Below are 57671 nucleotides of genomic sequence, written 5' to 3' on the forward strand. Positions count from 1 at the left end.
GCAATACGATATCGCTGGTCCGAATTGTCCATCCCCAGTTTATTGAAATGATTAAGCGATACAAAGAGTGGAAAATCGGGTTCAGCCAACGCCCGTGACTCCAAACTGTTGATCAAAGCCCTCACAATGTGACGGTAAGCCTCCGCTTGCTCCTTCTCGCTCCCAAACCAGGTGTGCTCGCGGACGAAAACACCTGCATCACCTATCGCTTTTGCAAGCTGATTGAGGCTTTGCTCAAGTTGCCCCGATGCGGCGACGGGCTCGGCCGCCACCTTGCGCAATTGAAACCCCGCAAGACTGGCGGCGCCAATCACAATACCCAAGCTGAATATCAATATCTTTTTAACCATACTTATCTCCCAACGTCACTCACACTGCAAAGAGCAGGGTGGTGCCAATGTAACATCTCCGACAGGGATACCGGCAGCGTGACATCAGAGTGTCGTGACATGCAGTGCGGTACCGACAAATACAGGTCTAGGAGGAGGCCGACACGGTCCCTCGTGAAACACTATAGGGCCCGTACTCGAAACTCTCGCCGAGCTCACGTACCGTGTCTAAAATGCCACAAAACTGCTTAATCTACAGGAAAAATAATCTGGCTTTGAGCGGCCCTAAACGAGTGCATTACCCACGCATAAAGCACGCGAAATCGGGCATTCCGTGAAAAATAGGGCGACCGCTTTGCACCGAGTTGCGGTGTGCCGCGCTCACCGTGACCAATCTTCTTTTGTATTCCTTGCGTATATTCTATTGATAAGGTGTGGAGAGAAGTCACAATGTTCGGAATTTTTGAGTCGTCGCCACTGAAGAAATGGCGCAAGGAGTACGATGCCCTGCTAACTCGGGCGTTCCAGGCCCAGCGAAATGGCAATATCCGTCTATATTCCGATTTGACCGCGCAGGCAGAAGCGCTGAAAGTAAAAATCGATCACGAGGCGGGTGCCTCGACGGCCTGACGGACGTGCAATGCAGACACCCAGAGGGCAAAGTGTTCCTGCTGTCTGGTCCCGCGCAGTGGCGTGCACTATATAGCGGTGGGGGTAATCGGCTGATGGAAAGTCGATTTGATGATAGTCCCCAGAGGCGAAGGGGTCGCTATGAAGAGACTGGCAGGTGGCGTGATCGTTAAAGCGTGTTTGTGGGTTTCCCCGAATTGGGGAGCGGCTGGGCTGGATTTCAGGGCCGGATACATCAAGCGCTTGTCCATTAATCGCACCTCAGGGTTCGCTGCGTCTTAACGAAGCTAGATACATAGCCTTTCAATTACGTTTTTGCCTTCCCACTTAAATGCCCAGATGAATACAGCCATTCTATGGAATCACGCAGGGTTTTCTCTGTCGTCAGATACTCAAGGCTCAGCGTTTTCTTGACCAGTCTGTCATTCGCGATCGCCCATTCCGTGGCATAGGAAACCGATTCCCGACTGAGAGGAAGGTCCATGTTGACAAAAGGGCTTAAAACATCGGCGATGGCGCCGGCCGCTCGAAGCAACCCTGGCCGGACACTGACGCGATGCAGTTTGCGGCGTGTGATTCCTTTCATCAGCCTTGCATACTCTGGCCAGCTGTAATAATTGCCGCCGATCAGGTATCGCGCAGGAGGTCCTCCACGCTCAAGTAGAGCCAGATGTGCTTGGGCTAGATCTCGAACATCAATAATTTGAATCCCGCTGGAGGTATCGAGCAGTAAGCGGGTGTTTAGAAATGTGCGTAAGCCTATCATGGCTTCGCTCAGACCTGGGTCGTCAGGCCCCATGATGCTGCCTGGATAGGTCGTATAAATAGGCGCGCCCTTGCTCTGTAACTCACGCACAAATTTTTCACACTCGATTTTGGATCGACCATAACCTGACAGTGCCGTACCCAGAGGAGAATGCTCATCGACGCTTGCAACGCCCCTGCGAAACAACGCGGTGGTGCTCGACACCTGAACCATGCGACGAATACCGCGCTGCCACGCCCCCCCCAGCACCAGACGAGTCCCCAGCAAATTGTTATTCAGTACTTTTTCAGAGTCACTGGCATGCACACTAACCAGCGCTGCGGAATGAACCACCGCATTGCAGCCTTTCAGCGCATGGTTTACGGATGTCTCATCGGTGATATCACCTTGAATATAAGGCAGATTCTCAAGCCCAAAGGGCGCGAAAACACGTTGCATTTTCTCTGGACTGCGAACCAGCAACCTAACCGAATGACCCGCATTCACGAGCGCTCTTACGGTATGGAAGCCGACAAAGCCAGTTCCTCCGGTGACCATGACGTTGAGCGCTTCTGGTGTCATTGCAGAAAATCCTTACTTTGCACTGGGATAAACAGTCACTGTCAATATACGTTTCTTGCGCCGTATTAGCGATGGCTTGTAAAACGGACTTAATGCTTGCTGCCACGGTAGTGCGGAGGAAACCCTGGTAGCTTACTCGCCATAAGTAACCATATCAGCCGACGATGAGGAGAGCGTCACCGATGTCCTGCTCAGAACGGTCAACGGAATTTGACCAACCATCTGCCCAGGGTTCTCCATAGCGCTCTGTTAGAACAGTGATTTTCACGTCAAAATAACGCTTTTGGGCCGGAACGTACTGATTTTCTGTGTTCCTGAGCCCGGTATTCAACTATCAGATCAACCGCTGCACTATAACGACGTGTTCACTGCTCAGATTCAGTTTCAAGCCGTTTCAAATAGTCGGAGAATGCGTTCAGTGCTGAACATTACAAAAAAACTGTGGGCATCGATACTGCCGGGACTCCCCGGTGCCTGATTTTTGCAATCGTGAGGCGTTGACTTGCTGAGCCAAGCGCCTTACTTACTCCCCTCTCTTACTTGCAGCGAGGCTGAAGGCCAATAGGTAATCAGCCAGCTCGACCATTGTATTGGCCAATGATAGCGGTAAGAAACCGCCCGACTCTACCAGCAAGTCATGGTGGGCTGCGTCTTCGAGGTCGTTATCACCAAGCAGAATGAGCCATTCACTTGCAGGGATCTTCCCACTGGCCGCCAGGTGGTCCCGCACCGGGCGCAATGGCAGGCCGCCGAGATTCAGATAATGAGACAGATTGATCACTGGAAACGGGTGGTAGAGTTTGTGGTTGCGGGTAATGTTGTAGTGGAATGGCAGTGTACCTGTCTCAATGCACCAGTAGCCCGGATAGGGCGCCCAGTAATGGCGTGGGAACAGCCCGGGAGCACTTGACTCAGCGATGCCCTGCAAGGGGTCCCCGGGTATATTTGCAGTTGCAATGACTTCGTTACTTTCCACGCTGTGGCGCAGCCATGGCTCATCTCGATATTTGAATAGGCGAGCCAGTGCTGGCCGGATAAAAAGATAGTATGCGACAACTATCCCGCGAACTTCCTCGTTCCCAAGATAGACGTTGATAACTGACTCGTCGATCCAGTCGGCATGGTCGTAGTAGCGCAATAATTCCAGACGATCGCCAATAACCAGAGGATGTTGTATCTGATCGCGCGTGGGTCTGGAGTGAGTGTATGTGACTGGTAACAGGTTGGGGTACCATTTTTGTAACTGCTCGTCATGGCCTTCATGCATATCGCTGCACCGCAAAAAATCATGCAGCAGTCCAGACACGATAAGCTTTTCGTTATTACCGTTGAGATTAAAACGTCGTTTGCTTGCAAAGAGAACAGCGAAAAAAGCCACTGAGATACCATGCACAAAGCCGTGTTCATCATCCTTCATCCAGGCTTGGATCATGGTGCTGGGCACTGTCTGGTTCGGTGTCAGACCCTGTTGCAAAAAACCAGAGCTGTGAGGAACATTCTCAGCTCCTGCTCTTCGGAGAATCTCTGATGGCAGAGATTCGAAATTGATATATGCCTGCAGTAGTCTCAGGAAGCCTGAAAACATCGAGCAGGTGATGCGCAGCGATTGCCGGTGGTCGTCCAGCGTTGCCACCGGCTCATTCAGCGTAGCGATCGGAGAACGAAAATCAGTCATGATAATTTTTCTAAAGGTTTCTTCATGCACCTCTCAACCCTGTGTCTTTCCACTGACTGCTCGCAAGTGCCAGCTTACCCTCTTCGCATAATAATTGACATATACAGGAACTGTAACGCAGGACGGGCCGTCCCATTATGGTGCTGTCCGCAGGAATCTGACGCATAGTGCCATGGACAGTTCTTGGCAGCTTGAGAATAATCATCTTGATAAAAATCAACATCCCATGCCTAACATGCTGACTCAATAGAGAAGGGTTACGAGTTGAAAAGTGATGAGTGAAAAGCTAGCGTTTCAGAAGTTGATATTTCAAATCCTATGTTGCAAGGCTATTCAAACTCCTGATCTACCGCAATCTGCTGTACGAGCCATAGATAGATTTTCTTCACTCCCGATGGCAATGGCGCACTGGGACGCCATCCGAGTTGTTGCTCAATGAGCCGGTTATGACAGTTTCTGCCCCGAATCCACTTCGGGCCAGGAACCCCTATAGTCTCAAGCTGCTTGTCTGCGATGCGAGCTACTAGTGTGACAAAATTTTCCTGTGATATCAGTTCGCATGAGCCGATATTCACTGAATCAAAAAACTCCGAAGACATTAAGCGCTCCACTTTCTTTCGAGAAATGAGCGCCTCATATTTGCTCCGCTTGCGGATAGATATTTTATGTGTGTGAATTAGCCACAGAGGTTTTCAGGCCGACATCTCGGCAAACTACCGTGAAGCAGGTGCCCCCGAAAACTTCACAACCTCGACAGAGTGAGCGAGCATAATCGCCTGACCACTTACGGGCTCCATATGCGCGCTACCACCGGGAATCACTTTATTAACGTTTTCGCCCGACAACTTGCTGCTGTTGCGGTTTTTGCTATCCTGGTGGCCCCAGCCATGAGAGGCAGCAATTACACCCTTCATCAGATCCGTCGTTATCGATACGGGTAGTACAATAAAGTTATCACCATTCGATAATTTCGCCCTGTCTCCCTCTGAGAGCTGACGGGTTGCTGCATCATCCGGATGTATATAGACGTAGTTGCTATCGGGCTGTTTAATTTCGTCATTATTGTGCATCCAGCTGTTATGGGATTTGCGGCTCCGTCGACCGATAAGTACCAGACTTGAATCGCTCTTTGCACTGCGGCCGTGCTCAAGAGTCTCTGCGTACGCAGTCAAACGCGGCAAGTCATCCAAGACTCGCGAAGGAGCGAGATTTATTCGCCTTTTTAATCGTTTTTTGAGGAAAGAGCCCGGCTTGTGCGGCGGTAATTTTATACCTTCGGGTGTAGTGCGCAATTGATTCAACGATGCTTTTCCGCCGAGTGCGAGTAAGAGTTTCAGTAAATGATCCGGGGTTAACAGGCTATTCCCCGGCAACCGTTTGAGGAGCGTGTTTACTCTGGACAATACCAGAAGCGGCTTTGTAGACACGAAGGGTGCGCCGATGGCCAAGAGTAAATCGCCAAATATCCGCCACTCTTCTCGACGTTCAAATTTTGGACGCAGTACTGCAGCTGAATACTGCGCGTAAGGCTCAGACTGCAGTGGCAGATGAGATAGAGGGAAGTCTGATCGCTCCAGCATGTCTGTTGCGGGTAGAACGTAGTCAGCGTAGCGTTCTGCTGTTTCATTGATATAGATGTCGACGCTGACACAAAGCTCAAGACGTTCCATTGCTTCTGGCCAGTCTGAATGTGGAGTGGAGTGAATTGGATTGCCGGCGGATATAAATAACGCGCGAATGTGGTCAGGTTGAGCAGACAATATCTCGTCAGGTAGCGCGGTAATGGGAAAGCAACCCGCTACCTGCTGCCAACCATGCTCTGCGGTGACAATGTCGGGATCGTTTACGATTATTTGTTGCGCTAGCCCCAACCAGTCCAGTACACCCTCCGGTATCAAAAGACCTCCTCGCTTATCAAGATTGCCCGATAAGTAATTAATTCCTTGTAAAACCCAGTAGGCAATAGAACCGAAAGGGCCCATATTGACGCCGGTGGACATGTACAGCGCTGCACCATCCGCTTTATGATACTGATCAGCAATTCTGCGAATATTTTCGGGTGCAATGCCGGTGATCGGTGCTACTCGCTCTGGCGTCCATTGCTCTGCTGCGGCGAGTAGTTCTCGGGCGCCGTCTGCGAATTCGTCACGTTCACTTGTGCTGAAGTCGAGTTCGAAATGCAATACCGCCAACATCGCCAACAAAAGAAATGCATCCGTCCCTGGTTGAATGAACAAATGCTCGCCAACTTTAGATGCCGTTTCACTGCGTCTGGGGTCAACGATAATGACTTTCCCGCCTCGCGCCTCAATAGATCGCATTTTCTCTAATGGGTTGATAACGCTAATAACGGACATTTGGCTAACCACGGGGTTGGCACCAATACACATAAAAAATTGGGTGTGCTCAAAGTCCGGAATAGGATGCACGATATCGACACCGTACATATCTGAGGCCACCTGAAACTTGTTGTTGAGATCAATTGAGTGCGAGGCGTACGAATTTCGTGACCCTAGAATTTTGATGAAATCGGCAGTGCAGAGAATGTTTTTAAAATTTGCATGGCTCGGATTGCCACTATAGTGGCCGAGCGCGTTCGCGCCATGGCGTATCTTAATTGCGCTTGCTCGTTCTGCTATCTCTTGTATGGCTTGCTCCCAGGTTATTTTCTGGAAGACGCCATCGATACGCTTCATCGGATAATTGACCCGGTCCGGATCATGATGTATTCCGCCAAGTGTGGTGCCCTTGATGCAGGCATAGCCTTTGGAAATGGGATGCTCGTCATCCGGCTTGATTCGACGAATCGTTTCGTTGCCCTGGCTGTCTTCTTTTACCTCAACAGCAAGGCCGCAGCTGGCCTCGCACACTCTACAGTACGTTTTCTTAATTGATGATGTCATAGTATCGGTCAGCTCAATCAGGATTAGTTGGCGAGAGCATACGAAGACGAAGAGCCCAAGTCCAGATGATGAAATACAAGTATCGCGCCTACTGCCAAGCTTGCCAACGCTCATCGCCCGGTGGTGTACAAGTTCGGATGGACCGGATAGCAGGCGATTCGCCGGCTGCAACGTTGTGGCGTTTCGAGGGGCGCCTTGGCTCGGTTTTAGTCCGGTAGGCATAAAATAGTAACTCTCTGGTACTCTTTTCATCGCCTGGAGTCGATAAAGGTCGCCTCGGAAAACCGAGCCAGAACGCTCTGACGTTCTTATTGATTTCCTCCATGGCATGAACTCGCTCGAACCGTTCTTGGGCATACATAACAAGGCGGTCAAATCTGTCGACTCGGAAATGGAGCACTGCCCTGCGCAGCTGTCGTTAGGTATTCGATTCGATATCACGCGTTTTATTTGATTTTATTGCTATGGTGAGCAGCACGTAGCGGAAAGAATTGGCAAAGAAAAAGTGGCAGACACTTTCTATTTCATCTGTTGATCGAACTGGGTATAGGTATGCAGACCGACCTAAAACGGGTTTTTTGTAGCTAATTTGACACAACAAAGCCAGCGCCAATAAAACCTCGTCGACCTGCAAACGCAGCAGAGAAGTCTTGGCATGGATGTTGGTTGAGGCGCATACTGTTAAATATAGCTGTTCGGTCGAATATGCTGTAGTGCCGAACATTGTCAAAAAAAAATATAACGATTGAGTTTCGATCTTTGATGGGCAATCGTGCGGTTCGTTTTAAAAGGCAAGCAGGGTGAGAGAACACATAATAGGAATGACTATAAGCTGCGGCGTTCGCTTTGAAAATGTAACGTTCCGGTCAAAATCGTCCGCACTACAGCTTAGTCTTTCGCGCACAAATGACGCGCGACCCGATTCCTGATGCGATTTCTCCCAAGGTCATTAATGGACTCTCGCTTATTCGTGCGCTGGTTGCCACTTTTTGGATTTTGCGCGGTGATCGTTTATTACTTTTGGTTTGTCTATAGCCACGCTATCAATATTCCTCACTGGGATGATATTTATGATTTCTTAAAAATTGTCATACTTACGGAGTCAGCCGAAAGTACCCGCGAAGCAATGTCTGAGCTATTCAGGCAGTACAACGACCACCGCACGAGCGCGTCACGCTTATTGATTTACGCTATCTACTTGGCAGAAGGCGAATTAAATTTTCATACGCTCACTCTTCTTGGAAATCTTGCGCTTCCTTTGATCTTGCTGCTTTTTTTCGTGACAGTGAAAGACGAAAAATACCGCTGGGTTTTCATGTTGGTGAGCGCCCTGCTGTTGCTCAATCTGAGATATTTTCCCTTGGTTTTGCACGCCCAGGCGACCTTCGCTTACTTCTATGTATTTTTCTATGCCTTCGGTTGCCTGATTGCTCTTCATAGGGTGACCCCGCCGAAGTTCGTGTTGGCAGTGTTTTTGGGCACATTCGCTTCATATACGTTCGCGGCCGGCGTGATTGTCTGGATGCTCGGCCTGGTTAGCCTCATGCACCAGCATGTAGTGACGAGGCGAATTAGCTATCACTATCCCGCACTGTGGCTAGTGGTCACAGTCATCACGCTGGCATTGTGGCGTACCGGTTTCTCTGATGTCTCCACTGAAAAAGTTTTAACATTACTTCCCGACACGCTGATCGAGGCTCCTCTGTATCAACAGGTATTACGGTACGTGTCCTATTTTTTCGTAATAATGGGCAGCGCGTTTACCGACACCAGCACGGTGGTCGCGGGAGTTATTGGCGCTGCTGCTCTCACCGTATTGACAGCTGTTTCCATACAATTTTATCGGCAGGAAGATATTCGCTTAGCGCTTTGTTGCTGGTTTGTCGTTGGTTCAGTAGCAGCAGTCACAGCAGGCAGGGCCCTGTGGCTGCCGCCAGAACTCATACTGACATCGAGGTATACGTTGTTGTCAGTTTTCCTCGTCGCGACATTGACTTTACTGCTTCAAAAAAAAATTGCATTGGTTAAGACATCGACAATTTATCTGCTCGTACCGTTGGCGGTGATCTACTGGGTATGGGCGAACCACCACTTTCAGAAATCAATAGATGATGTATTGCAGTGGCGTTATTCACAGTATAATAACGACATATACTTCGTGCTTGACAGGCCGCAGGCCGAATCGAATGATATTGTAGCGCGCGCGATTTCATCGGGAATCTACAAGCCGCCCTGTAAACCATTTCCAAAGTGCAAGGATAAGTCCGCGACTGGTGAGTAAATAGAAACCTAGTTGCCAGCAGTTCGCGGCAACTTTCGACAAGGGCATTCAAGCATAGTGCAGAACTCAGCCTAAAATCTTTTGAATCGTTCTGAATGACCATTTTCCCACTGGAAGGCCGCGCAAATTTTGTGTATCTGTTAATTTTTTTTGCGAGGTATATCGAGAAAAACGGTCAAGGTACGTGCAAAAATGCGGTCCTTATCCATCGAAGAATCTGTAATTAAAGTGTAGTTTATTTTCGAAGTGTTCACTTTTTTGCCACTGTCTTTTTTGCAGTCGAGATGCTTGTTAGACGGGCATCAGGCGCTCTGCAAGAAACTAGGATGCCGCAGTAGCTGCTGCGGTTACACTCACCGGCAGAACATTATTTAAGCGCGATAGATTCGTTTACGAACCAGTGTCTGACAGCCGTGAATACTGCGGCATGCGAGAGATATCGACCGTGGGAGACGTTTCCGACCCTGCTCAGTCACGGCAATCGCGAGGCGCGGCCATAGACCGCGTCTTACGCGCTACAGAGGCGCACACGATTACGGTACCGCAGACAGCGGTTATGCAGCGGTCCGACTCGAAAAAGAAACTCTCAAATAGCGTCAAGCTCGCAGTAAATCCTATGGCTGCGCTAACTTGGTTAGTGCTGTGGCACGATGATCTTAATCTGCATTCTGTTCGGTCTGTTGTTTTGAAGTTACTTTGAAGTGACGTAAGCCTTGGATCTGAAGACAGAAATAAGCCCTGTAGTCATGCCGGCAGAGTCGTAGTAATAGGTTAACGCGGGTGGGCTTCAGCTCCCGTTCAGAAAAAGTGCAATGAAACACTGACCCTCACAGTGATCAGTTTTTTGTTTGTGCAAGCGCCGAGCGTATAGTGCGGCGTCGACACCGGGACAGGATGACTGCGCAGTTTCGTTACTTCGAATCTCGAATCGGCTTCCAGATTTGGAAAACGAGTTGCCCGCCGCCCGGTCTTTTGTCCATCGGCAAGGCGATCACTTCGGCTTTTCGATAGTGATTCTTCAGGCGAGCGGCGTCGTTCAAGGAGGAATTCTTTAAATGCGACATCAGAAAAGTCTTGTTCGAAATACTGTTTCTCAAGTTGGCCATAGCGACGGGTAGATGCGTCCACTGGTCGAGAATTATCAAGTCAAATTCCTGCCTTTCAATCTTTCCATTAATGTTCTCAACATAGGCCTCCCAAACAGCTGCTATTGTATTGTCCGGGTCATCTTTTGCGAAAATGACAGGCTTTACTTGAGCGAAGGCAAAATACGGAGTGTGGCTGTTCTGGTATATTTCGCCGCCGCCACCTAAAATCTCTGCCGCAAGCAGTGCAGGTGCATAGGTTTTCTCTGATTCAAGTACTAGTCCCCGTAGCCTGTTCCATTTGTCCTCATCAAATGAAAAATCATGCGTAAGCGTGGCATAAGAATTACAAAAACTAGCGATCAGGAGTAGTTGGCACAGCCATTTTGATTGTATCGAATCGGAGATGCGAGAAAAAATCGCAATGATTAGAAATGGAGACATCAACTGCAGTAAATAGGTCATATGGTTCGCGGGGTTTCTTCCTATCACCAATACAATAATAGCCAGCGAGCAGAAAAAGCAGAGCCAGAAATAACTTGGTGCGCGGCGGAAAAGGGGGCCGTTCCAATTGATGATGCTGTGTATCCCGAGCCTCTCATCGTCATTAATGCGGTGACTGGTTGTTGTTGAGGCGTACGATGTAATAAAAATCCAGGCAAGAACAACCAAGAGCGGGGAGTTTATCCGAAAATACTCGAGCAACTGGTTCACGGTGGTATCATTGGATCCTATCGCCGCTGCCGCATATATTTGAGCAAAAATTGTGTTATCAATAAAATAGGGCGATGTATAGTTGACTAAAAAAAGACTGACGAGCGTGAGGAAGACGGATGCTAGTCCGAAAGTTACCGCCTTCTTTTTTGAAACGGCAAGAAATAAATAAAGGCTAATGTAGCCTACGCTCGCAATAAAATATTGCTTTGTATAGAAAGCAGCCAAGCCCAGAAGCAGTGCGGCGAAAAGGCTTCTATTGGAAAACGTGTATCGCCATGGAATAATAATACTGGACAAAAACAGAAAAAGACCAAGGCCGTTGGGGCTGGCGATGGGTGTGGAATGAAAGAGGAGTCCCGCGTATAGCAGCACAGCACCAGCGAAACTATTTTCTGACGTGCCTCCAGCCCGTTTGGTCGCGTAAAAAACCAACAGACAACAACCCACAATAAATAGACCGTTAATGGTTCTGTGGAGTTCGAGTGTGTTCGCCACAGCGAGCGTGAAAGGCGCCACTACAATGTTGTAGAGAACGGGATAGACGCTTGCGCGGGCGGGCTGGTTCTCGATGGCGTAGGGATTTTCTCCTGAGGCGATGGTATGCGTAATCGTTGGTATTGCCGCTTCAATCGCATCGAGCGGCATGCTATGGGTGATAATCTGGAAATGGTTATAGGCGAGTGCCAGAAAAAATAGTCCGAAAAAAACCACGAAAAGTTTATCGAGAACGGTTTGGAACTCTGACGTTTTAACAGTCGTCATTGTTTTGATTCTTGAGTCGACCTTGAGTGCAGAAGCATACCATTTCCGCTGTATAAGGTCTGCCTGAATGGCTGAGATGCAACGGCAAAGGGCGCTTACGCATTTGTTGCTTGTTCATGCGACAGGCATCATTAATGAAACAGCGGGAAAAATGATTAAAGTGACGGTTTTGTTTGAAAAGTCGACTATTCTAATTTTGGCTAATTTCGTTAACACAAATATATTGGCGATGCGTGCTATATCTATAAATTAGCGGGAAACGTCGGCCACTGTGCAGAATGCGTTTTTTTACATAATGATAAATTATTGTAAAAGCCACCCAGTGTATCCTGACGTATAAAAAAGGTGCGACGAAGCATGCGGCGGGAAGGCGCTCCATAGCATCACAGCTTTGAGCAGTATCGCAGTTACCGCTCTATTTGAGCGTCTGTCTTTACCAAGAAGATAGCATGCGGACTCGAGCGCTTTGACCGCTGGCGCCCGAACCGGAGCAACTATAATATTAAGGGTGTTCGACCCTTTGGAAATGCTGAATCGGCAAAAAACCAGGACTCTATTGCATAACGATAGTCTGTCATTGAAGGGTCACGATGTGTCCGGTGCAGTAGCCAGTGGTCGAAAATGAGCATGTCGCCGGCATTAAATTTTGGTGTGACGACCGGAACCTGTCCACGAAAGCGCTCGTCAACTTGAGAATCGGCGACAGTCCAGTCGAAGACACTCTCGCATGAATTCAAAATGTAGTCGTCCAACCTTTTCAGTACCAATTCCATGCCGGGGGCTGTTTCGCCACAGTCAGACAAGGCGGTCCAGACGTTCACTGACTGGATGTCCACTGCATCACCGAGAAAACGCCCGTCTTGGTGCCATTCGGTGCTTTCCCCGGGAGCAGCCTTCCACAGGACAAATTTGCTAGCTGACATAAAAGGCGTTTCACCAAGAAATTCTTCGGCAAGGGCAGAAATTCCTAGACGGTCGAACAGGTCACATACCAGATATAGGGCATGGGGCGAGTCCACCGCCAGGCACGCACCAGCTTGCTTGGCAAATTCTCGGGCGGCCGCGACGTTAATTGCTTGTCCTCGGGTCGGGTACTTGCCAAGACTGTGCAATTGTGGATCTGGACTATCGTCCATGGAGGCGTGGTGCGATGCTTCGATAGCGGTTCTTAGGGTTGCCACAGTGCCTTTGTCAATTGCGCTGGGTAGGTAGAGACAGCCCTTGTCGGCAAAGGCTGCGCGTACGACGTCAGCGGTAACGTCATCGAGAGAGCAGGTTGGCATTTCCTGCTCGTAGTCAAGCGTCGGCGTGGAGCGTGCGGCTTTGATCGGAGAGGGCTCTGCGTCTTCGAAGGCTTTTGAGATACGAATATCTCTCATCAGGATTTCCCTTTTCGCGTCGGGGCTGGCACGGTTAGCGGCCATCAAGTGCTGCAGCGCTTCCGACTTTTTGCCTGACTCGTTCGCTTTTTCGGCGGCTATATCGTGCTCCGCCACCGCCATGTCTGCAGCCATTGTTGAAAAATCCTCTGCCTTGAAACGATGCAAGTAGAAAGTCTATTGGAATTGCTGCGGGGAGCAAAGCCAAATAAGTTGGTTTATGTGACATTTATCAGCACAGCACTGAAATAGTGGGAGAAATATGGAAAAAGCGTGTTCATTATTGTGGTTGGCGTGTCTGCGTTTTATACAGGTTTGTGGCGTAGTGCTACTCCGGCAGTGTTACCGAGACTCGGTTTATAGTCGTCCAACGTTTGTCACAGCGGCTCAGGCTAGCTCGCGAGTGTTGTGCCCATGTGTAGTTCAGCGGGCAATGCCCGCAAGTAGACTGAGTAAGGCGAACAGCGCTAGGCATGCCGGCAATGGCGATAGTTTGAAAGGGGCACAACGATGATGAGCCTTCGTTATGACATTGCAAAGAAAGCAGGAAACGCAAGGTCGGAGTACTACCCTGTGAAGTCGACGTCATTGGTAGTCTCCGAAAAAATGGTAGATACCGCCGATTTTCGCTGTGCATTCTGGCCCGCGTCGTCCGGCTTCACCCCAATTACAATCTCAGCGATCTGATGGAGTCATACTTCGGAAGGTAGGTCTGTTCTATCATTACTTGCCACTAGATTGCATGTGCATCGCGTGTATTTTTGATGTATTGCGGTGCGTTTAGCACCACAATACGGAGGCGCCTCTGCCATCTCTTGCTCTTTGGCTTCACAGTGGGGTGACCTATGGACTTGCGCGCCTGCTACCGCGCGCCTGCTACCGCGCGCCTGCTACCGCGCGCCCTTCATACGAAAAGAAGCGTTGATAGCGCTCGGGGCGTTTGAGTCTATCTGACGGCACTGTACTTTCTGTTCAACACGGCCTAAGTTATAGGTACATTGAGCTATGGGACGTTGCCATGCCAACAACAAAAGTCGCTTTTGGTGCTGATTTTGCCCTCCTCATTTATTGCCCCGGAAGAGGAACACCATGCGTATCCGCCAGCGTCGGCCGATAGGTCCCCACGAGATTTTTCCGACGATTCGTTCATGCGTGACGACACGCAATTGCTTTGCTCAGACGATTCCGCTACGCATGATAACTGGCAGTGAGAGCGATCAGGGAGGCGAGGTTGAATGCGAGATGCTTTCATACCAATATTTATGCATTTGAGTACGGCCATGATTTATTTGCGTGACGCAATGGAGTAGGTGCACCTGCGAGGTGCGCTGCGGGAGGTAGTGTATTGAAGTTTCTATACGGATTGGTCTGGTTCGCCGCTGTGGCAGTCTACAGCGCATGGTCCCATGCGGAAATCGCCGAGGATCAGTCTGTTGTCGTACTGTTTGACCGATCGGCGAGTATGGCCAGAGATATGGGCGGATCGACACGCATCGATCTTGCGCGAGCCGCATTAAACACCTGGAGTGAAACGCTTGCCGGCCGCAGCAATGTCGCGGTACGATTTTTTGCCGGTGGAGTTGACGAAAACAATAGCGCCGCTAATTGTGAAGCCAGCGAGCTTATCATCCCTTTCGGTAGAAATATTGACACGGCTGACATTGCATCTCTGGGCGAGGGCATTCGCGCCATCGGTAGGAAAACCAATATCGCTCATGCGCTGGAGCAAGCCCGTAACGATCTGGTCGGAAGGGGCGACGGTAAAATTCTGTTGATATCCGACGGACTTGAGAATTGTGAGCGCGACCCGATATCGCTGGCGAACGAACTGGGGGACATGCACATTGAGGTCGATGTGCTGGCGATAGGCGAGCCGCAGGATGTGGCAGGGTTGGGAAAAATTGCCCTGGCTTCGGGCGGCACTTTCAGCATGGCGACAAGCGCTGGCCAACTAGCCGAACAAATGCAACAACAGCTCCCTGACTTTGATTTCCCTGATATGCCTGCCAATACAGGTGTAGTGGACGTTGCGAGTTCAGCGATGGTCTCTGTTGTTGACGCGCCGGGTGCTCCTCCTGCAAAAGCGGCTCCTGTCATTGAGCCGCTGGTGCTGGAAAGTACCGAGGTTAGCGAGGATCAACCGGGGCGCGTTGCCATCGAATTGATACTGGATGCCAGCGGTTCTATGTGGGGTCGCATCGACGGAAAAACCAAGATAGCGATAGCCCGCGATGCATTAAATGAAACGCTGAGTGGGCTTGATGATCCGGTATTTTGGGTAGGCCTGAGAGCTTACGGGTTTGATAATTCGGTGCCCAAAACCGAGGAGGCATCCTGCCCCAATACGGAGTTGCTGAGCGACATCTCGGCTTCGAATCTGCGTAACATACGCCAAGTAGCGTATGGGCTGACACCATACGGATATACGCCTATTACTGAAAGCCTGTCGCTGGCAGGCGATGATCTAGCCGCCATTGAAGCTGAAAGCCGCATGATAATTCTGATCACTGACGGTAAGGAAACCTGTGGTGGCGACCCCGTAGCAACGGCTGAAAAGCTGTGCAAACAGGGGATAGGGCTGGAGACGCATATCGTTGGATTTGATCTGGAGCCTGATGTGGTGGAGCAGATGAGGCGTGTCGCTAAGGCGGGTTGCGGTACCTACACCAATGCTGACGACGCGAAAGAGCTGACACAGGCTCTCCACACGATTGTTGAAGGCGCACAGGACAAAATCGATCCCACCTGGTTGCGCACGATATACCCCACCGAAGGGGGCAGTTCCAAGGACGAGGCGATTCCATTGGCGTCAGGCACTTATACGTTAAAACGCAGCCTCGCCAAGGGCGAGCAGATGTATTTTCGAGTGAATACGCAGCAAGCCCAGCACGGCGTGCTGCGCGGCCTGATACAGGCTGCACGACTCGTACGAGAAGGCGAAACTATGACCGAATCAACAATCGGTCGGGCACAATTCGCGCTTACTATCTACACACCCGATAGTAAAAAGGGCAGAGGACGCAAGGTGCGCCTGTCAGGCGAACCCGGTACCTATAAACACATTGGTTATCTGGACACCTACGGTGATGGCTTCGTTTTTTCTATTGGAAGCGACTACGATACCGTCCATAAAGACTCATTGTTCAATGTAAATATACGTGAAGCTGGTGATCGGTTTGAAGGTGTTGAAGCACCTCGAAAGGACGATTTGGACCAGCCGATAGAGCTGCCCTCTGGCTATGGTGTAATTGGGCATTTGGGTGAGGGTGATTTCGAAGATACTTACAGGCTGCCCATGAGTGGCGGTCGAGGTACCGTGCAGATGCACGATGACGAGTATCCATTCGGCGTAGCAATCTACTCAGTAGACGGAGAACGACTTTGGCGTCAACGAGCGACCGGCCAAATAAATTTTGAAATTCCCGCGGGGGCGGCTGGCGGAGAACTGGTTGTCGAAGATAAAAACCCAGTGTTGAAACAGGTGTTTACAGGCTATGAAATATTACTATCACCGCCATAACGTAGTTAGAGCCTGCGTCATTTTGGTCGCCTTGTGCGCAACAAAACTGTACGCAACAGAAAGCGATATCGAACAGCGTCTGGAGTCATACTTCCAACTGCTCAACTCCGCGTCTCGTCCAACCGACCCCGTAATCTTTTCTGAAGCAAGTCAGTTTTGGCTGAAAGGTGTGCAGGGACAACACCCGTCAGTCAGTCGGTTTTTTTTGCTGCATGATCCGGACGAATGGCAGATGGAGAATGTCCAAAAAGCGGGAGACTACGCGGCTGTGACCGTCTCTTTCGATTCTTCAAATTACACCCAGCCTTGGCTGGCACAATTTGAGCTGCTGAGTGTCAACGGCGAATGGATGTTGACGGAATTCAGTGATCAAACGCAGCGGCCTTTCGATGACAGCAGTAGGAGTCAGAGTGAGTTTGTAATGGCTTACCTGCAGACGATTGAAGCGGCTATAGCACTGCGCGCCGGCACAGACGACAGCGATGAGCTCAACAGGATCAAGCTATTTTACGAACCCGGAGCAGGGTTCTGGAAACGAGGCACGCTCGACAGCGTAGGGTTCATGCTATGGCTAGATCAGCAGTCACCCCGAAGCTACGAGGTGATTAGTGCCATGGGGAGCGAAGTCACCGTGCGTTTCAATAATACACGACGGCGGGGTGACCAGGCGGTGCGCTTCACCACCATTGAAGAAGGCGACCGCTACTATTTGACGCAGTACATTAACGAGGCACTGGAGCAGCAGCAGCAGGTACAGGAGGAAATTGCAGCGCAGTCCATTCAGTCGATGGAGCAAGTGACCGCAGGCAATGACTCATCGAGACAAGTAGTGGATTCTCAGCTTAATATTCTGGCGGGTGCCGCACAGGGCGCCGCGCTCTATCAGGTCATGAGTGAGGTGGTAGAACGTTCGGAGCCTCTCTGGATACCCTCTAAAGCAGCCCGCGCATCGCTTGGTCGGCTTGTGGGAATGTATGCGGGTATGTCTGCTCAGGCACTTTCACCAGATTGGAATCTGGTTGCAGAAGCCCAGGAAGGCAAAAAACAAGTGGTCATCGCGCGGCCCCATAGTTCCGAGGGTTTGGGTGCATTTTCGAGTTTATTCGACGGCATTCGCTTTCAAACGATACACGCCAGTGAGGGCTGGAAGATTGAACACGCGACGGCTTTTCGTGATTAACGAGTGCGATAGCAGACATGTTCCGAGGAAATCATACGTCCGAGCAGCCTAAAACGTTGCCTGTGAGTATTGTCCCCTGTGAAAAAAATCAAAAATTACCGGGTGCCTCGCGGGATCAATAAGAGCGGCACTACTAGAAGACATTTCCAAAACGCGAAAAATCAGCCGATGGGCGCAAAAAAATGCGATCGATCGCCGCTAGTTTGAGTCGCTTACTAGACGGCGCGAGTAAACGTGGGCCCATGGGGTGCTACAAAGGTTCGCGGCAATCAACAAAAATAATTTCTGTGTGTCAACTTTAGCTCATCAATGGCTTCTGTCGTGGTTTTGAGCCCTCCTGTTTAGCAAGCACAATCCCGCTTACAAGTGCCGAGTTGGAAAACTACGCGTAGTAGCCAGAGCCACAGCAGGAGGTATGCAGGGGTTCAGGGCAATAAAGTAGGCGAAAAAAATGGCCACTGCACATGCCTGGCGTTGTTTAAAGCCTGTTTATAGTTAGAATCTCCTCGCCAGCGCTCAGCACAGCATGATCTGCCCTCATCCTCTTCGCTGTATGGAATAGGGCAGTTGCTTGCGCCCAGGGAAAAATATTGCGGTGCGTTGCGAAAAATTTTTCTAAGCCCTTTGCTATCTTCGTAGGATTCGTCGATTATTCGCTGACATTTGCCCGGAAAAACCAGACGACATTGGAGAGAAAGTGGGAATTATCGAGCTAAAACTTGGGTTGATGGCGCTGATTCTCGTCTGTGCATGGACGGGCGGATTAGTTCCCTTGCGAAAGGCGAGCTCTCCTTCGTCTCGATTTCTGTCACTAGGCAACGCGTTTTCAGCAGGTATCTTTCTCGGGATCGGTCTCATTCACATGCTTGGTGATGCGTCTGGCCAATGGAGTATTGCACTCGGTTTTCACTACCCTATGGCGCTGTTACTCGCAGGCGTGGCGTTTCTTTCCCTGCTATGGTTTGAGCACGTTGCCTTGCAGGGCGGTCTCCATCATGCTGTTCACGCGCCCGGCGGTATGATCGAAGACTTCAACGCGACAGCATCGACCGGTACTCAGACTGCAGCCGCGGATGAATCCCACATCCCGATGAGTACCCTCTATCCCTATGCACTGGTTGTTGCTCTTTCTATTCATTCACTGATTGCCGGAATTACAATGGGCGCGCAAAACTCGTTATCCAACGTATTGCTCATTTTTGTCGCCATCGCGACTCATAAATCAACAGCGGGATTTGCCCTTGGAGTCAGTCTGGCCAGGAACGCTGTCCCTCGAGGCCGAGCCCTGCGCCTTATTGGGCTATTTTCTGTCATGACGCCGATTGGCATTATTATCGGGCTGCTCGTGACAAATGCATTGGATGGCCGCGATCAAATCATCTTTCAAGCGGTCTTTCTTTCTCTCGCGGCTGGCAGCTTTATCTATATTGCCGCGTTCGACATATTACGAGATGAGTTTTTGCAGCCCGGGCCGCGTGCTCTGAAATGGTCTCTCACCGTCGTTGGTTACGGATTAATGGGGCTGCTGGCTTTATGGTTATAGCAAAGCACATAGAGCTTTGCCTGATCGCACTTTGATCAACAAAGAATTGCGTTATAGCAGGCTGGTCGTACGATTGACTATGGCTGACCTGGCCTACCCATTTCAAGAATACTTCAGTAGTGGTCACGCTCGTGCAGGGTCTTTCTCTTTCTGCCTTCTCCGTTATGGCACGGTCTTTCGCGGTCTTTAAAAGAATGGAAAACAGACGATGTGGATTGGTTTCTCCTGCATGTCTACAGTTACGCTACTTGTCTATTGTTATACCTCAGCGTATTGCCATTTGATGGCGCGAAGCGCCCCACCTTTATCTACTGCTGTATTGGTATAAAGCCCTGCTGTTCCCCTTTTTTTCACTTTTTCCAGGACGGCAAACCCCGAATCATTTTTATGTCATTAATCATCGCGAGCGCCTGCCATTCCTCCAGCGGGAAGCGAATACCTTTTTCTTCTTCTCCATACTTATTTTTCAGTTCACTCTCGATTGTCTTATTAAAATCGAACGCACCGATACCTCGCATACCCCAGCCGCCAAAGAGGCGGGCATCAATAACGCTAAAGCTTATAATACTTAAATCGCAATGCCGCTCGTCTTTCGCTATACGGCGGAATACATTGTTAACGCTTTCAAAATTACCCTCCAGAGCTTGCAGAAAATGGCTTCTGCTTGCGAGCAAGACGCCGGTCACCCCACACGTCCCATTGTTTGACTGACTCTTATCCGTAATATCATGAACAATATCCCAGTTAAGAGGCTGTGCACTGCGGCTTTTATAAATGACGCGATACATTTATTACCCTCTGTCTGTTTCCCACTGCTGCTGCGTGTAGGGTTTTGACAACGTTCTCTCATCAGTCAAGTCTATTGACGCTGGGTCGCTCGTGTCTCTTTATGGGGCAAACAGTTCTGCAGATCTTCATACAATCTGTAAGGCGCGCTTTTCATGCTGGTTGGCCCCCATTATTGCTCCAACGCCGCCCAGGTATTGCCTCGAGGATATCTGCAGTAGGCTATCAGTTGCTCGTTTTAGCACGATTTTATCGAATCGCGCGCCGTTACTTTCCCCTGTGTGAAGAAAATGACGTAATTTCAAGTCGAATTTTAGCTATTATCGATTGGCGACTTGGCGCTCGGGGTGGGGCTCGAATGCTTCGCGTGGGAGGTGGCCTACAATCATGAAATCGGGTACTAAGAGAGGATTCTCCGGCAGGTATTGGCGCATGTTATCCAGCCATTGTCGCAATGCCGGCACCTTCGCAATCTTCAGGTCTTGCTCTGTGCCTACCATGTAGTTAAAAACCAGTTGCGGATAGATGGCGAAATCGACCATTGACGGTTGCTGCAGACCGCCAAAGAAAGGGCCTTCATTAAGGTGTTGCAGCAACTCCATGCCTACGCGCATTTGCATATCCGGTAAGAGTTCAGACTTGTCGATATCACACATCATGTGCTTGATGAATGGCGCCATTTTGAGCAGCTCTGGCCAGGCGTTGCGAATCTCATCCGGCAGAGGTGTCTGGCTGCTGACGATCGCCGCCATGCGCCACGCTGTTTGACGAAACCTGGCGGTCATTTCGGTCTCGTGTGCAAACCTGAATGAACTGAGAATCAGGCTGTCCGTCACCCATTTATCCATGCTTAAAATCAGGGCTCGCTCTTGCTCGTTATGCCCAAACAGTGGCTTGTCGGGAAACAATTCCTCCAGCCACAGCGCGAGAGGCGTGGAATCATTACGCCACTCGTCATCGATCTGCAGGACAGGTACCTGGGTCTGCTGGGTAAACGCTATCTGCTCGGGGTTGGTCGGATCGACAGGCACAAATTCGAAAGGCAGCTGTTTGTAATAGAGGCAGCAGCCCACTTTGCGTACAAACGGACTGGTTGAATAACCGTAGAGCCTGATTTTGGTCACTGGTCGTCCTTTTGTCGTCTTTACCATGGTGTAATCGTCGTGTCGGGTGAGATATCCGGCGCGAACGCCAGCTCGCAGGTCTGTGGCCGTAGTATTTCATCACTAGGCTGCGCAGGTCTTGTTCTAGCGGACAGAAGTCTTGTCATTTTTCTCAGAATGAGGGCCCGGTCCATGTTGAGTAGTCGCGTATCGGTATAGAATTGCGTCTATGGATGCCTTGTCAGATATCTTGAAGGCCACGCGCTGGACGGCCAATGTCTATTTCAGTAGCGCCGGGCAGGGGCCTTGGTGCATGCAGGTGCTCTATCGGCCTCAGGGCGTATTTCATGCGGTGCTCAAAGGACGCTGCTATCTGCGCGAACGCGGCGGGCCGGACGCTATTGTGCTCGAAGAGGGTGATGTTGTAGCTTTTCCCACAGGGGGTGATCACAAGATCAGTGGTACGCAGGAAGGTTTGAAGCTTGCTGCCAAAAACGTGATCAGGCTGACCGATAACGACGAAGTGATGGTTCTCAAGCAGGGGGCTGTTAGTTTTTCGCAACGTGAGCCTGATGAGCATGCCAGCGAATCGGTGGTGTGGCTCACCGGAACAATGTCTTACGACACCTCTATCGCTCACCCGCTGTTGAAAGAATTGCCCTGCTCAATTGTCGTAGGTAAAGACAACAAAGATGCCAGTCAGGTTATGCAAGGCGTAGTCAGCGTGTTGGTCAGCGGAGGTAGGGCGGACGCGCCAGGATCGACATTGACTGTAGACCGGATGTCGGAGGTACTGTTTCTCCAGATGCTGCAATGCCATGTGCAGTCATCAACGCAGTCGTCGGGCTACTTCGCGGCACTTGCCGACCCACATATTGGCGCAGCTTTGAATCTTGTTCATAATGAGGATGATGGGTCGCTGACGGTAGAGTCGTTATGTAGTGCGGCGGCAATGAGTCGTACCAAATTTAATGCGCGTTTCAAACAGCTGGTTGGCGAGACGCCCAAGGCCTATCTAACCAACACACGCCTGTTGCGAGCTATAACCAAGTTGCAACACAGCCAGGAATCCATACAAGGTATCGCTCTGGCGGCCGGTTATTCGTCAGACGCGTCGTTCAGTAAAGCGGTTAAAAATCGCTTTGGCATGACGCCGGGCGAGTTTCGTAAAGCGGAGTTGTAGTGACCGACACAAGGCCTTAGAGGCGATAGTCCGGTCGTGTGTTGAGCGATAAATGTGATAAAAAACTCCGCATGATAGAAAGGACAAGATATCTGACGTTCATGATATTGACGGACAGCACTGACAATGCCAGTGTGGATCAGACTCTGAATAGGCTTTCGGAAGAGGTGGTAGTATGAAAGACAGAACTCCAGATAGGATTCTCCGCTGGGTGGTTGCCATTCTTTTAGTGGTGGTCGGCGCCCAGGCGCAGGCTCAACCGTCCGGCCCGACGCTGGACGAGCCCTTTCACATGCCGACCCTGACCGACACCAGTACGCTTGACGTGGTGGTGGTCGAGCCCTGGCACGTCGACACCATTAACGGCACTACGCGGCAGAAGCTTATTAATATCCACGTCGATGACTGGTGGCCGGGCGTTGAGATTCGAGTGCCCGTGAGGCTTGTTGTTCCCCTGCAGGGTTCTGTGCAGGGCTTTGTCATTACCGGAGCGCGGCTGGAAGGAACCGGCGAGGGCGATAAAGCGATGACCGCCAGTGACGAGGTAGCCCTGGACGGTGGTGTCGGGGTGGTCATGACCAAGATCAAAAGCCTCCCGAATTATCCGGAGTTGTCCTCGCTGCCGACGCAGACAGCGCTGCGTAATCGCTTCCTGCAGGAGGATCTCGACTTGCGCTACAGCGAGGTCTATATGTGGGGTGCCGTTATGATGCGGGCGATCACCGCGGCCTTCGACGACGATCTTTTCCTGCCCGGCCCCGTTATTGCCTATGGCAACTCCAAGAACGGCATTACCCCGCTGGTTTCATCTATTCATGACGAACGCATCGTTGCGGTACGGAGCACCCGTGCATTCACGGCCCTTACGCCGATTCGAACCAATGACCCGCTCGCCCTTGCCGAGGTTGCGGCAGCCGACAGTGACTATGACGCCGCCGTCGCTGCAGGCCTGCCACAGGGCGATCAGCCGTGGCCCTACTACTACAAGGCCTATCGATCCAACGCCGGCTTGTTGGACGACGCGCTAGCCTTCGGCTGGTCCGAAGCCGAGGTCCAGGCCAGCTTGGACCGTGTCGCAGACGATATGTATGTAAGCGAAAACTGGGATGAGCTGGTAGCCCGCGGTGTTAGTTACTTCAGCCTCCCTGGCTCGCATGATTGGGTGGCGTATGATGTGCCTGGCACCGCCACCATCCTGCCCAACCTGCGCACCTATATCGTGCCCAACGGCGGCCACGGCCGCCCCGGTCATCCGGAGGCGCCTAGCGACAGCGTCGATGCCGCTTTCTTCGCTGAGCAGCTTTTCGGGGCTGACGGCGGACTTGAGATACCCGAAATCGCTACGGTGGTCAGCGGTGACACCCTCGAGGTGACAGTGACTTTCCCGGATGGCGGCGTACCTGAGGACAGCCGCATCTTCTGGATGTATGAGCGTGAACCCGATGGTTCATCCTGGTACCTCTATGATCTGTTCCCTGAAGACAACTGGACTACCATGAGCGGCGCCGGCAGTACCGTCACTGCCTCTATCCCGCTCGAGCCCGGTCGCACGTCTATCGACCTGATCACTACGCACACGGTTACCGTCGGCGGCAATAGTATCCCCATCAGCGCCCCTTACACCCGCGTGGCGCTGGGCAATGAAACCCTTGCCAACATGGTTGATAATTTTGATGGTGGTAACACCACCTATCCGTGGACAGAGAATGGTACGTGGTACATCAGCGGTGAGACCTATAATCAAGATAACATTACGGCATATAAACAGGCTTATGCCGGCAATCCGGCATGGACTGATTATACCTACACGGCGGATATGATCACGGTCAGCAACGCTGATCCCGCTGCCGGGTCTTACGCCAATTCACTTGCGTTCAGGGTGTCCGATAATAAGAATCTCTACTTCGCCAGGTTGAAGACGGACGGAGAGCTGGAATTACGCAAAAGAGTTGGCGGGGCGACTACTTTGATCGCATCGGTGCCGACGGGATACTCTCCTTTTGTTTGGCAAAACTACAAGATTGTAGTGGCGGGCGAGTCTATTCAGGTGTCGATCAATGACGACCTGCTTATTGATGCCAGCGACAGCGATCATGCATCAGGCGCCATCGGTATTCGTACGAGTCGGTCCTCTACTTCTGTGGATAACGTGAGAGTCACGCAGCCGGCGGGTTGTTGAGCGCCATCACGTTATAGCGTGTTTGCTTGGCATTGCGATGCTAGTGCTTTAGTTGAAAACCCGTTCAGCAGGATTGCAGCGTTCTTTCAAAATTCGCGAGTTGGGGTTAGGCCAAAAAGCTAAATTCTCCAGGGGGCCGGCGTTCACAGCCGGCACCCGTAAACAGCCATCATGCAATGATTGGCAGAAAAAATATTGGGTCCATGAGGGCGCGAACGGCAGCGTGGGATGCGTTGATTCAAATCAATGGAACAGGCCCATAGATTCGTCACTGCATAGTCTGCAATCTACAATATGAGTAATTCGGGAAGGCATTTAGTCATAACTGAATATTGTCACGATTTCAGGATCGTTGTGCTTGTAGAATGAGGTAGATTGAAGAAGATGCCTGGCATCATAGTTCAGGACTGTACTTCTTTAGAAGCGGTGATTTAACTTTTAAGTACTGGACGCGGACCAAGGCGCGGCCGACGTTTCATTGCGCATATTACAAGGTTTTAAGAAACGCAATCACCGCGAGTCTTTGTGCAGCTGTGAGAGCAACAAAAGCCTGCTTGGACTCCTCAGCTTCCCCGCCATGCCATAGAATGGCCTCTTCAAGATTGCGAGCACGACCATCATGTAAATACGCCTCACCGCCGCTCACCCCGGCAGTCAGACCGATACCCCAGAGCGGCGCGGTACGCCATTCACTACCGCTAGAATCTGCCTCGTTCAGGGTAGAGGCCAAGCCCGGCCCCATGTCATGTAGCATCAAATCCGTATAAGGATGAATCGTCTGGTTGCGCAATTCTGCATGCGGATGGTATGCAGTGGTAGTAAATGTACTCACATGACAAGCGATGCACCCTGAGTCCGCAAACAGCGCCTCGCCCGCTAATGCATCGGGCTCGGTCAACCCGCGTCTGGCGCGCACGCCCAGTAGCGAGATATACGCCGTCAACATATCCAGGTGTTCATCGGGTAGCTCCGCGCCAGAGGCACCGCAATCCATTTGCATCGGGCCACAATCAGGGGTTGGAAAGGTGGACGTCATGACGCCCAGGTCGGTATTTAGCGCAGACGCGACCTGATGCCGCACAGACGCTTGAGAGGCTTTCCAGCCAAAACGCCCCAGCCTGAACTGACCGGATTCGGGGTCGCGCACACGGCGCATGCGTCCAGAAATCCCATCGTCGTCGAGGTCGTCGGGATCTGCCAGCGCTTCAATATCCTCCTCTTTAATGGCCTCCAGCAGACCCATTCCCACTAGCTGCGGTGCAATGCGCGTCGAAAACTGCTCTGGTTCGACGCCCAAAAAGGAATAAATGGGACGACGCAGTCCCATGGTTTCCTGCCAGGATTGCAACAGAATGCCTGCCTCGGCGTTGCCTGTACTGGACTCCGGCTGCAGCACCCTACCGATGGCTGGATGGGGGTTGCCGCTTGCGTCCGCAACTTTGACGACATAGCGTGTTAACGGCTGTCCCTCGGCAGGCGGCAACGCGCGGCCGTTGCGGGCGTGGCAAGACACGCAGGAGTGGTTGATATAATGATTGCCTAATAAACCAGCCAGCGCGTCGAAGGGCGGGTTTTTTGGCGACTCGTTGTGCCCTCCATCCTCGAAATCAGTATGATGCACTCTACGGCCCAAGACGAAATTCTGGCCGTTAAGACTGGACAGGTTCGTCGCCATTTGTAGAAAGTGATTATCAGGCTCATTGGAATATTGATAGGGCAGTGTTGTGTTGCCACCGAGCCAGCCTGCCTCGGGAATGGCGAAAGAATCCTCCAATTGTGTGGAAAAATCGCCGAAAACGCCACGGGCCTGCCACGGCACGAGTCCTTGTCCAACAATATAGAGGTAGGTTGTCCCATAATAATTGTTACGGCCGTTAGGCACGGCTTCTAAAAACTGACTCAATTCGAACTCGAGACGATCACCTGGCTCAAGCGGCGCGTTGGTTTTATTGTTGTAAGCAACGCTGCGGGAGTAATGCGTATCATCAATAGGAATCATCACGCCATTATTGTGATACTCAGCCACGGTATTGATACCACGATAAAAAAACCGTAGCTCTGCCTGGTTCGGGCTTAGCTGCCACTGCGTGGTGACATTAAAGGTAATGGTGTCGCCGCCGCGCCCGATCGTGTCAATGATCTCTACGGCTGCGGTGCGGTGTTCCCAGTAATGCGCCAAATAGTGATCATACGCCTGAAATTCATCCTCTCGCGCATGCCGATCACGCGCTCGATCGGAAAACCGGGTGATTAATGCAGATGTTGTTGAAATTTGCTGTGCGGGCTCCAGCGGCGTGGATGCATCATAAAGTGGAGCAATAGGTGGGTTTGGCGCAGGAATTTCGCTGAAGTGGGCGATCAGCGGTGGGGCTGTATCACCGTAGAATGCGCGCACGGCCTCCAGCGGCACTGAAAAACGACAACCACTGATCTGGGGTTTCTCGTCGGGGCAGTTTTCCCACCGCTCAAATGCCCAGCCAGATCGCGGCGACGCCAGATAAGTTTCGTCGTAGCCCGCAGCAACATAGTTTTTTTCGCAGGTCGCGGCGCCGGCATGATGCTCCTCGAGGCTGCAGCTCCGTGATCCACTGACAGCGAGAATATCACCGTCACCGACTATTTCGAGCGGATGGCTGCATCCCACTAACAGTATTAGTACCGTGGCGGTAGCCGCTCTTGTTGGATTATTATTCATCGCTGAGGCAGTTACCAAAATTTGCACCGTTCAATGGAGTATAGGAAATATCTATAGCCTGTCGAGTCAGCACGGGCCACGCAATTGGGTACAATGCCATGAGAATTCGAGGTCACCGGCAGATTGGACACGTCCAGACCCTAGGTAAAAAGACGGAATAAAAGAAAAGAATGCTTCCGGATTGGTTCTAGTTAATCTCCTGGGAGCGGACCTTGATACCTCCGGCTCGCGTATAAACACGAGATGTTATAGTATTCAGCCCATCCTACTAATTGGAAGTAAACGACTTTAGAAGGTCAGGAACACGCTATGAAAAAAATGGCCAGCAGCAGCAACTCCACACCTGTTAATGAACTTTGGGATGGTATTTTGCTCCTGTCAGTATTTGGGACCGTCGACTCAGCAAGAAGTAAGGAAATGATGGACGCGATGTTAGCGAAAGTGGTGCAAACAAGTGCGAAAGTGATTGTGCTCGACATCTTGGGGGTTGCTGTTGTCGACAGCGCTGTAGCGAATCATTTTTTAAAAATTGGACGCGCTACCAAGCTAATTGGCGCCGATACCATAATCTCGGGTATTTCACCAGAAGTTGCTGTCACGCTGGTAGAGCTTGGTATTGATCTTGAAACTACTACTACAACAGGGAGCCTATCCGATGCGCTCTCGTTGGCTTTCGAGAAAACTGGATACGTTATCGAAACATCAAAATAGAAATTATCACTGTAGAGTCAACAGACAGTGTACGCCAATCGAAACATACTGGTCATATCCGTTCCTGCGGACATTACCTCCACTGATATCGCGAACCTGTACGATGAAATATCAAGGCGTGCCGCCAAAGGTGGTTTGCAAGGGGTAGTCGTGGATTGCAGTAAGATCGTGGCCGCAGATACTGTTCAGGCTCGACGCGTATTCAGGGTGGCAAAGCTTGCCCGACTCTATAGGTCAAGCGCAGTATTTTGTTGTATTCGGGAAGCAGTGGCAGCAGCACTAGTTGAACTGGATTTCAAGCTCGGCGATGTCCAAACGGCAACTACTGTCGATCAGGCCATGCAACAACTCGACAAACCGGACGTAAATCTGGCGGCGTCGTAATGTTTATCTAAAACCTTGCGCGCGTCCGGACAAGCCTTTACCGCTTGCTTGGGAAAATATTACTCAGGCGGGCCGAGGTAAAAGAACTGAATATGATGTATGTACCCATAGACGCTGAAGAGGATATTGCAAGGGCCGTAGCGATGACCGAAGAAGCTATGTCTGCGGAGGGTTTCGGCCTAACCCAGCGGCGCATGATGGCTACTGCGGTTTCGGAACTCGCCACTAACGCCTATGTGCACGCCACCAAAGGGACAGTCACAATTGCGGTGTTAGACGGGACGGGAGGGTCTGGCATTGAGATCACCGTCGAGGATCAAGGTCCTGGAATAGAAAATCTGGAACAAGCGATGGTTGACGGTTATAGCTCCGCTGGCAGCTTGGGGGTTGGACTGCCGGGCGCTCGGCGTCTGGCTGATGAGTTCTCCATTCACAGCACGGCTGACAAGGGCACTGTGACCGTTGTTCGAGCATGGTTAGTTTAACAGGGCCATGAATTTCTCGTACTCGGTTCAATGCCAGCCGATGCCAGGGCAGGGTGGTTTTAGCGGCGATGCAGCACGAGTGGTCGAAGATCGAGATAATAATACAATACTGCTCGTCGTTATTGACGCACTTGGTCATGGTAAAGAGGCGCATAAAATAGCTGCAAAAGCGCTCGACTTCTGCGAGCAGAGCGCCAGCTCTCCATTGCCCGAGATTGTTCACGGGCTGCATCATCACGTGCGAAAATCCGTGGGTCTCGCTCTTGCACTTTGCAGAATCTGCAAGAAAGAGAGTCTCTTGAGGTACATTAGCATTGGTAATATAAGCATGATGCTATTCAAGCCGAAGCGGATAGAATGCCTTAGGCAGGCTGGTGTCGTGGGCTATCAGATATCCATTCCAATAGAGCGATCCTGCTCCCTAAGTACTGGCGATATGCTATCAATTTGTAGCGATGGTGTAGGCGAGTTTACACAAGGTGAGTGCGATGACGCCCTGATAGTGGGAGCGCAATCTCTTGGTCGCTTCGTTATGTCTAATTTCGCAAAAGATACTGATGATGCTTTGTGCCTGACTTTGGAAGTACTGCCATGACCATCCTCGACCAGCTGCTCCTAAACGATGAGTCTGCAGTTCTGGAGGCGCGCAGCAAGGTGTTTGAATTGTCACTGTACTGTGACTACAACGAGACCCGTGCAAGCCACGCCGCGACTTTCAGCTCAGAACTGGCGCGCCTCCTTGTTTCTGCCGACGGTTCTGCCCAATTTCTCATAGAGGCAGAAGTGCAGGGTACGCAGCTTAGCTTGCGCGTATCGTTCTCGGGTGACCGAATCGAAAAGCTGGCAGCACCCCTGCGCAAATTTTTCACCGATCGCGTCGCTCGTTCGGCGAAATATCAGCATGAATATCAGATTTTTTTTGAGCGGTCGTACTCCGGAGCAGCGAAAGACGCCGGACTTAGGGAAATTAAAAAAATATTGCAAGAAAATTCAGAGCCCATAAAGCTCGCCCGGCTGGCGGATGCACTGTCCGCTGAAAAGGAGCGTTTGTCAGTGACTTTGCAGTCGATACACGAAGGGGTAATTACAACTGATGCGATGGGCCGAATAGTACAGATCAACCGAGCAGCTCAAGAACTTACTGGGTTCACACTGAGCGAGGCGACTGAAATGTATGCCGATGACGTTCTTCACGTCATTGATGAGAGAGAAAACGTGCGGTATGAGAATCTTGTTTCGCGTGCTATTTCCGAAAAATTATTTACCGATTTCGGGCGATTTACTGTAATCCATTCTAAAGATGGTGAGCGATTGCCAGTTGAGCTCACAGCGTCACCAATACTTAATGATGCGAAAAGTTTTCAGGGAGTAGTACTGGTGCTTAGAGATGTTAACGAAGAAAGATCGGCTGCTCTTGAGCGCGAGCGTGCTGGAAAACTTGAGTCCGTGGGCCTCTTGGCAGGAGGCATAGCGCATGACTTCAATAACTATTTGGGCATCATGCTGGGAAATCTGGAGCTCGCATCATCCAAAGCTCAAAGTGAATCGGATATCCATTCGCATCTGTCTCAGGCTGAGAATGCGATTCAGAAGGCATCGAAATTGACGCAGCAGCTGCTAACGTTCTCTAAAGGTGGAGATCCAATTTTGGAAACCGCTTCCTTGGCAGATCTAATCATCGAGTCTGTAGAATTTGTTCTGCGTGGTTCCAACTCTAGTTGGACACACTCGATTCCTGATGATTTATGGATGGCAGATATCGACATTGGTCAGATAGATCAAGTGATTCAAAATATTGTTCTAAACGCGAGTCAGGCAATGTCTAAAGGTGGCACCGTTAGTGTTGTTTGCGAAAATGTCAATCCCTCCGACGTGCAAGAAGAGCTTCCGCTCAGTCAAGGCAGTTTCATCAAGATGACCATCAGTGATGAAGGTCCCGGTATGAGTAACGCACTGATTGAGAAAGTATTTGATCCTTACTTTACTACGAAGAAGGAGGGTAACGGCTTGGGGTTGGCTATCTGTCATTCTATTATTCAAAAGCATGGAGGCTACATCAATGTGCAGTCTGATATTGGTCAGGGCACTTGTTTTACGATCTATCTTCCTGCTGACAAAACAGGGGGAATAAAAAATAGTCCGGAAATAGAGTCCGTCCTGTTCAAACACCATCTGACAGTATTGGTGATGGATGATGACGTCACGGTTCGACAGCTACTTGAGCAGCAACTGGTTTTTCTCGGTCATAGAGTGTGGTTGACCGCAGATGGGGAAGCTGCAATCGAACAATATGAACAGCTGAAAAAACTTGGGACGCGAGTCGACTTGGTCATTCTGGACTTGACGGTGCCGGGCGGTATGGGCGGGCAGGAGACTGCGACCAAGCTTTTGCATATCGACCCCGATATCAAAATCGTCGTGTCCAGTGGCTACTCGAATGATCCTGTGATGTCAGATTTTCGCGCTCATGGTTTCGCGGGAGTAATCGCAAAGCCCTTTCGAATGGCAGAGCTTTCTGAGGTTCTGGACGCTGTGGCCAACAGTTAGATTCTGCTGTAACCCCGGTTAGATCGATTCGCCGAAAGTTTTTTCGCTGGTGGTCAGCAATGATAATAATACGGATAAAAAGCACATTTTTTAATTATCCGACGTGCCTACCCCGCAGTTTTATGGGCTATCATTGATGGCGGCAGCACTCCTTTTGCCTGTGGCTAGTGAGCCAAAAGTGGTGTTAGTGATGCCTTGTGCGGAGGCTGGAAGCGTGTGTTTTAAGTTGGCGAGTGAGCTACCTTCTCCGCTCATGGCAAACACGTTGGTCCGTGTTACGGTCACCAATAGCGACGATCCGCAGCGGGCAACGATAGATTTTTGACAGTGAGGTGTAAGCTATTGGAAGAATCCGTAGAGCAACGTCTGGACCGGTTGGAGTCTATTGAAGAGATTCGCCAGTTAGTTGCTAAATATGCGTTGTCTTTGGACATGCGTGATCTTGATGCTCACGTTAACTTGTTTGCTGAAGATATTCGCGTCAGTCGAGAGTGCGTGGGGCGTGCTCACCTCAAACGCTGGCTGGACGATACTCTGCGCTTGCAGTTCACTGGCACTTCCCATCACACGGGTAATCACATTATCGAGTTCGACGATGCCGATAACGCTCATGGCATTGTCTACTCAAAAAACGAACACGAGACGCCCTCTGAGGACGGTGACGAGTGGGTTATTATGCAGATGATTTACTGGGACAACTACCAACGGGTTGATGGCCGCTGGTACTTTAGACGCAGACTGCCGTGCTATTGGTACGCGACGGACCTAAACAAACCGCCAACCGGAGAGCAGAAAATGCGTTGGCCAGACCGTGAACGCTATGATGGCGCCTGGCATCAGCTGTTCCCTAGCTGGAGTAAGTTCTGGGCAACGCCGCCCAACGCCGATGAGCCCGAGGTTGCCACGCCTGCGCCCTTGAACAACTTTTTAGAGACCATGCGCGCTGACGCACCGTTTCCGCGTGTGCAGGTGCGTTGAAACTGGCTACCTGGTCCGCCATTCTAGAGGTCTCAGGCAATAGATTGGTAAGCTGAATAAAATGGAATGCAATCGTGTCTAGCATGGACGAGCAACGTGAGAAGCAAAAGCTGGAAACCTTGATAGGCAAGCGGCTGGGGCCTTACAGAGGCTTCAACCCTGTAAATCGCGCGCAGGTGTGGCAGTGGTGTACGGCCATGGGAGACAATAATCCTTTATACCTTGATGATAACTATCGGCAGCGGACCGAATTTGAGAGCTTGGTGGCGCCGCCTGCGATGATGCAGGTGTGGACAATGCGTGATTTTAATGATGACTATGCGCCCGGATCGACCCAAAGTAAGCCCTATCACGTTTTCGAGGAGATGTCTGACTTGGGCTACACGCGTAACGTCGCCGTCAGTTACGACATACAGTTTAGTCGTTACCTGACGGAAGGCGAGTGCCCAATACATCACACCACCATCACCGAGATCAGCGATAGGAAAAAGACCGCGCTTGGTGAGGGATTTTTCGTGACGGAAAAACTCGACTACAGCACGGAGCTGGGTAAACCTTTCGCGCAAGCGTTGATTTCGTATTTCCAATATAAACCTAAAATAGCAGATCGAGTCACTTCTGATCGCATGCGTGACAAAGTAGCTACGGAAACGGTAGGCAGGCACTCTGCACCCGCTGAAAATGGGCAGTGCGACCGTACTGATCTGTCGGCTTCGCAAGTGGAGCTTGACGACGGGCTACCTGAGTTGATCATCCCGATCACCCACAAATTAATTGTCGGCGGTGCGATTGCAACGCAGGATTTTATTCCGGTGCACCACAACGCTCCGGCAGCGCAGCGCGCTGCCATGCCAGATATATTTATGAATATTCTAACGACCAGCGGGCTGTGTGCGAGGTATTTGTCAGACTGGGCTGGCCCCGCCAGTCGATTACAGCGCCTCACCTTCAAACTGATGGCCCCCAACACGCCCGGCGATTGCATGACGCTCAGAGGAGCCGTCAAAAAGGTTGATCGCTCAAAGAACAGGCCTGTGGTCACCGTCGATTTTTCCGGTACCAACAGTAAGGGCTCACACGTGGTTGGGTCAGCCGATGTGGAACTCAACCCCTAGAAATGATCTGCACATCAGGAGCACACAATAATGACGTATAACAGGCGTTTTGAAGGCAGAGTCGCAATTGTTACTGGAGCAAGTATGGGGATAGGTCGTGCTACAGCCATGCAGCTGGCCGAGGAGGGAGCCATCGTGGTTGGCTGTGCGCGGCGTAAGCCAAAGCTCGATGAGCTGGTCGACCCCATTGCGGAGCGCGGCGGAAAATTTATCAGTGTTGGCCTGGATGTTGGCGATACGGATGGGTTCGCCGGGTTGATAAAAGATATTGCAACGGAATACGGTCGTTTAGATGTGTTAGTCAACAACGCTCCTTCGGTGATCGGCGGCATGGTGGTTGACCAAAGTCTTGACGACTGGAAAGCTAATTTTGGAATCGGTGTAGACAGTGTCTTTGTAGGCGTGCAGGCTGCGATGCGCGTTATGATCGCTCAACAATCTGGCGCTATTGTAAATATTTCCTCAGTGAGCAGTTTGCGCGCGGGTACCGCCTCGGGTGGTTATGGCGCCGCCAAGGCAGCTCTCAACCAGTTTAGTCAATGCGCCGCCATGGAGGCGGCGCCACACAACGTGCGTATCAATGTAGTCGCTCCCGGGGCGGTAGATACCCCGGGGCTCAACGCCGCTACTGGCAAGAATCCGCATGTCAAGAAAGTCATCACCGACGCGATTCCGATGCAGCGAGCAGCGACGCCTGCTGAGATATCTGCAGCCATCTGTTTCCTGAGCTCTGACGAGGCGTCGTTTATAACCGGTGTGATCTTACCCGTGGACGGCGGCAAGACGCCGCAGCTTTATGTACCTTCCTTTGATATTACAAATCTGGACAATCAGGCCGACAACCGCTGATTAGCTGAAGGGGTAATAAACGTATGGCATTACTGGAAAAAAAGATTGGGCTGGTGACAGGTGCTGGCCAGGGTATTGGTCGTGCCATTGCGCTCTCCTATGCACGGGAAGGTGCTGCGGTGGTGGTCACTGACTTCAATGTGGATGCGGGCGAAGAGACTACCGGACTGATAAAGGCATCGGGTGGCCGAGCCCATTTTATCGAAGGTGATATCAGTAAAGAGGAGCAGGTTCAAAATACAATAGACGAAACGGTGGCGACCTATGGCAGGCTGGATATTTGCTGCAACAGTGCCGCGGTCAGTCGTGGCTCAGGTTTCATTCACACCTATGAGAAGGAGGTGTTTGATGAGACGCTGGAGATGTGCCTGACCAATACCTGGCTGTGCATGAAATATGAAATCGCTGCGATGCTTGACACGGGTGGTGGTGCAATCGTTAATATATCCTCCAATGCGTCTCTAAAGGGCCAAGCTTTGAATACAGCCTACGCTGCGGCAAAGTCGGGGGTAAATGTGCTCACAAAGAGCGCAGCGGCCGAGTACGGAGAGCAAGGTATCCGGATCAACGCGGTGTCACCCGGTGTCATTCGGACGCCTGGTTTGGAGGCTTACTTCAAAGAGCAACCAGATATAGCCAAGGGACTGCGGCGTTCCGCGGTAATGAATCGTCTGGGGGAGCCAAACGAAATCGCTGAGGCGGTAACTTTTCTCAGTTCTGACAGGGCTTCGTTTATCACCGGTCAGCTGCTTTCAGTGGATGGTGGTGGTGCCGTGCGATAAGCACGAGTAAACGGTGGCGCTTCCCGGCGAAATTTCGTCATCTGTAAGTATTTTCTGAGGCCACTCAAGGTGGCCTTGTCACAACTTACTACGAGGTGAGTCCTGAAAAATCAGTTCGAGGTGACGAGCCGTTTCCACGCACACAGGGTTCAGCACATGGATGATTAGCTGCTGCGCTTCGTGAGATCTCACTCACTAAGTTACCCTGGTTCTTCACCTCTCGAATAAAAAACTACATGTATCAATGCCTGCTCAATACCACACCATTGGAGCAGGGCGTGCCGCGTTGTAATCATGAGACCGCCGGAGATCTGCCAAACCGGTTGCCGCGTTACCAGATCACTGCGTCAGCATCCTGCCGGCGGCGGGGCCACGGGATTCTCAAACGGCGGACCGAAAACGTCTTCCAGGTGATCTCCGAGTGGGTCGCCAAGTACCACCATGCTCTGGAAATACTCCAGAACACGTGCCTGCGAAACCTCTAGCGCCGGCCACTGTGGCCAGTCCCATGTGTCATTCATGAATGGTCGCATCTGATCGTGACTGAGAACCGTAAGGTGGTTCACGTCATGAGCAATAGCCACGTTTTCGATCGACAACCAACCATGCGCGCGGTCATGCATCCATCCTGCGTAATGCGGCTCCATCTTTAGCGTGTTTATGAAGGCGTCAGCGTAGCCATTCTCAGTGAGGTATCCAGCAAAACCCTCATGGCCATAGGCAACTACCATGGCGAGCACATCCTCTGCAGAACCTAATCTCGCCGTACGTTCGATGTCGGCGATAATCTGGGGGTCGAATCCGTTATCGGCCATCCACCCGACCTTCGCGCCTTGCATTGCATACCAGAGGCCGACGCCTACTTGATCGTTGCCCCAGGCTTGTGTGTTGTTGGTCAGAGTGTTTGCAAATGCCCATGCGCCAACGTCATCAAGGGTCGCTGGTGGCAGTCCGACAAAAGCCCTTAGATTATTGTAAGCCAGCAGTGCTTCCGTCGTAATTGCGGTCCTGCCACCGACAAGGCCTTCATGATCGGTATGATCACTGCCATAGGTGAGACCAAAGCTCGCCAAATCGATAAAATTGCTCTCCGCTTCCGTATGTGGGTGCTCCATGTGCGTGCCTCCATCGTCTGTAGATGCGGTCTCTGGCAGCTGCGTCCTGTCGATACAGAAACCAAACGTCGTGGAGGCGTTAGGCTCTAACATTTGATTCCACTCCCCTCCTACGACACGCCAGGCGTGTGCCATCGCACTGCCCTCATGATATGGATTCGTCAAATAGCTTATCTCGGCATTCCAGTAATGGGTCACATAGCCCGGTAGGTCAACGGTAACGTCCCAGAGACTTTTGACCGAACTGTTGTTTGTTACCAGGCCCTCCCCGCAGGCTCCCGAACCCCAGTCGTCCGAGAGACTAATAACAACAGAGAAGGGTGTTGAGGATTGTACGGTTTGAGCGATGGAAGCCGATGTCGCAGCCGATACGGTAATTGTTAGTGCTGCCAGGAAACCTGTTTTTACGCACTGGGCCCGACCTTGTCGGCTTATAGCGAATTTAGTGTGCTCGTGAATGTTTTTATAATCGAATTGCATCACGTTCTCCCTGGTGTTGAACCGGAAATAATCTTTAAATAACTGATTTAGTTCATTTTATACCCGAATAGTGATTTTTTTGGTGTTACCTGCGCCCTGCTCCGTAGCATTTTCACACTCACCAACGCAGTGCTGTGCCTTTTTGCTAGACAATGTTCTCGGACATAAGTTCAAAAATGGATGCCCATGACTTAACGCCGTCGAACTGCGAGGATCGCGAAATAGCGATCTACTGATGCCATCGACACCCATTACCGATCAAGATCTACGCCACTCGATTCCGAGCTATCCCAAACCGCAACGGGGTTGGAAAAATCCCAGCCAGTCTGCACCAGACGTATAAAGAACTAAGATCAGTAATTACAAGGGAAGACGGTGGAGCGTACGAGTGCCCGGGTCTGGAAATCAACGTTATGTCTGACGTACCTGGTGCACAAGCGACGCCTGATGCTGACAAAAAAGCGGCTCGTTGGCTGGCGGAAAGAACACAGTGTGCAGGGAGCCAGAAATGAATTATCCGCTTCCAATCCTGATTCGATTTGGCTGAATCATACGTACTCTTTGCTCACTCTTTGACAAAAAGCAAGTCAGCTTTTCAGTGCCGGAAACCTGCCTAAAACCCAGCGGGTGACGTGTGTTCACTCTCCAGCTTTGAATAAAATATTCTATTGAGAAACGCTATCATCACATCGAGTGCAGGTGGTGCATCGACCTCAAAACCGTCGCTCCACAACGTGCCTGACCCGGAGTCTAAAAATGCGTGACCTCTACCGTCGTGTTCCCAATATTCAACACTGTGGCCCGCGACCTTGAGTTTTTCCATGTAATCCTTCACGGAGGCCGGTGTGGTTAAAAAGTCTTCGCTACCGACTGTGAGCAGCTGTGGTGGCAGTTCGCGCTCAGTTGAATTTGGAATAGTGTAAACAGGAGACACGCCCTTATAAATTGAAGGATTATCGTCAGGATTAAATTCATCGCCAAATAGTCCTCTGGCTAATACGCCACCCATTAACCAAAACGGATTTTTTATTGTTTCAAAACCCTGCAAACTGCCCTGATACAAATCAAATGACCCATAACTCAGTATGGCAGCCTGAACATCGAGGCCTCCGTTTTGAGCAATTGCCTCTGCAGTTTTTCCAGCGGGCAAGTAGGAGGGATTAAAGCCGAGTGTTTGCCCTGAATAGCTCTCCGATGTCAGTTGGTTTCCCGCATTCACGATCATGGCAGACAGGTGACCCCCCGCGCTATCACCTGTTACAGCTACTCGTGTCGCGTCACCTTTGTATTGGCTGATATTATTCTTAATCCAGAGCACTGCGCCAAAAGCGTCTTCGACAATTTGATTCAGCGTTACAGAATTGTCATTGTCGATCAGGAGGCGATAGTTGACGTTACAGATTACGTAGTCACTGTTAGTCGCAAGATATTTCGCCATTTGATCCATGATGGATTTGTCATTTATAAGCCAGCCTCCACCGTGGTAAATAATCACAACCGGGTATGAATCTGCGCCTCGTGCTGGCGTGTAAATATCCATTGTAAGGTCGAAACCATCAGGCGATGCCCATAAGACGTCCCTGGAGACCGAGTACTGGCTGGGGTCATTGTTATTGAGCAGTTCGGGAGCCTCTGAACATGCAGAAAACAGCAAAAAAACCGCGATGGAAGCAATTAGCTTTTGAGAGACTCTAACTGACATGACTGAATCTCCATTTTTTCTGGGGCTGAAGAAGGACGTATTTCAAAAGAGGTACTGACCTAAACGTAAACATGGGGCTTCTGCCATTTAGACAGGCTAATGTGCTAATACCCGTTACCAATTGTATCCAACTCGGACTCCATAGGTTCGTGGTGCAGCATAGCCGCCGGTCGCTACCCCGATAATTGTAAGCGATACCAGCACGTCTTCGTCGGTAATGTTCTTGCCGTAGGCGGATACAAACCAGTTACTCTGGGGTGATCTGTAGGTTAACTTGGCAGAATCGGATTGGCCACTGCGCGCCTACTACTGCGCTACTGCTGACGTAATCGCACGCCGCAGTCGAGAATTAGATTCACTGTGAGAATTCTCAAAACCACGGCGAAGTGAATCGACACTCTCCAGGTACGCCTCGATATTCTGCGCTGTCAGAGGCGTACCAAAGTCACCTTCTTGGCTCCAAACGGAAGCCGACATCTTATCGCCGAGAGCCTGCCGAGGATGAACGCCATCGGTAAAAAAAGAATTTTTAGCATCACGGGCACCCATAATGGGTTCATCGACAATGTTTGGTAAATTGTTGTACGCATAGAGAGGAAAAGGCTGAGCGTTCATCTCTTTGGCTACTAATTGATTGACTTCCATCAAGCGATGATGAAAATCATTCCACATGTCGCCGTAACCAAGACGAGTCCACAGATCAATTAAAAACACATGCTCCGGTGTAATAAATATCTTGGTGTCAATATTCTCTTTGTGGACAAAGCGCAGTATGTCAGCGAAGCGTTCCATATTTTCATCGAGACTCAGTTTTTCTTTGCTTATTGCGAGAATGGTACTGTCACCTATGTACTGGAACCCTTGTCGACCTGTGAATATATTAGATGTTATTTGCCATGAGCCATCCTTGTAGTAGCGTCGAGTCAGCTTGGCGCTACCGGTAAAGGCAGACAAGCTTCTTACAAACGACGGCAGTGAAAATAAACTGTCGGCGGCATCCTTTGCACGTTGCAACAGGAACGGAGCAGAATTTAGATCTTTTGATCTCCTTGCCATACGAGCTTCTTCAAAGCCTTTAGCGGTTTTATGCTTGTTACGAATAAAAGCTTCAAAATCAACGCCAATCAAAAGAGATTCGAGCGGACCGGTTGCCTGCGCGAGCTCGATAAATCGCTTCATTTCATAAACGGTCATTCCAGGAACCGAGAGGTTGTAGCTAGATTCCGTAGGCCAAAAAGCAGATGGTCGAATAACCGCTGTACGGGATGTGCCAAGCACTATAGACGTGGGCTTAAGTGCCAAAATATGCCATGGCTTCGTTACACGAAAAGACCAGAATTGGTTCGTTCGATTTAGTCGCTCATCGCTCGCGTCAGCGTAGTGATACATAACATAAGGGTCCACTTGATAATTGAACCATGCAACCGCACCACATATGCCGGTTGTAAAAAAAACTATATAAAGTAAATAGCGTGTCATAGTCAGAATTGGAAGTAGATGAACTCCGATATAGCTGAAAGACTGAGCAGACCAGCGCTGAGCATAAACGCTGTGATAAGCGCATTCATTATCCCAGGACGCCACTGCATATTTACTAGACCTCTCGATGCGTCACCCGTAGCACCTAACGCCGGATCGAAAGCGCGCATATAAGTCTGCGTATTGGGTAGCACCCAGATGACCACAGCTGAAACACCTAGCGTCAGATAGACAGACAAGTAGCTTCCTGAGGCGAAGCCTAAAGCCTCAAAAAATTTACCCAAGGTCGATGTCGCAACCGTGGAATTCAATAAATAATTTTGTTGAATGGAGAATTCTGTGAACCCGGGAGCCATAACCGAGATAGATGTCTTTAAGTCTGGAGCGCGAAAAACCACCAGTGCGAGTGACCAGGCCAGAAATGTGCAGATTATGTAAACGAGCGTAAGTAGTGGACTTTCGAGTGAACGTGTTATGCCTGTTTTGTCGCATAGCGCACGCCAGCCATGGTTAAGGCACAGGTATATTCCATGAAGCCCACCCCACACCACATAAGTCCAGGCTGCGCCGTGCCACAGGCCTCCCAGCAGCATAGTGATAAGCAGATTTCGATAGCGTCGTGTCGAGCCGTTCCTGTTGCCACCCAGAGCGATGTAAAGATAGTCTCTGAGAAAGCGAGACAGAGTAATATGCCAGCGATCCCATATCTCGATAATACTTTTTGCTTTGTAGGGTGATCTGAAATTCTCAGGCAATCGAATGCCAAAAAGGCGGGCGCTACCAATTGCCATATCACTGTAACCAGAAAAATCGAAGTAAATCTGAAAGCTGAAACTTAAGGTGGCTATCCAGGAATCTATCGCATTGAGGGCTCCACCATTTGCAGCTGTACCGAAGAGAGGGTCGGCATATTGTGCCAGCGAGTCTGCCAGAACGACTTTCTTAAAAAGACCGATGGTCATGATGGTAAAGCCCACTGCCAGATCTGGCCAGAGTTCATCTCGTCGCCGCACGTTTTCGAACTGTGGCATCATTTCACGGTGATGAACAATTGGGCCCGCTATTAATTGTGGGAAGAAGACAACGAACAGAGCATAGTGTCGGAATTGATATTCTTTGCACTTGCCTCGTCGGACATCGACGAGATAGGCAATTTGCTGGAAGGTGAAAAAGGAAATCGCTAAAGGCAGAGTGATCTCGGGAAGTGGAATAAACCAAATACCCAGCGCATTGAGATTTTCAATAAAGAAATTGGCATATTTGAAGTAGCCCAGCAGACCAAGGTTAAATAAGATTCCTATCACTAACCATCTATGTTTGTTCGCTTCGTTTAAGGTGGTGGCTAAAAATTGTCCGATCCGAAAGTTTACGGCGGCAGAGAAAACAATTAATGCAACGAACGCCGGGTTCCAGCTGCCGTAAAAAATAAGAGAAGCCGCGATTAGCCAAAGGATCTGTGCTTCGGTATTGCCAGTCCGAGCCAAGAAAACAAAAACAAGAAGCACTACAGGCAGGAAGAGAAGTAAAAACTGAAACGAGTTGAATAACATAAAGCGCTGCGGCGTACGCTCTTAGAGACTCCAAGATACAAACACTATACGCAACTATCTTTGTCAATAATAGAGAGTAACGGTGAAGTAGGTTGTATATCACCAACTGTAGTCGCTTGGACTGTAGTGTCGAATCTGGCAGTCACTTACTCTTGTCAGAAATATATTGAAGATTTACTAGCTGAACGAGACATAATCGAGCGATCCAATATTTCTCAATTCAAAATGTCTGAAAAGCTTTGTTTATGTCGAGTGCACATTACGCCCGGTCACTCGCCCTGACAATGAAAAGCTTGGGCGGTAGCGGACTTGAATCACACATTCGAGCCGTTTAGCAGACGATTACGGCGTCAAAATCGCCAAAACCTTCGATAATGTGTTTTTGAGCACATTGTGTCTGGATAACAGACTCCTTGCTTGTTAGGCTCTGCTTTTGGTAGACGGTCTCGTTAATATGAAAAACATTAGGCAGACCGCACCGATGGAAAGAAAGATGCGTCGCACACTGGCGCTAATAGTATTAGTAACCGCCCCCCTGAGCAGCCACGTGAGTGCGCAGTGTGGCTTCGTTCCTGACTTCTGTGACTACGACACAGATGGCGTTGTTGATGCTAATGACATTAATGCCATTATCGGAGCATACGGTACGCCAGTAGATCCTTATACTTTTGGGGATGTTGATGGCGATGGCGTTCTAACGGTGTCAGATGCGCAGGAGTGCGCGGAACAATGTGAGTCCGGTGATTGTGATATTGTCGATAGCAGCAAGCCCAATATCCTGCTGATCATCGCGGACGATCTGTCTTATGATCATTATGGCTTTGCCGGTCATTCAACCATACAGACACCTTCGATTGATGCTCTTGCGGCACAATCGGTTCGGTTTCCTGCAACGTACGTTTCCAGTTTTTGCCGTCCCTCACTTGCGACCCTGCTTACAGGTTTGCCAGAGCATAGGCATGGCGTGACATACCACGCGGGGGGGGCGTTGGGTGATTTTCCAACTCTCGCAGAGCGTTTGCAAACGGCTGGCTACTCTAGCTACCAGGCCGGCAAGTTCTTCGAGGGCTCTCCTGACTCAAGGGGTTTCACGGATTTCCTCCCTTACGGCGCTATTGGTAGTTTTTTCAATATAGGAAATGTGCTCGTCGGACGCACCACACTGCAACCCATCTACGACTTTATGGCAGAAACCACATCACCGTGGTTTGTCTGGTTCAGCCCCTACATGCCGCACACTCCCCATAATGCGCCCGATGAATACCGGACGCTCTACGAGGGGTTAGGTTTAGATGCCGCAACTATTGAGTACTTCGCTATGATTTCGTGGTTCGATTCGGTGGTTGGAGAATTGCTCCAAGAGGTCAGCGAAGATACCGTCGTGATTTATCTTTCCGATAATGGCTACGTGCAGTCAGCTGTTAGCGAGGAGCCAGAACCCGGCAGCAAGAACGCCTCGTTCGAGCATGCCATTCGCACCTGGCTGTTGGTGCGCGACCGCTCAACCGCAGCCGTTGAGCATACAGAGCTCGCGAATGCGTGGGATGTGACCACAACGGTCCTTTCCTTCGCAGGTGTTTACCACGATGATTTGCCCGGACAAGCGCTCCTTGCTCAGCCTCTATCTGAGTTGCCTGCATACGGAAGCCGATCATCGCTGGTGTTTCAGTGGCCAGCAGGAACCTTCTTAGAGCGATGGATTCACGTCGGCGATTGGAAATTGATCGATGTCGAGGTTGGCGATGATCAACTGTATAATCTGGCGCTCGACCCGACTGAGCTCATAAACCAGATCGACGCTCCCGAAAGCGCCCAGCAACACCTCGATCTGCGAAATGAGCTGGGTGCAGTGTGGTAGAAGGGTGAGCGGTAACGACATCGAACTCCGTCCGCAGACTAACTGATGTGCCAATTCGCTGATTAAATCAGTATCGCGCTATGCGCAGTAAAGCCAATACTGAGTCAATAGCGGGTTTTCAGGTTTGTGCCATCTCTCCGGAGTAAGAGACGAGTGTAGCTTTGGTCACTCCATATTCTTTCTGTAGGTGTTCGATAAAGGCCGAGTCCGCATTCCGCAACTTCACTTCGGCAATGATCTCGATGTAGTCCGGGTTAACTGACTTGGACTTTAATGCATATCGCTCCACGCCCTTGCGGATAAATTCGAGCGCCGCCAGTTCAATAGCGGCATCGCTCATCTGGATCACGAGTAAGTAGGGCTGATCCTGGTCATCTCTCCGGGTGAGAGCATATATCGCAGCGGTCATTATAATAGAACCGAGTATAGTCAGGCTGAAATAGCCGACGCCGTTGCCTATCCCGATAGCAATTGCCCAGAAGATGAACACGAGGTCTACTGGATCCTTTATTGGGGTCCTGAATCTGACAATGGATAATGCACCAACCATGCCCAGGGAAAGAATAAGATTGCCACTGATAATCATTATTACCATAGTGACGACCATCGCGATTGCGATCAGCGAAACATTAAAACTACGCTGATACAGGACGCCCTGGTAAGTGTTTCGGTAGATATAGAAAATGAACATGCCTAGCAGAAAAGACATACCCATATTCACAATAATTTCAATGCTCGTATAGCGCTCCATGCCGCTATCCGCAGCAAGAAAGCTCTTCTGAAAAATGTCTGAGAAATTCAAGCTTTGATCATTCACTTTTAATTATCTTCCCATTTATTATGTTTCATGAATCTTCTACCAAGAGTATATTTACTGATGGCGCAACGTTCAAATGCGCCCGGTTGAACGATCCCTCTCACATAGTCCGGAAATACTTCGTTATATTTTATTTCGAGAATCTGCTTACCCTCTAGAATAACCGGTATAGTTTGCAGGGTCGAAGAAAAAATATCGAAGTCGCTGTTGTTGGACTTGAGGTTTTTGTCCATCGTAACTCGGAGATTAAAAAAACCTCCAACAAAAGCATCACGATCGTAGTCAACGATCACCTTAGGCCTGTAGAGGTGGCTGCTGAACTCGATAAACGCCTTATTAAGAACCGGATTTTGGTACTTTAGCAACTCCTCATACTCACCATCAATAATCCGTTTTGCACTTTCTCTTGACAGGATTGCAGATTCCTTAAATATTTGATTATTAAATTTGTTTTTTATTTCAAATTTCACTGTTTGAGCGGCTGTGTCGTAAATGCGTAATCGATATTTTTTTCGAAATAAAAGGCCAGATTGTTTTTCATGCAGACACTTGTCGTCAGCCGAGTCAAAGTACAGGCTGCGAATAAAATAACCAATACCAGGTTTGCTATGCTCATCAGGTGTCAGGACATGCTGCAGGCGCGCAGCAAGTAAAAAGCACTGACTATTGCTTACATAATATTTTAGCTCCGAACGCTGAACAGTGAGATTTGCCGGATTCAAGGCCCATTCCCCTTTGATGGTGTCAGCCCTCGCACTTTGCGGTCTGCGAACATCCTGAAAGCCGCCGCAGCCTTAACGTCTCCGGCTAGCACGCTCAGAGCGTCTCCTGCAGGGCGCAACTTGTTGCTTGAATCAATGAGCGCATAGGATACATTCGATTCGCCTTTTGTTATCGCATCCACATATGAATCAATCACTGCTACCTTTGATGTTCCATCAGCGGTTGCAGTCTCATGATTGTTCTCGAGAATGCTATTTGTAACCGTTAACGTCCCGCCCCCGCCATATTGAAGATTCTTTTGGTATGCATCAACTCCAATCTTGTTCTCACTGATCACGGAATTGAAAATCATAGCGTGGGAACGATCTTTGCTTTGTACCCCCACCTCGCTGTTTGAAAAGATGCTATTAACGGCTATTAATTCAGAATTCTCGCCTACGGACACCGCCTTGTCTCCTGAGTCTGAAAATGTGCTTCTGCGAACAACTGCTTGGGTGCTCATCAAGTCCAGCCCATCATTCCCACTGTACAAAAATTTAGAGTTAATAATCTGCGCGGTAGAAATATCGAGATCTGCTGCATCCGAACGCGACCGGTGGAATTCACTATCTAATATGGTCACGTCACTGTAAACCGTGTGGAGCATGTCATCCGTGATCCGACTATCTTTGAAAAGAGACTTCTCTATTAATACTCCTGTGACATTGTGTATGGACAGCAGCGCTGTATATTCAAACGTGCTTCCCTTTAGCCCGCTGCCATTTTCGAACGTACAGTGTACGATTCGTGAGTCGTCGGCTCTATCGTCTTTGAGAACAAGGGCGCCCCACGGGGCATCGCGATTTTTAGCCGTAAATGTAATAGGCAGTGTCTGAGTGCCGACTGCATGCAATTTTCCATAAATTCTTAGGCCGGCTCCCTCACCGAAAAGTAGTTGTGTGCCTGGCTGGATGACAACATCTCTGTATATTGTCCTGAAATCATCGATAGCGACGCTGCCACTGAATATTACTGGTTCAGGATTTATCGGCTCGTGAACGATATTTGATTCACCAATAAATTCAATAATTTCAATATTTTTCCGCTGATTTGCCGCGATCTCGTTGTCATCCATAGACATAGGACTCATCCACACTTGCGCGATGGCATCCTTGCTAGCACCCTCAATTAATAGATCGTAGGTCGCTGCACGAAATCTATGACGTTCCTCTAAAACGGAAGCAGGCATCAAACGTTGATTCACGACAATACTGTTGCCGTCTCGTTCCAACAGCAGAGACACATCCCGCTCTATTAATTCGCCATCCAGCGTATATTGCACAATCATCTTCTCTGGCAGAGGTGTACCGGTCTCGAACTCGATTCGCAGCCTGCTGACCGGAACCCTTGAAATTTCTACGCGCACCCCAGCTGCTGTTGGCTCAAATGCATAAACTCCCGATAAATCGACGGTTGCCTCCTTGACTTCATGAAGAACTCTGCCCACCTTGTCCGGAAATTCACTCACTGCCCGTTGTACGTCAGTAGAGCCGTAAATGTCTTTCAGCAAAGCAACATAATGCGTGATGTCCGCTGCCTTTTCCTGAAGCGCCAGTACATCATTTTCGACAACCTGCAAAAACTCTGCCTCGAAATTCCGATAAAATTTAAGAAGTGCTTTCTGGCGTTCGAACAGAAAGTCGTGGTCAAGATAAAGATCTCTCAGCAGAGGCGCTGAAATAATTCCGCCCCGGCCCGGGCTGTCCGCCCAGTAGTCGAGCCAACCGTCACTGTCCCAGACGATAGGCGAAAAACGCTCAGTATAATGATCGTAATGCAGTTTCCAGTTATGAAATCCATCGTGGTGCCAGTTATTAATTAAGTCAATATATGCAGCAAAAGTACCAAAGGCTTCCATGTCGAGACTGGTGAACTCTTTCCTCTTGGCCGACTCCAGCATCGCCTCGAGTGGAGCCTTACTGTCTAGTGGGTAATGATTGTTGGCGGAAGCTTTATCCCAGTTTAAACTGCTTTCGAACAAGGAACGGGGTAAGCCCCAATATCTACTCCTGCCAATATTATCTCCTGAGTAAATATCTCCAGGCATGATATTTCTTCGCCTTAGAAATGATTCATCGACTTGTTCAACAAACATTCTCAGTCCATCAAATTTTCCGTTAATGTTGACCGTCACCATCTCACTTGCGGGAGCGAGTAGGCCCATCATGTTTGCAAGTTGATATGATAGATGGGGACCCACGATATCATCTCCTTCATTTACAACGAGATTGAATCGTCGCATATCGCCCAGCAGCATTTTTTTGCGCGTCTTGATACGCAGTGATTTAGCTTTGAACAGCCAGTGATTTGTCATGTCCCCACGATACCGAACTTGTATCCTTTCAATTTCGCCATTCGGATAAGCCATATAGGCGGGTTGGAAATTTTCACCGCCGAGTCCGCTATATGGCAGGTCGCTATTCAGTTGACGCAGTACGCCATCATCGAGGAACAGATTGAAATCTGCATCAACATTGGAACCAAGTATTGCCTCCTGCATAGAGTCCTGCAAATACACAGCGGTAACTCTTCCTGAATCGTAGAGTATTGTGGATCGACCGAAAAGGCCAAACTCGTACTCCGCATAGTAAAGCTGAAGAGTACGTAAACCCCAGGTGGCAAAAAGAATGGAAACGGGTACTGTGACAAACAGGCTGTAGCGCCAGAGAAGACGAATAAGTCTCATGCTGCGTCAATTCCAGGCGCCGGGGATGCAGGGACACCGGGGAACAGGCGCTGCAGCCGGATCAGTGCCTCTTGCAGTTCTTGGTCTCGGCCGGGAAGGTTTTGCAGCAGGTATATGTAGGCCTTAAGCGCATCCAGATCGCGCTCATCTGAGGCGGTCCATGCGGCAATAACCGGTAGACTCACTTCCATTTCGGCTGGTCCCAGTTTTGCGCTGGATTGGAATAGCTTGAGAAGTACACTTCGTTTGACGTTGTAAACGACATGCAGCTTTCTTATGTCTTCGATTCGCTGCAGTTCCTGCACGGCCAGTTCCATTGCCGCTGCATAGTTGCCTGATCTGTAAAGTCGTTTGATTTTTCTGGCTTGCTGGTTGATCTTTGCGTCAAACCGGGTGTTAAGCTCCGCATCCAATGTATTAACCAGTTCAGGCTTCAGATGCCAGATGCCAAACACCAGCACTGCTATAGCAGTCATGAAGAGGCAGGCAGCTCTGAGTAGGTTAATTACGTTCATCTACGGTGTATACTTTGCCAAATAGAGGAAAACAACTGTTCGTTTTGTTGGCATTCACGATACCAGAGCTGGCAAAGCCTCCGTGTAAGACCGTAGTTTAACGCCGCCTGTATATCGATATGTAGGCCTTGAGCGCACGGCATCCCTGAATCACCTAAAAGCAAAAGAAGTAGGGTATCTCAATCAGCAATACAGGCGCAACGCGCTGCTTACGGGACCGTAACTACTGACGCAGCTGTTCTCAGCCTGTTTAATTTTGACAGGTATCGGCTCAAGGCGGAGTATCACCGGCATCTGATGGTTTGTGTGCCAGGAAGAGGCAGTCGAACAGCTAACGAAGACAGGGTGAGCTAGATCTTATTAGTCTGAAGTCGTTAACTGGTCAGCATCGGTGTTTGAGCGGGAGCACATAGCAGTCTGGTGACCGATCCGCTCTACTAGATCATGATCGCTCACCACGTCTAAAATTAGTTGTGGGCGTGTAGGGAAGATCGAGCGTGCTGATCAATCCTGGCGCGTGCTGGCAGACTGCTTCAATTGCGTTGATCATTCGCAATGCGGTGCATTGTACTCCGCCGGTGTTGTAGTCCCCATCACTGCCTTCGAGGAAACACTCTATTGTGACACTCGGGCTACCTTTCAGTACGCATCTGTGAACACCTTGCTTGCCCGCTGGCGGCATCGGCCAATGGGGCGCAATGTCTTCGCGGAGCCGGTTAACATGCTCGGTAACTATCACGGGGCGATCATACGCCATGCCCTCTAAGCGGAATCGAACTGCCGCGCAAGTATCCGCCGGCACATGCATCATTGGGGTATCAAAGGCCTCGGTTGTGAAGTAACGCTCGTAGCTCTCCCTGATCTCGTCTAACGGGATACCAACGCGATCTGCCATCATTTGCACCATGCCGCCCCACCCCGAGCGCAGCACACCCTCTAGTGCCATTATTGGTGTGGCAGACTCAGGTTGTCCAAAGCCGAACGCGACGCCAGTGAATTCAGGATCCTCATAGGTCGAGTAATCGACAAGTTCTTGCACCAGCAATTGGTCGACGTTGTCCGCCATCTGTAATCCGGCCAGAGGCAATACGTCGCCGCTAAAGCCCGGGTCAACACCACTAATGAACATAGTCGACTGCCCATCCAGCGCAGCCTTTGCCAGTGGCTCACGCAGGCCAGCCTCTGCAAACGAGGGGTACACCAAAAAAATCATTGAGGTAGATAAAAGATTTATCCCGGCACTGAGGATGGCGGACATATCCGAAATCGCCTCGTCCGGACGATTTTCTCCGTTCGCGTTATAAAGAACACAGTCAGGCCTGAGATCTAGCAATGCTTTCGCGTCGTTGGTTGCGGTAATGCCCGTTGTTATTGAAAGGCCAGCGATTTCACCCGCATCTTTACCGACTTTGTTTGGGCTGTGAGCGTGAAGACCAACAAGGTCGTAGTCGGGATGCTCGATCAGGTGCCTTAGGCTGTGATAACCCACATTACCGGTACCCCACTGCACAACGCGAAAACTCATAATATTAGCTCCGATGGTAATAAATAGCGTGCGCTCATACCGAGCATCAGCGTTTAGTCGATTGTGAGCCCGTACTGTCCCAAGAACCTTAATGAAAAACAAGGAAAACGGTTGCGGAAGCTCCACAAATATAAGAAATAGTAAGACCGATTTGAAAGCGTCAGAAATCCTAAGCCCTTTTCTTGACCGAACCTCTGAACTGGGACCGAGCTGCGATTCTGCATAATCGACTGGTGTTACGATGGCGGTAATAATTCGCTCGTCACAGATCTGTGGCTAATTATGCTGCTGTTCTAAATCTGATCAATCTTTGCCGGTATCTGGCCGGGTGCGACGGTGGCGCAGACTAATAAAATAGAGTGCGCTCATAATGCCGGGGGGTTCCGCAGAGAGTCCCATTAGCACTGTAGGATGCTGAGTAAGTCATCGGCTCAATGTCGCAGAAAACGTCAGCTTGGCCCACCTGAAACGGACCGTCAAAGTGGGGGCACCGGCAGGTGTATTCGCCTTCCTCTTCTTAAATCGCAGGTCTTACAGAGTTTCGAGACGGTGTGTTATTCTGAAAATCTAAAAGCATTTGAACTCCGCGGTATCAGGGCGAATTTTTGAAATCATCAACCGGACAGTATTTTGTCGGATTAGACCATGTACGCGCACTAGCGGTATTTATGGTATTCGCGTGGCACTTTATTCACATACACAGTGGCCACCTCGCAGACCCCCCGCTGTTCCCGCTTTCTATCTTGACGGAGGGGCATACGGGTGTCGCACTCTTTATGACTCTCAGTGGATACCTGTTTGCAAAGTTACTGAATGGTAAAAATATCAACTATCCATCATTTATATGGAACAGGATTCTTCGACTGGCGCCTTTACTGATCCTGGTTATTTTATTGGTGGCGCTGAAATTTTATCTTCAAGGCGGAGATACCGTAGCCTACTTCAAGTTTATCCGGGAGGGGCTAATCAAACCGGTTTTACCAAATGGCGGCTGGTCTATTACCGTGGAGTTACACTTCTATCTGATTCTTCCTCTACTGTTATTCATATCACGAAAATCACGATACCTGCCGCTTGTATTTATCGCCGGCATGATCGGTTTTCGTCTTTATCTTTATCACGTAAACGGCACCGTTCAGTTTTATAGCTATTACACAATCATCGGCCGCATTGATCAGTTTGTATTCGGCATACTTGCATATCAATACAGAGACTATATAAGGGGGCGACATTATTTGGCCCTATTTACGCTACTGCTCTTCGCAATTTTTTACACCTACGTGGACACGCTGGGTGGGTTTTATAGCCATTACCCATTCCGTTCGAGGTCTGCTGTCTGGGCCGTAGTGGGCACCGTCGAAGGGTTCTCCTATGCCCTGCTGATAGCTTGGTACGACAATTCTTTTCGCCACTCTTCGGGAAGACTATCACGCTTTATCGCGCTTATCGGCACCTACTCATATTCCATATACTTACTACATATTTTTTACGTCTTTGACCTCCCGAAATTTGTCGATGCAAAAATGTTCGACTTGTCTAACATATACGTTGCCTTGATCGTTTCACCTTTTTTTATGTTGTTAATGATGCCAGTCGCGTGGGCCAGCTACCACTATGTCGAGCTGCCGTTTTTGCGCTTTCGCACAAAGTACATAAAAGACGAGAAGACTTAGAAAAACTCTGAGACTTCCCTCATTTTTTATTCTCAGTCCTATGCTTCGACCGTCATAGTTGGCGGCGTCTTCCTAGAGTAATCAGGCCGAGCAATTTAGCGAGCCCACGAGGGTAAAAGAGAGCTGGAGACGTAAGTAAACATCGATGTCGGAGGCTTATCGACTTGTGGATGCGCATCTCGCCGTCTGTAACGTGTTCAATTTTGGCCAACACTTGGTGACTGCCTGATGCTATCGGAACGTGAGATTAAGTGCGTACAATGAGCAGGGCAGGGCGGCAAATCAATGATGTTCAGATAAAACAATATTTAGGCCACGAGCCTGGCGTATTTCTCCCCATTGTAGACATTGCATGCGGATGAAAACGGCGGAACCTCCAATAGCTGAAGAAGCAGGGCTGTATCTATGCGGTTACTATTATCGGTTGTACTCTCACTCAGTCTCCATGTTCATGCCATGAAGTCGGCGGAACAAACGTCAACATCGGTGTTTTCGGTTGCCAGTGATCTTACACTCACTGACGCCTATACAATCGACGCACCGGTTCACCTTGTTCATGATATCGAGCCGGTTGTGACGGGAGACTATATTCGCGTAGTCGTTGAGATTCCGACAGGTTCTGTACAGAAATGGGAGGTGGATAAAATTGAAGGAAATCTGAAATGGGAACTAAGAGATGGTTATCCACGAGTTATAAATTATCTTGGTTATCCCGGAAACTATGGAATGATACCGGGCACACTACAGGGAAAAAAAGCAGGCGGAGATGGCGATCCGCTGGATGTCTTGATTGTTGGGCAGGCCGTCCCGAGAGGCAGCATCGTCACGGCGCGAATTATCGGCATGTTAAACATGACCGATAAAGGTATGCAAGACGATAAATTGATCGCCGTTTTAAAAGACAGTGCATTCGAGGAGATCTACACGATCAAACAGCTGGATAAAAAATTTCCAGACGCCAGCAGAATCATTAAGCTCTGGTTTGCTAATTATAAAGGCCAGAAAAAAATAGTCATAAAAGGCTACTCCGGCAGAAAGAGCGCGCGCGAGGCCCTGTCTAGGGGAATAAGTGATTATATTGCAAATTCAAAAAAAGCAAGCTGAACATTAGTGACTGAAAAGTCAACTAGTTGTGCCCGCTGTAGCGTGTGAGATTAACGCGATGTTTGGGAACTAGCGCGGTAAGTCGTGTGATGAAATTCTCCGGGTTGAACGCTACCGGAGTCAGTCCGTCCGGGAGGACGCCATGAAAACGTCTTTTTTCTCTCGTAAATTCTGCAGTAAAGTATGACGTGGAGACCTACATGCAACGCAAAACCGTAGATTATGATTTCGGGCTAAAGGGCACGAACCGACTGCATCTTTTCTTGGCGGGAGTGTAAGTACGATATACTTGCGACAGCCCGACGTAATGTCTGTCACAGGGCGATCACCCGCAAGCAGAGCAGGAACCAGACATGATTGAATCGTTATTCTCCATGCAGGACAAAATTTGTGTTGTTACCGGCGGCAGTCGCGGACTTGGGGCATATATGACGCAAGGCTTTCTTGAGGCAGGAGCGAAGCGTGTTTACATCACAGCTCGAAAAGCCGAGGCCTGCGTCAGCGCCGCAGAAGAACTCAGTCAGTACGGTGAGTGCATTGCCGTCCCGGGCGACATGGCAACAACTGATGGCCTGCAAACGTTTGTCTCCGAATTAATATCGCGCGAGCAGCATATTGATGTACTGGTAAACAATGCAGGCGCCGGTTGGGGTGCGCCTTTTGGGGAGTTCCCAGAGAAGGGCTGGGACAAGGTGATGGACATCAATGTCAAAAGCCCGTTTTTCTTGGTGCAAGCGCTGACCCCATTGCTCAGGAGTAATGCCAGCGCTGAAAACACCGCCAGCATTATTAATATTGGTTCCATTGCCGGCATTATCGGGAATGGCCTCGACAACTTCAGTTACGCAGCTTCTAAGACTGCTATCCATCAACTTACCCGCATACTCTCCACTGAACTTGCCAAAGATCATATTCGTGTAAACGCCATCGCACCCGGTCGTTTTTATTCAAAAATGACGGAGTTTTTAAGCAGTGATCAAAAAGCGTTCGAAGATGAACTTAAAACGATACCCATGCGTCGCTGGGGAGAAGCGTCTGACATCGCGGGTGTCGCTATTATGCTAGCTTCGCAGGCAGGCGCCTTTATAACGGGCCAGGTCATTCCGGTGGATGGCGGGACTTCGGTTATAAACTAACTCGCCTGTGTGAGCGCATACTAGGGCGTGATTCCCGTGGTAGGAGCTGATGGTAGGGTTAGTGCCTGCTCGAAAAATGCATTAAAAGCGCCTGGCTAACGCGACCGAGATACGCGAGCTCACGGAAACGGCGGAAGACCAAATTAAAGCTATTGTAGTGCGGCGCCGCATGGGATAACGCCGAAGCGCGTCGGCTTGGTGCCGTTCTTCGTCTGAACAAAATGACCGTAGCAGGGCAGTTACGCCGCCCCATTGGCCAGAGGCGTCAAGCTGCGAGATTTGGCTGCGGTAGTGCAATATGACAAAACGTTCGACTGCGTCGATCGTGGTAAAAACAGCTGCGGGCCCAATTAGCGCAGGCAGTGCCCCCAGCATAAATCCCGCGATGCGCCAGACAGGCAGCAACAAGCTGCGCTGGCTTGGCTTAAGCCATGCGTCAAACGTCGCCATGTGCTCTTCTTCCTGATGTAAATGCTCCGCGGCGAAGTTGCGCAACTGATGGTCTCTACTCACCGTGAGTATACCCCGATAAATAAAAACAGCGCCAAGCTCGCCAGCGTGGTTTGACCGCAGCTCGGCCTGCAACCATTCAGGCAATTGTGCAACGGGTGGCAGCGGCATCACTGGCGCTGCGCTATTCATCGCGTCTTGCCGACATCATGTAGTTGACTGTCTCGAGTGATGACAGTGCGACTGAGCGCTGCAGCGGATTTACCATAACCCCTGTGGATTCACTAATGGAAAACCCGTTGTCGCCCAGTAGTGCGGTCAGCTCGGCGGGCCGGACAAATTTGCGCCACTGATGCGTACCACGGGGCAGCCATCCTAAAATATATTCTGCGGCAACGATCGCAACCAGATAAGACAGCAGGTTTCGGTTGATAGTAGCGACGAACTGAATTCCGCCGGGGCGACACAGTTCACAGCAGCGTCGAAAAAAATCAGGGAGCTTGTTAACGTGCTCGATGACTTCCATATTCAGTACGACATCAAATTCGGGAAGATTTAACGTGGTGATATCGCCTACCTGATAATCAATACTCAGACCCTGCATCTGTGCATGCTCCCGAGCAATTGCGATGTTGCGTGACGATGCATCAACCGCTGATACAGATGCCCCGGCGAGCGCCATCGACTCTGACAGAAGTCCTGCACCGCAGCCCACGTCCAATATACGCAGTCCACTTAAATTACCCACTGGTAGGGCGCTGTCTGGACTGAGCGCTGACAGCTGATGTTGAATAAATGGCACACGTGTGGCATTCAGGCGGTGTAGTGGCCACATCGGTCCTGTTGGGTCCCACCACTGCTCCGCAAGCGCGTCGAAGCGTGCGATCTCAGCCGTATCAATAGTCGTCATCAAACTGCAACTCAGATTAGTATTGCTGTAGTTACGCTCGTTGAGCGTGAGAAGATGACTGGACGATGAGTTTTTTTCATCGGGCTTGCCATTCTGTACGGTGCCTTTGGCGAGGCACTGACAAGTTAACCGTTGCGATTTGACAGTATCAGCGCGTGAATACACTTAAACGCCATCGATTTTTACTCGATATCATTTTTCACACCGCCCGGCTTTACTGCAGATTCAATTGCAGCCATCGCGACATAGAAACTATTTTGGAAGGAGAGAGTGCTGCTGCATCAAAAAAAGCGACCCGTCTTGGGTGCATAACGTTTGGCGCTTGATACGCAGGAGAGGGCTGAAGCGAAAGCATCATGAACTTGGTGCCGCCTTTTACATTGGTCGAACCTCCCGTGTTGCGGGCCATTTAAATCGATGGCTGCCGGCATTCCCTATGGCGGACTGTGGATCAGCACGTTGGAAAAGTGGGCAGCAGGATAGTGTGATTGAGGAGTGCCGGTGGCATTCATCTGCTCTGGTTAATTTGCATAAACTGTTGCCTTAGGGCGCGCTTTTGAGCCAATTTATTCAGCGTATAGCATCCCAAAGCTACCTTGTTTTTTGTCGAGAATAAGTTGGCCTTTCAGTATCTTCCGCGGTTCTACTTACTCTCGACAGCAGTTTTTAATCCCGATACCCCTATTTCGGTTTGTGCGCCTCTCCAATGGCAGGCGCATGCACAGGGCTTGCCACACCGTAAATGACAGTGATACCTGTACCGCCGCCCCAAGTGGTGCTCTCTCGCGCTGGATTCACGTCGTTGACCACCGCGTCGACATCGTTCCAGTTATTTGCAGCCCAAGCGTTGCCGGCTTGATCGACTACAACATCCGTGATCATTTGAATACTGCCACTCTGGAATACATGGATGACGTCTCCAGTTTTGGTACCCTCCGGGTGGCCTTGTGTATCGTCGCCGGCCATCAAGCCGACACCACGGCCCCAAAAGTTGCCGAACCAGACGTCGTCGTTTCCGTCGATTGATACGCCCCAGGGGATAAACACACCCTTATCACCCGTAAACCCTTTTGGTGCTGGCTGCGATCCGTCAGCGCGAATCATGTTAAGAACGCCGGTCGGTTTCTCCGCGGAAATGGTTCCCTTCGCCATTATTGGCAGCATCTGCTCAGTCATCAGTTGAAATTGCTTCATAATCGGCGTCCCAGCCGGCAATGTTGGCGCCGGGAATCCAGGAGACATATTACTGGCCACCCACAGGTTTCCTTTCGAATCGAGAGCCACTCCACGGGCACTCGTGCCCACCTCAAACGCCTCACTTTTAGAGGGGTCGCTGGCAGGAAACCGGGTTACTGTGTTCGATTGTGAGCTACTAACCCAGACGCGATTTTGTCTATCAATGGCAATGCCGAAGGGAGATTTCAATCCTTTTACATCCACTACGCTGCCGTCTTTGGGCTCGCCACCGGGAAAATAGAGCAGCTGATTCTTGGTAGCGTCAGCAATCCAGACGTCGCCATTGCCTGCAACACCAACGCCCATCAGGTTTCCGACTTTTCCCGCCATGGGAAAGTCTGATTCTTGACCGATCTGGCGCCCTTCCAGATCCATCACGCCAATCGAACCGTTGAAGCTCGAAACCCAGACTCGGTCGTTAGCCATGCCCGTACCCCATCCGATGCCATCCACTCCCATTCCTGTAAAGCCAGTGATTGGTGGCGAAAGAGCGGTGCCTTTAGGGGACAATTTTATCGTGCCACCTCCAATATTGTGATAAACGCCTGATTGCGATCCGGGCATCCAGTTCACGCCGCTCCAAATATTTCCTTCGTCATCGATCTGTAGCTTTCCTGGCGCAAAAATTCCGCCGCCCGCGAAAGACAGGATCATTGCAAAATCTTTCGGTGCATAAGCAAGATACGGTGCATAAGGAGCTTCTCGTCTGGAACCGTCCTTGGGCTGTGGATAGGCTTCTTCAAAAAGTTTAAACAATTCTTCAGGGTTAGCCCATGGCGCTTTTGCTATTCCTGACAGCGCTTCCAGCGTATCTATCGGAGCCGGATTCGTTCCCGTCGCAGTTGCATTAAGGAATGCCGCGCGCCAGGGGTCTTCCGCGATAGTGCCGAAAGCAACAATCATCGACCCCAAAGTGTTTAGCCGAGCCAGCGTGGTATTTTGAGTACTATTTAGAGAATTCAGCAATACATTGCCCCACGTGCCTGTAATGGGGTCTACAAGGTTCGAGGCGTTACCGGCCGCAATTCGAACACCCAGTGGATTGCCGCTGATTCTCGCGCCATTTATAAACCGGGCACTGGTGAACACCGAGGCCACGGTGGTCAGCTCGTTGATAACGACTGAATTCAGTGGTGTTTCGCCAATCACTGACATAAGAGCGGTACCCTCACGGACGCCGCCAGCGGTTGAAATGTAATAAATATTGCCGGCCCTGTCGGGGTCAAGATTCTTCAACTCAAAAAATCCCTCTGCATCACTGGAGGTCTCTCTGATCACTCTTGGAGACTCTGTTCCCGCTGTTTTCCAAAGCGTCACTTTGGCGCCTGGCACTGCCTCGCCACCAAGCGTCAATGCCCCCTTCATATCGAGAGCTACAGCAGGCAAACTCGTAGTTAATATCCCCAGTAACACTGCAGCAATTCCACCGCTGATAGACGCGCGCTTTAGCACCGAGCAGAGATAGACAGGACTCGGAGGGTATTGGGTACGAGAATGAAGAGGCTTCATAAATTAGATATCCGTTGAGAAGAGACGAAGCGTCCA

The 57671-nt window shown here is 50.2% G+C and carries 43 protein-coding genes (1 of these 43 cut by a window edge); 21 read left to right on the plus strand and 22 right to left on the minus strand.

Features of this window, described 5'->3' with window-relative positions:
• A protein-coding gene (locus EYC82_RS15490) for a hypothetical protein (RefSeq protein ID WP_279250450.1) crosses the window boundary here: on the minus strand, window positions 1-350 show its 5' portion. 925 nt of this gene lie to the left of the window's left edge; 350 of the gene's 1275 nt are visible here — the first part of the coding sequence; it begins with the start codon at window positions 348-350; the stop codon falls past the left edge of the window.
• A 429-nt stretch (window positions 351-779) separates the two neighbouring features.
• On the opposite strand from EYC82_RS15490, the gene EYC82_RS15495 reads away from it, so the two are divergent.
• Together EYC82_RS15495 and EYC82_RS15500 are read left to right on the plus strand one after the other, a co-directional pair.
• A complete protein-coding gene (locus tag EYC82_RS15495; RefSeq protein WP_279250451.1) occupies window positions 780-959 on the plus strand; it encodes a DUF6435 family protein in 180 nt (59 codons plus the stop codon).
• Between the two features lie 141 nt (window positions 960-1100).
• Window positions 1101-1241, plus strand: coding sequence for a hypothetical protein (locus tag EYC82_RS15500; RefSeq protein ID WP_279250452.1), 141 nt, complete (start codon window positions 1101-1103; stop codon window positions 1239-1241).
• A 25-nt stretch (window positions 1242-1266) separates the two neighbouring features.
• Here EYC82_RS15500 and EYC82_RS15505 read toward each other — a convergent pair whose 3' ends face one another.
• The 4 genes from EYC82_RS15505 to EYC82_RS15520 form a co-directional block, all read right to left on the minus strand.
• A complete protein-coding gene (locus tag EYC82_RS15505) occupies window positions 1267-2286 on the minus strand; it encodes an SDR family NAD(P)-dependent oxidoreductase (protein WP_279250453.1) in 1020 nt (339 codons plus the stop codon).
• Window positions 2287-2809: 523 nt separating this feature from the next.
• Entirely contained in the window at window positions 2810-3961 is a 1152-nt protein-coding gene (locus EYC82_RS15510) for a hypothetical protein (protein WP_279250454.1), read from the minus strand.
• Between the two features lie 329 nt (window positions 3962-4290).
• Window positions 4291-4560, minus strand: coding sequence for a Rossmann-fold NAD(P)-binding domain-containing protein (locus EYC82_RS15515; RefSeq protein ID WP_279250455.1), 270 nt, complete (start codon window positions 4558-4560; stop codon window positions 4291-4293).
• A 114-nt stretch (window positions 4561-4674) separates the two neighbouring features.
• Window positions 4675-6864, minus strand: a complete 2190-nt coding sequence (locus EYC82_RS15520; protein WP_279250456.1) for a molybdopterin-containing oxidoreductase family protein — start codon at window positions 6862-6864, stop codon at window positions 4675-4677.
• A 952-nt stretch (window positions 6865-7816) separates the two neighbouring features.
• On the opposite strand from EYC82_RS15520, the gene EYC82_RS15525 reads away from it, so the two are divergent.
• Window positions 7817-9145, plus strand: a complete 1329-nt coding sequence (locus EYC82_RS15525; RefSeq protein ID WP_279250457.1) for a hypothetical protein — start codon at window positions 7817-7819, stop codon at window positions 9143-9145.
• Between the two features lie 911 nt (window positions 9146-10056).
• Here EYC82_RS15525 and EYC82_RS15530 read toward each other — a convergent pair.
• A complete protein-coding gene (locus EYC82_RS15530; protein ID WP_279250458.1) occupies window positions 10057-11709 on the minus strand; it encodes a hypothetical protein in 1653 nt (550 codons plus the stop codon).
• Between the two features lie 494 nt (window positions 11710-12203).
• Window positions 12204-13223, minus strand: a complete 1020-nt coding sequence (locus EYC82_RS15535) for a phytanoyl-CoA dioxygenase family protein (RefSeq protein WP_279250459.1) — start codon at window positions 13221-13223, stop codon at window positions 12204-12206.
• Between the two features lie 1210 nt (window positions 13224-14433).
• Between EYC82_RS15535 and EYC82_RS15540 the strand changes: the two genes are divergently transcribed.
• The 3 genes from EYC82_RS15540 (at window position 14434) to EYC82_RS15550 (ending at window position 19331) form a co-directional block, all read left to right on the plus strand.
• Window positions 14434-16608 (plus strand): vWA domain-containing protein, encoded by a 2175-nt coding sequence (locus tag EYC82_RS15540; RefSeq protein WP_279250460.1) that lies wholly within the window; start codon window positions 14434-14436, stop codon window positions 16606-16608.
• A complete protein-coding gene (locus EYC82_RS15545; RefSeq protein ID WP_279250461.1) occupies window positions 16583-17788 on the plus strand; it encodes a hypothetical protein in 1206 nt (401 codons plus the stop codon). Before EYC82_RS15540 ends, EYC82_RS15545 begins: the two co-directional genes overlap by 26 nt.
• Window positions 17789-18485: 697 nt before the next feature.
• A complete protein-coding gene (locus tag EYC82_RS15550; RefSeq protein WP_279250462.1) occupies window positions 18486-19331 on the plus strand; it encodes a ZIP family transporter in 846 nt (281 codons plus the stop codon).
• A 350-nt stretch (window positions 19332-19681) separates the two neighbouring features.
• On the opposite strand, the gene EYC82_RS15555 is transcribed toward EYC82_RS15550, so the two are convergent.
• Both EYC82_RS15555 and EYC82_RS15560 read right to left on the minus strand, forming a co-directional pair.
• On the minus strand, window positions 19682-20119 hold the full coding sequence (locus EYC82_RS15555; protein ID WP_279250463.1) for a BLUF domain-containing protein: 438 nt from the start codon (window positions 20117-20119) through the stop codon (window positions 19682-19684).
• Window positions 20120-20437: 318 nt separating this feature from the next.
• Window positions 20438-21241, minus strand: coding sequence for a glutathione S-transferase family protein (locus tag EYC82_RS15560; RefSeq protein WP_279250464.1), 804 nt, complete (start codon window positions 21239-21241; stop codon window positions 20438-20440).
• Window positions 21242-21449: 208 nt separating this feature from the next.
• Between EYC82_RS15560 and EYC82_RS15565 the strand changes: the two genes are divergently transcribed.
• Together EYC82_RS15565 and EYC82_RS15570 are read left to right on the plus strand one after the other, a co-directional pair.
• On the plus strand, window positions 21450-22403 hold the full coding sequence (locus tag EYC82_RS15565) for an AraC family transcriptional regulator (protein ID WP_279250465.1): 954 nt from the start codon (window positions 21450-21452) through the stop codon (window positions 22401-22403).
• A 175-nt stretch (window positions 22404-22578) separates the two neighbouring features.
• Entirely contained in the window at window positions 22579-24582 is a 2004-nt protein-coding gene (locus EYC82_RS15570) for a 3-keto-alpha-glucoside-1,2-lyase-like domain-containing protein (RefSeq protein ID WP_279250466.1), read from the plus strand.
• Between the two features lie 487 nt (window positions 24583-25069).
• On the opposite strand, the gene EYC82_RS15575 is transcribed toward EYC82_RS15570, so the two are convergent.
• Window positions 25070-27277 (minus strand): di-heme oxidoredictase family protein, encoded by a 2208-nt coding sequence (locus EYC82_RS15575; RefSeq protein ID WP_279250467.1) that lies wholly within the window; start codon window positions 27275-27277, stop codon window positions 25070-25072.
• Between the two features lie 309 nt (window positions 27278-27586).
• Between EYC82_RS15575 and EYC82_RS15580 the strand changes: the two genes are divergently transcribed.
• From EYC82_RS15580 to EYC82_RS15620, 9 genes are all read left to right on the plus strand, one after another.
• Entirely contained in the window at window positions 27587-27988 is a 402-nt protein-coding gene (locus tag EYC82_RS15580; protein ID WP_279250468.1) for an STAS domain-containing protein, read from the plus strand.
• A 27-nt stretch (window positions 27989-28015) separates the two neighbouring features.
• The gene (locus EYC82_RS15585) at window positions 28016-28372 is read left to right on the plus strand and encodes an STAS domain-containing protein (protein ID WP_279250469.1); all 357 of its coding nucleotides are present in this window, start codon (window positions 28016-28018) and stop codon (window positions 28370-28372) included.
• Window positions 28373-28464: 92 nt separating this feature from the next.
• Entirely contained in the window at window positions 28465-28857 is a 393-nt protein-coding gene (locus tag EYC82_RS15590; protein WP_279250470.1) for an anti-sigma regulatory factor, read from the plus strand.
• A 7-nt stretch (window positions 28858-28864) separates the two neighbouring features.
• The gene (locus EYC82_RS15595; protein ID WP_279250471.1) at window positions 28865-29452 is read left to right on the plus strand and encodes a SpoIIE family protein phosphatase; all 588 of its coding nucleotides are present in this window, start codon (window positions 28865-28867) and stop codon (window positions 29450-29452) included.
• Window positions 29449-31404 carry a hybrid sensor histidine kinase/response regulator gene (locus EYC82_RS15600; RefSeq protein ID WP_279250472.1) on the plus strand — a complete coding sequence of 652 codons (1956 nt, stop codon included), beginning with the start codon at window positions 29449-29451 and terminating at the stop codon, window positions 31402-31404. Before EYC82_RS15595 ends, EYC82_RS15600 begins: the two co-directional genes overlap by 4 nt.
• A gap of 342 nt (window positions 31405-31746) precedes the next feature.
• Window positions 31747-32382, plus strand: a complete 636-nt coding sequence (locus tag EYC82_RS15605) for a nuclear transport factor 2 family protein (RefSeq protein WP_279250473.1) — start codon at window positions 31747-31749, stop codon at window positions 32380-32382.
• 83 nt (window positions 32383-32465) lie between these two features.
• A complete protein-coding gene (locus EYC82_RS15610) occupies window positions 32466-33497 on the plus strand; it encodes an FAS1-like dehydratase domain-containing protein (protein WP_279250710.1) in 1032 nt (343 codons plus the stop codon).
• Window positions 33498-33527: 30 nt separating this feature from the next.
• Window positions 33528-34346 carry an SDR family NAD(P)-dependent oxidoreductase gene (locus tag EYC82_RS15615; RefSeq protein ID WP_279250474.1) on the plus strand — a complete coding sequence of 273 codons (819 nt, stop codon included), beginning with the start codon at window positions 33528-33530 and terminating at the stop codon, window positions 34344-34346.
• Window positions 34347-34369: 23 nt separating this feature from the next.
• Window positions 34370-35128, plus strand: a complete 759-nt coding sequence (locus tag EYC82_RS15620; RefSeq protein ID WP_279250475.1) for an SDR family NAD(P)-dependent oxidoreductase — start codon at window positions 34370-34372, stop codon at window positions 35126-35128.
• Between the two features lie 347 nt (window positions 35129-35475).
• Here EYC82_RS15620 and EYC82_RS15625 read toward each other — a convergent pair whose 3' ends face one another.
• From EYC82_RS15625 to EYC82_RS15640, 4 genes are all read right to left on the minus strand, one after another.
• Window positions 35476-36723, minus strand: a complete 1248-nt coding sequence (locus tag EYC82_RS15625) for a cellulose binding domain-containing protein (RefSeq protein WP_279250476.1) — start codon at window positions 36721-36723, stop codon at window positions 35476-35478.
• Window positions 36724-37336: 613 nt separating this feature from the next.
• Window positions 37337-38425: an alpha/beta hydrolase gene (locus EYC82_RS15630; RefSeq protein WP_279250477.1), complete on the minus strand. Its 1089-nt coding sequence runs from the start codon at window positions 38423-38425 to the stop codon at window positions 37337-37339.
• A gap of 306 nt (window positions 38426-38731) precedes the next feature.
• A complete protein-coding gene (locus EYC82_RS15635; protein ID WP_279250478.1) occupies window positions 38732-39619 on the minus strand; it encodes a hypothetical protein in 888 nt (295 codons plus the stop codon).
• Between the two features lie 287 nt (window positions 39620-39906).
• A complete protein-coding gene (locus EYC82_RS15640; RefSeq protein ID WP_279250479.1) occupies window positions 39907-41454 on the minus strand; it encodes an MBOAT family O-acyltransferase in 1548 nt (515 codons plus the stop codon).
• Window positions 41455-41947: 493 nt separating this feature from the next.
• Here EYC82_RS15640 and EYC82_RS15645 point away from each other — a divergent pair, with 493 nt between their 5' ends.
• Window positions 41948-43312, plus strand: coding sequence for a sulfatase-like hydrolase/transferase (locus EYC82_RS15645; RefSeq protein WP_279250480.1), 1365 nt, complete (start codon window positions 41948-41950; stop codon window positions 43310-43312).
• A gap of 118 nt (window positions 43313-43430) precedes the next feature.
• Here the strand turns inward: EYC82_RS15645 and EYC82_RS15650 are convergent, their stop codons facing one another.
• The 5 genes from EYC82_RS15650 to EYC82_RS15670 all read right to left on the minus strand — a co-directional run bounded on the left by EYC82_RS15650 (window position 43431) and on the right by EYC82_RS15670 (window position 49617).
• The gene (locus tag EYC82_RS15650; protein WP_279250481.1) at window positions 43431-44129 is read right to left on the minus strand and encodes a DUF4956 domain-containing protein; all 699 of its coding nucleotides are present in this window, start codon (window positions 44127-44129) and stop codon (window positions 43431-43433) included.
• Between the two features lie 2 nt (window positions 44130-44131).
• Window positions 44132-44851, minus strand: coding sequence for a polyphosphate polymerase domain-containing protein (locus tag EYC82_RS15655; RefSeq protein ID WP_279250482.1), 720 nt, complete (start codon window positions 44849-44851; stop codon window positions 44132-44134).
• Window positions 44848-47577: a CotH kinase family protein gene (locus tag EYC82_RS15660; protein WP_279250483.1), complete on the minus strand. Its 2730-nt coding sequence runs from the start codon at window positions 47575-47577 to the stop codon at window positions 44848-44850. The genes EYC82_RS15655 and EYC82_RS15660 overlap by 4 nt, the downstream gene beginning before the upstream one ends.
• A complete protein-coding gene (locus EYC82_RS15665; RefSeq protein ID WP_279250484.1) occupies window positions 47574-48092 on the minus strand; it encodes a hypothetical protein in 519 nt (172 codons plus the stop codon). Before EYC82_RS15665 ends, EYC82_RS15660 begins: the two co-directional genes overlap by 4 nt.
• Window positions 48093-48534: 442 nt before the next feature.
• Entirely contained in the window at window positions 48535-49617 is a 1083-nt protein-coding gene (locus EYC82_RS15670) for an NAD(P)H-dependent amine dehydrogenase family protein (protein WP_279250485.1), read from the minus strand.
• 605 nt (window positions 49618-50222) lie between these two features.
• Between EYC82_RS15670 and EYC82_RS15675 the strand changes: the two genes are divergently transcribed.
• The 3 genes from EYC82_RS15675 to EYC82_RS15690 all read left to right on the plus strand — a co-directional run bounded on the left by EYC82_RS15675 (window position 50223) and on the right by EYC82_RS15690 (window position 53530).
• The gene (locus EYC82_RS15675; RefSeq protein ID WP_279250486.1) at window positions 50223-51290 is read left to right on the plus strand and encodes an acyltransferase family protein; all 1068 of its coding nucleotides are present in this window, start codon (window positions 50223-50225) and stop codon (window positions 51288-51290) included.
• A 456-nt stretch (window positions 51291-51746) separates the two neighbouring features.
• On the plus strand, window positions 51747-52394 hold the full coding sequence (locus EYC82_RS15680) for an inorganic diphosphatase (protein ID WP_279250487.1): 648 nt from the start codon (window positions 51747-51749) through the stop codon (window positions 52392-52394).
• Between the two features lie 353 nt (window positions 52395-52747).
• Complete coding sequence (locus EYC82_RS15690) at window positions 52748-53530, plus strand: RhlG family 3-oxoacyl-ACP reductase (RefSeq protein WP_279250488.1); 783 nt, start codon at window positions 52748-52750, stop codon at window positions 53528-53530.
• Window positions 53531-53611: 81 nt separating this feature from the next.
• Here the strand turns inward: EYC82_RS15690 and EYC82_RS15695 are convergent, their stop codons facing one another.
• The 3 genes from EYC82_RS15695 to EYC82_RS15705 all read right to left on the minus strand — a co-directional run bounded on the left by EYC82_RS15695 (window position 53612) and on the right by EYC82_RS15705 (window position 57635).
• On the minus strand, window positions 53612-54172 hold the full coding sequence (locus tag EYC82_RS15695) for a demethoxyubiquinone hydroxylase family protein (protein ID WP_279250489.1): 561 nt from the start codon (window positions 54170-54172) through the stop codon (window positions 53612-53614).
• Entirely contained in the window at window positions 54165-55055 is an 891-nt protein-coding gene (gene ubiG / locus EYC82_RS15700) for a bifunctional 2-polyprenyl-6-hydroxyphenol methylase/3-demethylubiquinol 3-O-methyltransferase UbiG (protein WP_279250490.1), read from the minus strand. Before ubiG ends, EYC82_RS15695 begins: the two co-directional genes overlap by 8 nt.
• Window positions 55056-55571: 516 nt before the next feature.
• Complete coding sequence (locus tag EYC82_RS15705; protein ID WP_279250491.1) at window positions 55572-57635, minus strand: Vgb family protein; 2064 nt, start codon at window positions 57633-57635, stop codon at window positions 55572-55574.
• Window positions 57636-57671 lie beyond the last annotated feature (36 nt).

The sequence above is a fragment of the Candidatus Marimicrobium litorale genome, assembly GCF_026262645.1.
In the GTDB taxonomy this organism is placed as follows: Bacteria; Pseudomonadota; Gammaproteobacteria; order Pseudomonadales; family Halieaceae; genus Marimicrobium; species Marimicrobium litorale.

Excerpts from the sequence above, each read along its gene's own strand:
- EYC82_RS15495 (WP_279250451.1), top strand. The coding sequence starts at position 780 with ATGTTCGGAATTTTTGAGTCGTCGCCACTGAAGAAATGGCGCAAGGAG.
- EYC82_RS15500 (WP_279250452.1), top strand. The coding sequence starts at position 1,101 with ATGAAGAGACTGGCAGGTGGCGTGATCGTTAAAGCGTGTTTGTGGGTT.
- EYC82_RS15505 (WP_279250453.1), bottom strand. The coding sequence starts at position 2,286 with ATGACACCAGAAGCGCTCAACGTCATGGTCACCGGAGGAACTGGCTTT.
- EYC82_RS15510 (WP_279250454.1), bottom strand. The coding sequence starts at position 3,961 with ATGACTGATTTTCGTTCTCCGATCGCTACGCTGAATGAGCCGGTGGCA.
- EYC82_RS15515 (WP_279250455.1), bottom strand. The coding sequence starts at position 4,560 with ATGTCTTCGGAGTTTTTTGATTCAGTGAATATCGGCTCATGCGAACTG.
- EYC82_RS15520 (WP_279250456.1), bottom strand. The coding sequence starts at position 6,864 with ATGACATCATCAATTAAGAAAACGTACTGTAGAGTGTGCGAGGCCAGC.
- EYC82_RS15525 (WP_279250457.1), top strand. The coding sequence starts at position 7,817 with ATGGACTCTCGCTTATTCGTGCGCTGGTTGCCACTTTTTGGATTTTGC.
- EYC82_RS15530 (WP_279250458.1), bottom strand. The coding sequence starts at position 11,709 with ATGACGACTGTTAAAACGTCAGAGTTCCAAACCGTTCTCGATAAACTT.
- EYC82_RS15535 (WP_279250459.1), bottom strand. The coding sequence starts at position 13,223 with ATGGCTGCAGACATGGCGGTGGCGGAGCACGATATAGCCGCCGAAAAA.
- EYC82_RS15545 (WP_279250461.1), top strand. The coding sequence starts at position 16,583 with ATGAAATATTACTATCACCGCCATAACGTAGTTAGAGCCTGCGTCATT.
- EYC82_RS15555 (WP_279250463.1), bottom strand. The coding sequence starts at position 20,119 with ATGTATCGCGTCATTTATAAAAGCCGCAGTGCACAGCCTCTTAACTGG.
- EYC82_RS15565 (WP_279250465.1), top strand. The coding sequence starts at position 21,450 with ATGGATGCCTTGTCAGATATCTTGAAGGCCACGCGCTGGACGGCCAAT.
- EYC82_RS15570 (WP_279250466.1), top strand. The coding sequence starts at position 22,579 with ATGAAAGACAGAACTCCAGATAGGATTCTCCGCTGGGTGGTTGCCATT.
- EYC82_RS15575 (WP_279250467.1), bottom strand. The coding sequence starts at position 27,277 with ATGAATAATAATCCAACAAGAGCGGCTACCGCCACGGTACTAATACTG.
- EYC82_RS15580 (WP_279250468.1), top strand. The coding sequence starts at position 27,587 with ATGAAAAAAATGGCCAGCAGCAGCAACTCCACACCTGTTAATGAACTT.
- EYC82_RS15590 (WP_279250470.1), top strand. The coding sequence starts at position 28,465 with ATGATGTATGTACCCATAGACGCTGAAGAGGATATTGCAAGGGCCGTA.
- EYC82_RS15595 (WP_279250471.1), top strand. The coding sequence starts at position 28,865 with ATGAATTTCTCGTACTCGGTTCAATGCCAGCCGATGCCAGGGCAGGGT.
- EYC82_RS15600 (WP_279250472.1), top strand. The coding sequence starts at position 29,449 with ATGACCATCCTCGACCAGCTGCTCCTAAACGATGAGTCTGCAGTTCTG.
- EYC82_RS15610 (WP_279250710.1), top strand. The coding sequence starts at position 32,466 with ATGGACGAGCAACGTGAGAAGCAAAAGCTGGAAACCTTGATAGGCAAG.
- EYC82_RS15615 (WP_279250474.1), top strand. The coding sequence starts at position 33,528 with ATGACGTATAACAGGCGTTTTGAAGGCAGAGTCGCAATTGTTACTGGA.
- EYC82_RS15620 (WP_279250475.1), top strand. The coding sequence starts at position 34,370 with ATGGCATTACTGGAAAAAAAGATTGGGCTGGTGACAGGTGCTGGCCAG.
- EYC82_RS15625 (WP_279250476.1), bottom strand. The coding sequence starts at position 36,723 with ATGCAATTCGATTATAAAAACATTCACGAGCACACTAAATTCGCTATA.
- EYC82_RS15630 (WP_279250477.1), bottom strand. The coding sequence starts at position 38,425 with ATGTCAGTTAGAGTCTCTCAAAAGCTAATTGCTTCCATCGCGGTTTTT.
- EYC82_RS15635 (WP_279250478.1), bottom strand. The coding sequence starts at position 39,619 with ATGACCGTTTATGAAATGAAGCGATTTATCGAGCTCGCGCAGGCAACC.
- EYC82_RS15640 (WP_279250479.1), bottom strand. The coding sequence starts at position 41,454 with ATGTTATTCAACTCGTTTCAGTTTTTACTTCTCTTCCTGCCTGTAGTG.
- EYC82_RS15645 (WP_279250480.1), top strand. The coding sequence starts at position 41,948 with ATGCGTCGCACACTGGCGCTAATAGTATTAGTAACCGCCCCCCTGAGC.
- EYC82_RS15660 (WP_279250483.1), bottom strand. The coding sequence starts at position 47,577 with ATGAGACTTATTCGTCTTCTCTGGCGCTACAGCCTGTTTGTCACAGTA.
- EYC82_RS15665 (WP_279250484.1), bottom strand. The coding sequence starts at position 48,092 with ATGAACGTAATTAACCTACTCAGAGCTGCCTGCCTCTTCATGACTGCT.
- EYC82_RS15670 (WP_279250485.1), bottom strand. The coding sequence starts at position 49,617 with ATGAGTTTTCGCGTTGTGCAGTGGGGTACCGGTAATGTGGGTTATCAC.
- EYC82_RS15680 (WP_279250487.1), top strand. The coding sequence starts at position 51,747 with ATGAAGTCGGCGGAACAAACGTCAACATCGGTGTTTTCGGTTGCCAGT.
- EYC82_RS15690 (WP_279250488.1), top strand. The coding sequence starts at position 52,748 with ATGATTGAATCGTTATTCTCCATGCAGGACAAAATTTGTGTTGTTACC.
- EYC82_RS15695 (WP_279250489.1), bottom strand. The coding sequence starts at position 54,172 with ATGAATAGCGCAGCGCCAGTGATGCCGCTGCCACCCGTTGCACAATTG.
- EYC82_RS15705 (WP_279250491.1), bottom strand. The coding sequence starts at position 57,635 with ATGAAGCCTCTTCATTCTCGTACCCAATACCCTCCGAGTCCTGTCTAT.